Origin of the sequence: Lacinutrix sp. MedPE-SW, from assembly GCF_001874145.1 — a bacterium.
In the GTDB taxonomy this organism is placed as follows: Bacteria; Bacteroidota; Bacteroidia; order Flavobacteriales; family Flavobacteriaceae; genus Lacinutrix.
On the sequence record NZ_MPCX01000002.1, the window covers coordinates 1 to 57,671 of the forward strand.

Annotated in this window: 54 protein-coding genes and 1 tRNA gene (1 of these 55 running past the window's edge); 24 read left to right on the forward strand and 31 right to left on the reverse strand. The window is 30.6% G+C overall.

Translation table 11 applies throughout. The features are described 5' to 3' along the window. The 3 genes from BM549_RS02220 to BM549_RS02230 all read left to right on the forward strand — a co-directional run. The coding region (locus BM549_RS02220; protein ID WP_290468774.1) for an OmpA family protein at nt 1-241 on the forward strand (241 nt) is incomplete at its 5' end. A 136-nt stretch (nt 242-377) separates the two neighbouring features. After that, nucleotides 378-1,490 (forward strand): FAD-binding oxidoreductase, encoded by a 1,113-nt coding sequence (locus BM549_RS02225; protein WP_290468775.1) that lies wholly within the window; start codon nt 378-380, stop codon nt 1,488-1,490. Continuing rightward, nucleotides 1,491-1,940, forward strand: a complete 450-nt coding sequence (locus BM549_RS02230) for a 3-oxoacyl-ACP synthase (RefSeq protein ID WP_290468776.1) — start codon at nt 1,491-1,493, stop codon at nt 1,938-1,940. A gap of 5 nt (nt 1,941-1,945) precedes the next feature. On the opposite strand, the gene BM549_RS02235 is transcribed toward BM549_RS02230, so the two are convergent. The 6 genes from BM549_RS02235 to BM549_RS02260 all read right to left on the reverse strand — a co-directional run bounded on the left by BM549_RS02235 (nt 1,946) and on the right by BM549_RS02260 (nt 8,594). Further along, complete coding sequence (locus BM549_RS02235; RefSeq protein ID WP_290468777.1) at nt 1,946-2,854, reverse strand: ABC transporter ATP-binding protein; 909 nt, start codon at nt 2,852-2,854, stop codon at nt 1,946-1,948. Nucleotides 2,855-2,921: 67 nt separating this feature from the next. Beyond that, on the reverse strand, nt 2,922-5,087 hold the full coding sequence (locus BM549_RS02240; RefSeq protein ID WP_290468778.1) for a prolyl oligopeptidase family serine peptidase: 2,166 nt from the start codon (nt 5,085-5,087) through the stop codon (nt 2,922-2,924). Nucleotides 5,088-5,180: 93 nt separating this feature from the next. After that, nucleotides 5,181-6,170 (reverse strand): aspartate-semialdehyde dehydrogenase, encoded by a 990-nt coding sequence (locus BM549_RS02245; RefSeq protein WP_290468779.1) that lies wholly within the window; start codon nt 6,168-6,170, stop codon nt 5,181-5,183. A 178-nt stretch (nt 6,171-6,348) separates the two neighbouring features. Then, nucleotides 6,349-6,750, reverse strand: a complete 402-nt coding sequence (gene mscL, locus BM549_RS02250) for a large conductance mechanosensitive channel protein MscL (protein ID WP_290468780.1) — start codon at nt 6,748-6,750, stop codon at nt 6,349-6,351. A gap of 97 nt (nt 6,751-6,847) precedes the next feature. Then, the gene (gene alr, locus BM549_RS02255; RefSeq protein WP_290469022.1) at nt 6,848-7,954 is read right to left on the reverse strand and encodes an alanine racemase; all 1,107 of its coding nucleotides are present in this window, start codon (nt 7,952-7,954) and stop codon (nt 6,848-6,850) included. Continuing rightward, the gene (locus BM549_RS02260; RefSeq protein ID WP_290468781.1) at nt 7,947-8,594 is read right to left on the reverse strand and encodes a thymidine kinase; all 648 of its coding nucleotides are present in this window, start codon (nt 8,592-8,594) and stop codon (nt 7,947-7,949) included. The genes alr and BM549_RS02260 overlap by 8 nt, the downstream gene beginning before the upstream one ends. Before the next feature lie 120 nt (nt 8,595-8,714). On the opposite strand from BM549_RS02260, the gene BM549_RS02265 reads away from it, so the two are divergent. From BM549_RS02265 to BM549_RS02275, 3 genes are all read left to right on the forward strand, one after another. After that, a complete protein-coding gene (locus BM549_RS02265; protein ID WP_290468782.1) occupies nt 8,715-9,449 on the forward strand; it encodes a hypothetical protein in 735 nt (244 codons plus the stop codon). A gap of 326 nt (nt 9,450-9,775) precedes the next feature. After that, nucleotides 9,776-10,450, forward strand: a complete 675-nt coding sequence (gene rsmI, locus BM549_RS02270) for a 16S rRNA (cytidine(1402)-2'-O)-methyltransferase (protein WP_290468783.1) — start codon at nt 9,776-9,778, stop codon at nt 10,448-10,450. 77 nt (nt 10,451-10,527) lie between these two features. After that, nucleotides 10,528-11,889 carry an NAD(P)/FAD-dependent oxidoreductase gene (locus tag BM549_RS02275; protein WP_290468784.1) on the forward strand — a complete coding sequence of 454 codons (1,362 nt, stop codon included), beginning with the start codon at nt 10,528-10,530 and terminating at the stop codon, nt 11,887-11,889. Nucleotides 11,890-12,299: 410 nt separating this feature from the next. Here the strand turns inward: BM549_RS02275 and BM549_RS02280 are convergent, their stop codons facing one another. Next, complete coding sequence (locus BM549_RS02280; RefSeq protein ID WP_290468785.1) at nt 12,300-12,890, reverse strand: carboxymuconolactone decarboxylase family protein; 591 nt, start codon at nt 12,888-12,890, stop codon at nt 12,300-12,302. A gap of 57 nt (nt 12,891-12,947) precedes the next feature. On the opposite strand from BM549_RS02280, the gene BM549_RS02285 reads away from it, so the two are divergent. The 6 genes from BM549_RS02285 to BM549_RS02310 all read left to right on the forward strand — a co-directional run bounded on the left by BM549_RS02285 (nt 12,948) and on the right by BM549_RS02310 (nt 19,034). After that, nucleotides 12,948-13,370: an OsmC family protein gene (locus tag BM549_RS02285; protein ID WP_290468786.1), complete on the forward strand. Its 423-nt coding sequence runs from the start codon at nt 12,948-12,950 to the stop codon at nt 13,368-13,370. A gap of 33 nt (nt 13,371-13,403) precedes the next feature. Continuing rightward, nucleotides 13,404-15,095 carry a single-stranded-DNA-specific exonuclease RecJ gene (gene recJ / locus BM549_RS02290; RefSeq protein ID WP_290468787.1) on the forward strand — a complete coding sequence of 564 codons (1,692 nt, stop codon included), beginning with the start codon at nt 13,404-13,406 and terminating at the stop codon, nt 15,093-15,095. A gap of 27 nt (nt 15,096-15,122) precedes the next feature. Further along, nucleotides 15,123-16,211: an OmpA family protein gene (locus tag BM549_RS02295; RefSeq protein ID WP_290468788.1), complete on the forward strand. Its 1,089-nt coding sequence runs from the start codon at nt 15,123-15,125 to the stop codon at nt 16,209-16,211. Nucleotides 16,212-16,264: 53 nt separating this feature from the next. Beyond that, complete coding sequence (locus tag BM549_RS02300; RefSeq protein ID WP_290468789.1) at nt 16,265-17,530, forward strand: MFS transporter; 1,266 nt, start codon at nt 16,265-16,267, stop codon at nt 17,528-17,530. A 92-nt stretch (nt 17,531-17,622) separates the two neighbouring features. Further along, complete coding sequence (locus BM549_RS02305; protein WP_290468790.1) at nt 17,623-18,282, forward strand: peptidoglycan-binding domain-containing protein; 660 nt, start codon at nt 17,623-17,625, stop codon at nt 18,280-18,282. 35 nt (nt 18,283-18,317) lie between these two features. Further along, on the forward strand, nt 18,318-19,034 hold the full coding sequence (locus BM549_RS02310; RefSeq protein WP_290468791.1) for a hypothetical protein: 717 nt from the start codon (nt 18,318-18,320) through the stop codon (nt 19,032-19,034). Here BM549_RS02310 and BM549_RS02315 read toward each other — a convergent pair. From BM549_RS02315 to BM549_RS02325, 3 genes are all read right to left on the reverse strand, one after another. Continuing rightward, nucleotides 19,031-19,783 carry a UDP-2,3-diacylglucosamine diphosphatase gene (locus BM549_RS02315; protein WP_290468792.1) on the reverse strand — a complete coding sequence of 251 codons (753 nt, stop codon included), beginning with the start codon at nt 19,781-19,783 and terminating at the stop codon, nt 19,031-19,033. The two genes, BM549_RS02310 and BM549_RS02315, sit on opposite strands and share 4 nt — an antisense overlap. Nucleotides 19,784-19,785: 2 nt before the next feature. Then, nucleotides 19,786-20,238, reverse strand: a complete 453-nt coding sequence (locus BM549_RS02320; RefSeq protein WP_290468793.1) for a 6-carboxytetrahydropterin synthase — start codon at nt 20,236-20,238, stop codon at nt 19,786-19,788. Between the two features lie 135 nt (nt 20,239-20,373). Continuing rightward, nucleotides 20,374-21,708 carry an MATE family efflux transporter gene (locus BM549_RS02325; RefSeq protein ID WP_290468794.1) on the reverse strand — a complete coding sequence of 445 codons (1,335 nt, stop codon included), beginning with the start codon at nt 21,706-21,708 and terminating at the stop codon, nt 20,374-20,376. A 258-nt stretch (nt 21,709-21,966) separates the two neighbouring features. Between BM549_RS02325 and BM549_RS02330 the strand changes: the two genes are divergently transcribed. Continuing rightward, the gene (locus BM549_RS02330; RefSeq protein WP_290468795.1) at nt 21,967-24,324 is read left to right on the forward strand and encodes a hybrid sensor histidine kinase/response regulator; all 2,358 of its coding nucleotides are present in this window, start codon (nt 21,967-21,969) and stop codon (nt 24,322-24,324) included. Here the strand turns inward: BM549_RS02330 and BM549_RS02335 are convergent. From BM549_RS02335 to BM549_RS02355, 5 genes are all read right to left on the reverse strand, one after another. Then, nucleotides 24,321-25,163, reverse strand: coding sequence for an alpha/beta hydrolase (locus BM549_RS02335; protein WP_290468796.1), 843 nt, complete (start codon nt 25,161-25,163; stop codon nt 24,321-24,323). The genes BM549_RS02330 and BM549_RS02335 overlap by 4 nt on opposite strands. After that, complete coding sequence (locus tag BM549_RS02340; RefSeq protein ID WP_290468797.1) at nt 25,163-27,916, reverse strand: PD-(D/E)XK nuclease family protein; 2,754 nt, start codon at nt 27,914-27,916, stop codon at nt 25,163-25,165. Before BM549_RS02340 ends, BM549_RS02335 begins: the two co-directional genes overlap by 1 nt. A gap of 70 nt (nt 27,917-27,986) precedes the next feature. Further along, a complete protein-coding gene (locus BM549_RS02345) occupies nt 27,987-29,417 on the reverse strand; it encodes an OmpA family protein (RefSeq protein WP_290468798.1) in 1,431 nt (476 codons plus the stop codon). A gap of 121 nt (nt 29,418-29,538) precedes the next feature. Next, nucleotides 29,539-30,735, reverse strand: coding sequence for a glycine C-acetyltransferase (kbl, locus tag BM549_RS02350; protein WP_290468799.1), 1,197 nt, complete (start codon nt 30,733-30,735; stop codon nt 29,539-29,541). 32 nt (nt 30,736-30,767) lie between these two features. Then, nucleotides 30,768-33,926, reverse strand: a complete 3,159-nt coding sequence (locus BM549_RS02355; RefSeq protein ID WP_290468800.1) for an exodeoxyribonuclease V subunit beta — start codon at nt 33,924-33,926, stop codon at nt 30,768-30,770. A gap of 205 nt (nt 33,927-34,131) precedes the next feature. Between BM549_RS02355 and BM549_RS02360 the strand changes: the two genes are divergently transcribed. Then, complete coding sequence (locus BM549_RS02360) at nt 34,132-34,740, forward strand: superoxide dismutase (RefSeq protein WP_290468801.1); 609 nt, start codon at nt 34,132-34,134, stop codon at nt 34,738-34,740. Between the two features lie 461 nt (nt 34,741-35,201). On the opposite strand, the gene BM549_RS02365 is transcribed toward BM549_RS02360, so the two are convergent. From BM549_RS02365 to BM549_RS02380, 4 genes are all read right to left on the reverse strand, one after another. Further along, complete coding sequence (locus tag BM549_RS02365; protein WP_013869577.1) at nt 35,202-37,100, reverse strand: amidophosphoribosyltransferase; 1,899 nt, start codon at nt 37,098-37,100, stop codon at nt 35,202-35,204. A 123-nt stretch (nt 37,101-37,223) separates the two neighbouring features. Continuing rightward, nucleotides 37,224-38,153 (reverse strand): PfkB family carbohydrate kinase, encoded by a 930-nt coding sequence (locus tag BM549_RS02370; RefSeq protein WP_290468802.1) that lies wholly within the window; start codon nt 38,151-38,153, stop codon nt 37,224-37,226. 67 nt (nt 38,154-38,220) lie between these two features. Beyond that, on the reverse strand, nt 38,221-38,862 hold the full coding sequence (locus BM549_RS02375) for a ribonuclease H family protein (RefSeq protein ID WP_290468803.1): 642 nt from the start codon (nt 38,860-38,862) through the stop codon (nt 38,221-38,223). After that, nucleotides 38,855-39,421, reverse strand: coding sequence for a phosphoribosylglycinamide formyltransferase (locus tag BM549_RS02380; protein ID WP_290468804.1), 567 nt, complete (start codon nt 39,419-39,421; stop codon nt 38,855-38,857). The genes BM549_RS02375 and BM549_RS02380 overlap by 8 nt, the downstream gene beginning before the upstream one ends. Nucleotides 39,422-39,603: 182 nt before the next feature. Here BM549_RS02380 and BM549_RS02385 point away from each other — a divergent pair, with 182 nt between their 5' ends. From BM549_RS02385 to pyk, 5 genes are all read left to right on the forward strand, one after another. Beyond that, on the forward strand, nt 39,604-39,837 hold the full coding sequence (locus tag BM549_RS02385) for an acyl carrier protein (RefSeq protein ID WP_013869581.1): 234 nt from the start codon (nt 39,604-39,606) through the stop codon (nt 39,835-39,837). A gap of 12 nt (nt 39,838-39,849) precedes the next feature. Continuing rightward, nucleotides 39,850-41,100: a beta-ketoacyl-ACP synthase II gene (gene fabF, locus BM549_RS02390; protein WP_290468805.1), complete on the forward strand. Its 1,251-nt coding sequence runs from the start codon at nt 39,850-39,852 to the stop codon at nt 41,098-41,100. An 8-nt stretch (nt 41,101-41,108) separates the two neighbouring features. Continuing rightward, nucleotides 41,109-41,852 (forward strand): ribonuclease III, encoded by a 744-nt coding sequence (rnc, locus tag BM549_RS02395; protein ID WP_290468806.1) that lies wholly within the window; start codon nt 41,109-41,111, stop codon nt 41,850-41,852. A 137-nt stretch (nt 41,853-41,989) separates the two neighbouring features. Continuing rightward, on the forward strand, nt 41,990-42,478 hold the full coding sequence (locus BM549_RS02400) for an IPExxxVDY family protein (protein ID WP_290468807.1): 489 nt from the start codon (nt 41,990-41,992) through the stop codon (nt 42,476-42,478). Continuing rightward, nucleotides 42,478-43,905, forward strand: coding sequence for a pyruvate kinase (pyk, locus tag BM549_RS02405; protein ID WP_290468808.1), 1,428 nt, complete (start codon nt 42,478-42,480; stop codon nt 43,903-43,905). The genes BM549_RS02400 and pyk overlap by 1 nt, the downstream gene beginning before the upstream one ends. Nucleotides 43,906-44,047: 142 nt before the next feature. On the opposite strand, the gene dinB is transcribed toward pyk, so the two are convergent. Then, nucleotides 44,048-45,148, reverse strand: a complete 1,101-nt coding sequence (gene dinB / locus BM549_RS02410; RefSeq protein ID WP_290468809.1) for a DNA polymerase IV — start codon at nt 45,146-45,148, stop codon at nt 44,048-44,050. A 94-nt stretch (nt 45,149-45,242) separates the two neighbouring features. Here dinB and BM549_RS02415 point away from each other — a divergent pair, with 94 nt between their 5' ends. After that, the gene (locus BM549_RS02415) at nt 45,243-45,710 is read left to right on the forward strand and encodes a CYTH domain-containing protein (RefSeq protein ID WP_290468810.1); all 468 of its coding nucleotides are present in this window, start codon (nt 45,243-45,245) and stop codon (nt 45,708-45,710) included. 11 nt (nt 45,711-45,721) lie between these two features. Continuing rightward, nucleotides 45,722-46,234: a YciI family protein gene (locus BM549_RS02420; protein ID WP_290468811.1), complete on the forward strand. Its 513-nt coding sequence runs from the start codon at nt 45,722-45,724 to the stop codon at nt 46,232-46,234. Nucleotides 46,235-46,287: 53 nt separating this feature from the next. Here the strand turns inward: BM549_RS02420 and BM549_RS02425 are convergent, their stop codons facing one another. The 7 genes from BM549_RS02425 to pdxA form a co-directional block, all read right to left on the reverse strand. Beyond that, nucleotides 46,288-49,005 (reverse strand): reprolysin-like metallopeptidase, encoded by a 2,718-nt coding sequence (locus BM549_RS02425; protein WP_290468812.1) that lies wholly within the window; start codon nt 49,003-49,005, stop codon nt 46,288-46,290. 148 nt (nt 49,006-49,153) lie between these two features. Then, the gene (gene accC, locus BM549_RS02430) at nt 49,154-50,506 is read right to left on the reverse strand and encodes an acetyl-CoA carboxylase biotin carboxylase subunit (protein ID WP_013869590.1); all 1,353 of its coding nucleotides are present in this window, start codon (nt 50,504-50,506) and stop codon (nt 49,154-49,156) included. A gap of 77 nt (nt 50,507-50,583) precedes the next feature. Next, nucleotides 50,584-51,066 carry an acetyl-CoA carboxylase biotin carboxyl carrier protein gene (gene accB, locus BM549_RS02435; RefSeq protein WP_013869591.1) on the reverse strand — a complete coding sequence of 161 codons (483 nt, stop codon included), beginning with the start codon at nt 51,064-51,066 and terminating at the stop codon, nt 50,584-50,586. 32 nt (nt 51,067-51,098) lie between these two features. After that, entirely contained in the window at nt 51,099-52,097 is a 999-nt protein-coding gene (locus BM549_RS02440; protein ID WP_013869592.1) for a beta-ketoacyl-ACP synthase III, read from the reverse strand. Nucleotides 52,098-52,276: 179 nt separating this feature from the next. Then, complete coding sequence (gene rpmF, locus BM549_RS02445) at nt 52,277-52,480, reverse strand: 50S ribosomal protein L32 (RefSeq protein WP_013869593.1); 204 nt, start codon at nt 52,478-52,480, stop codon at nt 52,277-52,279. A 9-nt stretch (nt 52,481-52,489) separates the two neighbouring features. Beyond that, nucleotides 52,490-53,029 carry a DUF177 domain-containing protein gene (locus tag BM549_RS02450; protein WP_013869594.1) on the reverse strand — a complete coding sequence of 180 codons (540 nt, stop codon included), beginning with the start codon at nt 53,027-53,029 and terminating at the stop codon, nt 52,490-52,492. Nucleotides 53,030-53,116: 87 nt separating this feature from the next. Further along, nucleotides 53,117-54,178, reverse strand: coding sequence for a 4-hydroxythreonine-4-phosphate dehydrogenase PdxA (pdxA, locus tag BM549_RS02455; protein WP_290468813.1), 1,062 nt, complete (start codon nt 54,176-54,178; stop codon nt 53,117-53,119). Between the two features lie 66 nt (nt 54,179-54,244). On the opposite strand from pdxA, the gene BM549_RS02460 reads away from it, so the two are divergent. After that, entirely contained in the window at nt 54,245-54,835 is a 591-nt protein-coding gene (locus BM549_RS02460) for a riboflavin synthase (RefSeq protein WP_290468814.1), read from the forward strand. Here the strand turns inward: BM549_RS02460 and BM549_RS02465 are convergent. The 3 genes from BM549_RS02465 to mce all read right to left on the reverse strand — a co-directional run bounded on the left by BM549_RS02465 (nt 54,832) and on the right by mce (nt 55,848). Further along, the gene (locus BM549_RS02465; protein ID WP_290468815.1) at nt 54,832-55,041 is read right to left on the reverse strand and encodes a hypothetical protein; all 210 of its coding nucleotides are present in this window, start codon (nt 55,039-55,041) and stop codon (nt 54,832-54,834) included. The genes BM549_RS02460 and BM549_RS02465 overlap by 4 nt on opposite strands. A 269-nt stretch (nt 55,042-55,310) precedes the next feature. Further along, nucleotides 55,311-55,384, reverse strand: a tRNA-Ile gene (locus tag BM549_RS02470). Nucleotides 55,385-55,431: 47 nt separating this feature from the next. Beyond that, nucleotides 55,432-55,848, reverse strand: coding sequence for a methylmalonyl-CoA epimerase (mce, locus tag BM549_RS02475; protein WP_290468816.1), 417 nt, complete (start codon nt 55,846-55,848; stop codon nt 55,432-55,434). Between the two features lie 147 nt (nt 55,849-55,995). Between mce and rbfA the strand changes: the two genes are divergently transcribed. Beyond that, on the forward strand, nt 55,996-56,397 hold the full coding sequence (gene rbfA, locus BM549_RS02480; protein WP_290468817.1) for a 30S ribosome-binding factor RbfA: 402 nt from the start codon (nt 55,996-55,998) through the stop codon (nt 56,395-56,397). A gap of 3 nt (nt 56,398-56,400) precedes the next feature. Then, complete coding sequence (locus tag BM549_RS02485) at nt 56,401-57,615, forward strand: FtsX-like permease family protein (protein ID WP_290468818.1); 1,215 nt, start codon at nt 56,401-56,403, stop codon at nt 57,613-57,615. Nucleotides 57,616-57,622: 7 nt separating this feature from the next. Here BM549_RS02485 and dusB read toward each other — a convergent pair whose 3' ends face one another. Then, nucleotides 57,623-57,671 carry the final stretch of a tRNA dihydrouridine synthase DusB gene (gene dusB / locus BM549_RS02490; RefSeq protein ID WP_290468819.1) on the reverse strand. 947 nt of this gene lie beyond the right edge of the window, so the window shows 49 of its 996 coding nt (coding positions 948-996); its start codon lies beyond the right edge, outside the window — the gene reads right to left on this strand; its stop codon occupies nt 57,623-57,625.

The following is a 57,671-nucleotide window of genomic DNA, read 5'->3' on the forward strand; positions in this document are numbered from 1 at the left end:
CGCGACATCTCACACAGATATAAGAGCATCAAACAAATATAATGATGCATTATCAGACCGAAGAGCTAAAACAACAGTACAATACATTATATCAAAAGGTATAGACGCTACAAGAATCTCTGGAGCAGGAAAAGGAGAAAGAGAATTAGCAGTAGACTGTGGTACTAATTGTACAGAAGAGCAACACCAATTAAACCGTAGAAGTGAGTTTAAAATTTTAAGTGGTGGACCTAAAAAATAACAATATAAACCACTAGAAAAAACATGCAATAACTAACTAAACTTGCAATAATTACCTAGTAAAAACAAAAATGCCGCAACTTACGTTGCGGCTTTTTTAATATATAAACTAACACATAATATAGTAACTTAGCAATATGAATTTATCGTACTGGGAAATAAAAACATGGTTAACTAACATAGATTACACAATAGTTGGAAGTGGAATTGTAGGTATAAACTGTGCTTTACAATTAAGAAACCGTTTTCCAAAAGCTAAAATTTTAATTTTAGAAAAAGGAATTTTACCACAAGGAGCAAGTACAAAAAATGCTGGATTTGCTTGTTTTGGAAGTTTAAGCGAAATTATAGACGACCTTAACTCTCATACTAAAATTGAAGTAATAAATTTAATAAAGAAAAGAATTAAAGGTCTTAATTTATTAAGGGAGACACTTAGTGACAAAGCTATTGACTATCAAAACAATGGTGGCTTTGAATTGTTTAGTAAGCAAGACAATAAATTATTACAAGATTGCTTGGATAGAAGAAATGAAATAAACACACTATTAAACCCAATATTTAATCAAGACATATTTAAAATTCAAAAAAATAGTTTTGGTTTTAAAAATATTGAAGAGCATTATATTTTCAATGCTTTTGAAGGTCAAATAGATACTGGTAAAATGATGAATGCTTTGTTAAAAAAAGCACAGATAAACGATATTAAAATTTTAAATAATATTCAAATTGAAGAATATGTGACAACCAATTCTTTAGTTAAAATAAAAACAAACCAAGTAGACTTTAATACTTCAAAACTATTGATAGCCACAAACGGTTTTGCTTCAAGACTAATTAATGAGAAAGTTGAGCCAGCAAGAGCACAAGTTTTAATTACAAAACCAATAAAGAATTTAAAAATAAAAGGTACTTTTCATTTAGATAAAGGATATTATTATTTTAGAAATATAGAAAACAGAATACTATTTGGAGGCGGAAGAAATTTAGATTTTAAAACTGAAAACACAAGTGTATTTGGACAAACAGAAGTTATTCAAAACAAACTAGAAACACTTTTAAAAACTACTATTCTACCAAATACATCTTTTGAAATAGCACATCGCTGGAGTGGCATTATGGGTATTGGCAAACAAAAAAAACCCATTGTAAAACAAATAGAGAATAATGTTTACTGTGGCATAAGATTAGGAGGCATGGGAGTTGCAATAGGTAGCTTGGTTGGTAAAGAATTAGCAGATTTAGTTTAAATGAAAATAAAAGAACAGCTCTATAAACAATGTAAAAGTTTTATTGAAAACCGCTTAAAAACAGTACAAGAAACTATAGCCGGTATTCAAGAATCACTACTATCTGAAACTAAAAGTAGTGCAGGAGACAAACATGAAACTGGTAGAGCAATGCTACAATTAGAGCGTGAAAAAGCGGGTAAGCAATTAGCCGAAATTCAAAAAACAAATTTAATTTTAAGTAAAATAGATTACCAAAAAAGCGCTAATAAAGTTAGCCTAGGTAGCATAATTTACACAAATAAAGTAAACTATTTTATAGCAATTAGTGCCGGTGTTATTGAGTATAATAATGAGAGCTTTTATGCCATATCTGCAAATACACCAATTGCACAACTTTTAATGTCTAAAGTTGAAGGTGACACTGTTGCTTTTAGAGATAATAATTTTACAATCACCAAAGTACTATAGTTTATTTACTCTGTTTTTAAGCAAACCTCCTTTTGAATTTCAAGTGCTGTATCATGTTCAAAAAAAATAGTTTCATCATTTAAAACAGCTTCAATTAAATAGTGATTTCCTTTAAAATAATTTTTTAAAACCAAAGCTCTAATGTTTGAAACCTCAACAACTTTTATTTGGTGCGCATAAATAATTTTTTTATTTATAACATTAAACTCTCCAAAAAATGAAGCTATTAAAGGTGTTTTAGGGTTTTCAAATAAAGCTTTTGGTGTACTATTTTCTTCAATGCTTTTATTGTTTAACACCAGCAACCTATCTGCAAAACCAAGCACATCTTCTTTATCGTGAGTTGCCATAACACAAGCTATATTATTTTCTTTTAAATATTTAAAAACATTACGCCTAAGGCTTTGCTTTTTAAAGTTATCTATATGACTAAAAGGCTCATCTAACAAAAGTATTTCTGGCTTTTTAGCTAATGCTCTAGCTAAAGCCACACGTTGTTTTTGCCCGCCACTTAATAGTTTTACTTTAGTATTTGCAAACGCATTTAACTCTACAACATTTATTAACTGGTCAACCCTTTCTTTTTTTTCCTTTTTATAAAAATTAGAAAGGTGTTTACCTATATTTTCTGCAACAGAAATAAATGGCATTAACTCAAACTCTTGAGCAACATATTTTATAAAATCGTAACCAATTACAAGATTAAATTTTGGACCTAAAATTTGAGTGTTGTTCCAAAATATTTCACCATTATTTAAATCGTATTCTCCACGAAGTGTTTTAAGTAAAGTACTTTTACCAGAACCACTTTCTCCAATAATAGCAATACACTCTCCAGCATTAACTGTGAATGAGAGATTATTTAAAACAGTGTTTTTATTATATGAAAAAGAAAGGTTTTTTACGTCTAGCATATTGTAAATATAACAAGACCTCACAGGTAATAAAACTTGTGAGGCCTAAATATAATATTAAGTGTTTTTAATCTTTAAATTCTTCTTTCATTTTACTTGGTAGTACATCGAATCCCATATTATATAATGTAAAGCCATAAATATCTGCATATTGTTCTATGGTTTTACTAACAGGAGTTCCTGCACCATGTCCTGCATCTGTTTCTATGCGAATAAGTGTTGGATTATTTCCTGCTTGTTTGCTTTGTAATTCTGCCGCAAATTTAAAACTGTGTGCTGGCACTACTCTATCATCATGATCACCTGTAGTTACAAGTGTTGCTGGGTATTGAACACCTTCTTTTATATTGTGCAACGGCGAATATCCTTTTAAATAATCAAACATTTCTTTGTTGTCTTCTGCAGTACCATAATCGTACGCCCAACCTGCTCCAGCTGTAAATGTGTGGTAACGTAACATGTCTAACACACCAACTGCTGGCAATGCTACTTTCATTAAATCTGGACGTTGTGTCATTGTCGCTCCAACTAATAAACCACCGTTAGAACCACCACGAATTGCTAAATAATTAGATGATGTATAATTGTTATCGATTAGGTATTCCGCAGCAGCGATAAAATCATCAAATACATTTTGCTTTTTTAATTGTGTACCTGCATCATGCCATTCTTTTCCATATTCTCCACCACCACGAAGATTAGGAACAGCATAAACACCACCTTGCTCCATCCAAACAGCATTTGTAATACTAAAGCTTGGTGTTAAGCTTATGTTGAAACCTCCATAACCATATAAAATTGTTGGGTTCTTTCCGTTTAATTCTAATCCTTTTTTATGTGTTATAATCATAGGTATTTTTGTACCGTCTTTAGATGTATAAAATACTTGATTACTTTCATAATCTTCTGGATTAAAGTCTATTGTTGGTTTTCTAAATAACTTTGATGTTCCTGCTTCTATATTATATTTATATATACTTCCAGGTGTAACATAGTTTGTAAAAGAGTAGTATAATTCTTTTTCTTCTTTTTTAGCACCAAAGCCTCCTGCACTACCAACGCCTGGTAATTTTACTTCTCTTACTAATTTACCATTATAATCGTATTGCAAAACTTTTGAAACAGCATCTACCATGTATTCTGCAAAAAAGTAACCACCAGCAGTAGATGGACTTAAAACATTTTCTGTTTCTGGAATAAAATCTTTCCAGTTTTCTGGTGTTGGGTTTGCAGCGTCTACAGTAACTATTTTTTTATTTGGTGCATTTAAATTAGTTACTAGAAACAACTTACTGCCTTCGTTTTCTATTAAATAGGTATCGCTATCTGTATTTCCTAAAATTTCTACTAATGGCTTATTTGGGTTTTCTAAATCTTTTATATAAAGTTTATTTCCAGATGTTGATGTTTTTGGACTTATTAATAAATAACGGTCGTCTTCTGTTACGCCACCGTAAACGTATCTATGTTTTTCTTCTGGTGTATTACCAAAAACTAATTTATCTTCTTTTTGAGGTGTCCCTAACTTATGGTAATACATTTTATGTTGGTCTGTTTTTGCAGATAACTCACTCCCTTTTGGCTTATCGTAACTTGAGTAATAAAACCCTTCGTTTTTATACCAAGACATACCGCTAAACTTAACATCTACTATAGTGTCTTCTATTATTTCTTTTGTTTCGGTATTCATTATCAAAATTTTTCTCCAGTCGCTTCCTCCTTCAGAAATAGCGTAAGCCATAATTTTCCCGTTCTTAGAGAAACTTGTACCTCCTAAAGAAATAGTACCATCGTCTTTAAATGTATTTGGATCTAAAAATACAGTTGCCGTTTTTGGGTCTTCACCAGTTTTATAACGGTAAATTACATATTGGTTTTGTAGGCCGTTATTTTTATAAAAATAGGTGTAATCACCTTCTTTAAATGGTGCTCCAACTTTTTCGTAGTTCCATAGTTTTTCTAGTCGTGATTTTAATTCTTCACGAAAAGGTATATTATCTAAGTAACCAAATGTAGCTTTGTTTTGACTTTGTACCCATGATTTTGTTTCTTCACTCCTATCATCTTCTAGCCAACGATATGGATCTTTTACCTCTGTACCAAAGTAATTATTTACAGTATCTACTGTTTTTGTTTCTGGATAGTTTACAGTAATTTCTTTTCTAGATTTTTCTTCTTCTTTACAAGACATTATTACTAATAGTATTATTAAGCTAAATGCTACTTTTTTCATAGGTATTTGTTTTTATATTCTATAAAAATAAACAAAAAAGCGTTTACTTATGTAGTAAACGCTTTTTGTATGCATAAGCTTTAAGATTAAAAGCTATATAAGATTATTTTTTACCAAGTATTCTGCAATTTGTACTGTATTTGTTGCAGCTCCTTTTCTTAAATTATCACTAACAACCCACATATTTAATGTGTTTGGTAATGATCCATCACGACGCAAACGCCCAACAAAAACATCATCTTTCCCATTTGCATATAATGGCATTGGGTAGGTATTAACATCTACATTATCTTGTAGTGTTACACCATCTGTAGCATTTAATATTTCTCTTACTTCGGTTAAATTAAAATCGTTTTCAAACTCTACATTTATAGCTTCACTATGTCCACCAGAAGTAGGAATTCTTACTGCTGTAGCTGTTACAGCTATTGATTTATCGTCAAGAATTTTTTGTGTTTCACGCACTAGTTTCATTTCTTCTTTTGTGTATCCGTTTTCTTCGAAAACATCGCAATGTGGAATTGCATTTTTATGAATTGGATAAGGATAGGCCATTTCACCTTTAACTCCTGCCATTTCGTTTTCTAATTGTTTAACAGCTTTAACTCCTGTTCCTGAAATAGATTGGTATGTAGAAACAACAATACGTTTTATTTTATATTTTTTATGAAGCGGCGCTAGTGCCATTACCATTTGTATAGTAGAGCAATTAGGGTTTGCTATAATTTTATCGGTTTTTGAAAGGTTTGTAGCATTTATTTCTGGTACTACTAATTTTTTGTCTTGATCCATTCTCCATGCTGAAGAATTATCTATAACTGTTGTACCTACAGCTGCAAACTTTGGCGCCCATTCTAAAGATGTGTTTCCGCCTGCTGAAAATAAAGCTACATCAGGTTTTTTTGCTACAGCGTCTTCCATACTAACAATAGTATGTTCTTGGCTTTTAAAAGTGATTTTTTTACCTACAGATCTTTCTGATGCTACAGGTATAAACTCTGTGATTTCAAAATTACGTTCCTCAAGAACTTTACGCATTACTTCACCTACCATTCCAGTGACTCCTACTACGGCTAATTTCATAAAAATTTAATTTTTCAATTTCTAGTATTACAGAAATTTTTTTGATATTAATTTACAAAGCTATTGTATTTCTTGTTTTTAAGTTTAAAAAATACATTAATTTTTTCACAAAAAAAGGCATTAAAAAAACCGGTTTTATAATTTAAAACCGGTTTTTTTATTTTTATTATAATTTAGATTACTTTTTTAATAAGTCTCTAATTTCTGCTAATAAATCATTATCTGATGGTCCAGAAGGTGCTGGAGCCGGCGCTGGCTTTTTCATTTTATTATATGCTTTAACAATCATGAACATTACAAATCCAATAATTACTAAACTAATAATAGCGTTTACCCATATTCCCCAAGTAATTGCGTTTTCTGGTGTTACCACTTTTCCTGCCGCATCTACAACAGCTTCATCTAATACATATTTTTTGTCGGCAAAATCAACTCCTCCAGAGAAGTGACCAACTATAGGCATAATAATATTGTTTACAAATCCAGTAACAACTGCTCCTATTGCACCTGCCATTATTACTGCGACTGCAAATTCTACAACATTGCCAGTCATGATAAAATCCTTAAATTCTTTAAGCATAATCTTTTAAATTTTTAAAGTTAGTTGAAATTAATTTCTTTCAAGATAGCTAAAATTTTAACACGATTTAACATCTGGAAGTATTACAATATTACTTTTATCGACAAAAAGACCTTTTTATTCGTTGAGATACCGCTGTGAGTAATTCGTAAGGTATGGTGTCAACTGTTTTGGTAAGGTTATTAATTTTATGTTTTGGACCAAAAATTATCACTTCGTCTCCTTCTTTACAGTCAATATCTGTAACGTCTACCATAATCATGTCCATACAAACATTACCTACTATGTATGCTTTTTGTTCGTTTACATAAACAAATCCTTTTCCGTTTCCATATTGTCTTCCAATGCCATCGGCATGACCTATAGGTAGAGTTGCTGTTTTTGTAATTTTACTTGCTTTAAACGCACGGTTGTAACCTAAACTTTCTCCTGCATTTAATGTATGTATTTGAGAAATTATTGTTTTTAAAGTCGCTATAGGTATTAAGTTTTTATTGTATGCATTGTCATTACCAAATCCATAAAGGCCAATACCACATCTAACCATACTAAAATGTGCTTCGGGATAATTTAAAATTCCAGAGGTATTACTTTGGTGTAATAGTGGTTTATAATTAATGGCTTCTATTAAAGTATGTGCAAAAACTTTAAATTTATGTATTTGATTTAAAGTAAACTCTCTTTCATCAAGATCTTCGCTTGCTGCTAAATGTGAAAAAAGTGATTTTACTTTTATAGCAGCTGTTTGTTTTAATGTTGTGTTTATTGCTTCAATATCGTTAACATTAAAACCAAGTCTGTTTAACCCACTATTGTATTTTATATGTATTGGATAGTTGTTTTGTTTTAAATTTTCCGCTACAGCGATAAAATTTTTTAATACTCTTTGAGAATAAATATTAGGTTCTAAACAATGCTCTATAATAGTTTTAAAGTTTTCTGGTTGTGGATGTAAAACTAAAATTGGCGTCTCTATTCCTGCATCTCTTAAAGCAACACCTTCATTTGTGTAAGCAACTGCAAAATAATCTACTTTTAAAGTTTCTAAATATTTTGCAATCTCTACAGCATCACTACCATACGCAAAAGCTTTTACTACAGCTAGAAATTTAGTGTCTTTAGAAAGTTTAGATTTTATATAGTCTACATTATGTTTTAATGCTTTTAAATCTATTTCTAGTGTAGTTTCGTGCGCTTTAGGCATTAGGTTTATTTTGTTTTTCTTTAAGTTCTTCTGGGTCATTCACCTTCATTGTTTTTATTTTTTCTCGTATTGTAGCTTTATAATAAGCTGCACGACTTAAAGGTTCGTATTCTTCTGTTTCACCAAGCAAAACAAGGTCTTCGCTTTTATTTTTTCTATAGCTAAATTGTGCAAGGTTTCCTGTACGCGTACACACGGCATGTACTTTTGTTACATATTCTGCTGTTGCCATAAGGTTAGGCATTGGTCCAAATGGGTTGCCTTTAAAATCCATATCTAAACCTGCAACAATTACTCGTATACCTTTATTTGCAAGATCGTTACAAACACGTACAATCTCATCATCAAAAAATTGTGCTTCGTCTATACCAACTACATCACAACCATCTGCTAGAATTGGAATATTTGCAGCTGCAGGAACTGGAGTTGAGCGTATTTCGTTAGAGTCATGAGAAACTACCATTTCATCATCATATCTTACATCTATTGCTGGTTTAAAAATTTCAACTTTTTGTTTTGCAAATTGGGCGCGTTTAAGTCTGCGAATTAATTCTTCGGTTTTACCAGAGAACATTGAGCCACATATAACTTCAATCCAACCAAATTGTTCTTTTTGATTTACTGTATTTTCGAGAAACATTTTGTAATTTTAACACACTAACGAAAATTATATTCGTTAACTATAAAGGTGGCGTAAATTTAATTAAAAACAAAAGCCTAAATTGCATTAAATTCAAAAAAAAATAAAAAACATTGAGTCATGAAGAAGAAGTTAGAATCAGAATTAATGAGCATTGCCCACAAGATTCTTAAACTTAAAGGTAAAGATGATATAAATAAAATGCATGCAGAAGTTGCTGCATTATATGAAAAACTAACAGTTTTAAAATTTGCTCAAGAAAATTTTGAAGACAGTTTACCAACTATTGGAAATGACTCTTCTTTTTTTGATATGTTAGATGTTGCATTTAATAATAGAGTAAGTGATAATATTGAGGTTGACGATAGAACTTATGTAAATGTAGATGACCGTGAAGATGATGGTATTATGGAACCTGTAATGGAAAAGATAAAAGACATGGTTGCGCAAATGCCAGAAGAGACTCAAGAAGTAGATGCTATATTTGATAAAGTAAACTCAACCAATAAATACGAAAAAAACGATTTTAAAGATATCACTGCAGATTATAATAACATTCCTGTTTTTGATAAAGTTAGCGACATCAAGGCCAATGAAAAAAAATCTTTAAATGATAAACTAAAATCTGGTGGTTTTAACATTGGGTTAAACGATAAAATTGCTTTTATAAAACATTTATTTAACGGTGAAGCAGATGATTATAACCGTGTAATTTCTCAATTAAATACAATAGAAAGTTATAAAGAAGCCACACTTTTAATTGAAAACCAAATAAAACCAGATTATAATTCATGGGTTAATAAAGAAGAATATGCCGAACGATTTATGGAAATTATAGAGGCTAGATACAGTTAGACACCTTATAAAAAATTAAAAAAAATAACACATTAAGTAACTACGTTTTTTTTTGAGTACTTTAATCACCTAACATATTTAATATAATCTTTAGCAATTTTAAAATTCTTGGTGTAATTATGGTATAAAACTACATGGCTTACACAGGTTTTTTTTCAATGTTGTTTTAACCTTTTTTCACTCATTATTTTACATAAGATTCTATAATTTTAATAATATAAAATCTCATTCTTCTACCTTATATCTTTGGTGAGATTGTAAGAAACGCCTAATAGCTTAATATAAAAACTTTAAAACATTGTAAATTTGTAATAAATTTTACTTTAATGGGAAAACTCTATATCGTTCCAACTCCTATTGGAAATCTCGAAGACATGACGTTTAGAGCTGTTTCTGTGTTAGAATCTGCAGATTATATTTTAGCTGAAGACACTAGAACTTCAGGAAAACTACTTAAACATTTTAAAATTACTACACCAATGCAAAGTCACCATATGCATAATGAGCATAAAATGGTTGACCGTTTAGTAGAGCGTATTAAAAATGGAGAAACCATAGCGCTTATTAGCGATGCTGGAACTCCCGCAATTAGCGACCCTGGTTTTTTACTAACCAGAGCCTGTGTAGAAAACAATATTAATGTAGACTGTTTACCAGGAGCAACAGCTTTTGTTCCTGCTTTAGTAAATTCTGGTTTACCCAATGACAAATTTATTTTTGAAGGCTTTTTACCTGTGAAGAAAGGAAGACAAACACGTCTAAAACTTTTAGCCGAAGACACCAGAACACTTATTTTTTACGAAAGTCCTCACAAGCTAATTAAAACACTTGGTCATTTTTGCGAATACTTTGGCGAAGATAGACCTGTATCTGTTTCTAGAGAACTTACTAAGCTTTACGAAGAAACTATTCGCGGTACCGCAAAACAGGTTTTAGAACACTATACTAATAAACCTCCAAAAGGAGAAATAGTTATAGTTGTTGGCGGTAAAGCAAAATAGTTTCACTATAAAACTTTAAGCTTTAATTAATAAAAAACAAGGTTTACTTTTTTAACTTCAGTTTTAAAACTAAAGCTATGAAAGTTAAACATTATAATGTTTTTGTTATAGGTTCTGGAATCGCTGGACAAACCGTTGCAGAAATTTGTGCAAAAAACAAATTAAAAGTAGCAATTGCAGATAATAGAGAATATGGAGGTACTTGTGCCAATAGAGGTTGCGACCCTAAAAAAATTCTTGTTCAGTTTTCTTCTTTACTTCAACGTTGTAAACAGCTAGAACATTCTGGTATTATTAAACCGCCAAAAATTAGCTGGAGCGATGTGCAAAAATTTAAAAATAAATTTGTTCAAAGTATTCCAATCGAAACTGAAAAAAATCTTCAGAATTTACATGTAGATTTATATCACCAATCTCCAGAGTTTATTAGTGAAAATGAAGTTTTAGTTGAAGGCAAAACCATCTCTGCAGACTATTTTGTAATTGCCACAGGTAAAGTACCTAGAAAATTAAAGATAAAAGGAAACAAGCATGTTGAGACTAGTGACTCAATTTTAAACTTAAATAAAATTCCTAAAACTGCAAGTTTTATTGGTTCTGGGTATGTAGGAATGGAGTTTGCTACCATGCTTGCCATTTTAGGCTCTAAAGTAACTGTTTTTGAACACGGCTCGACTGCTTTAAAAAACTTCGACCCGTTTTTAGTTGAAGCTTTAATAAATAAAATGAAATCCTTAGGTGTTACATTTATTTTTAATGCTAAAATTGAAAAAATAGAAGCCTTAAATAAAAACAAACGTGTACACTATACTTTAAAAGGAAAAAAGCAAAAACTTAAAAGTAGAAAAGTATTTAATACCGCTGGCCGTATACCATCTATAAAAAAATTAAAACTTGAAAATGCTAATATAGAAGCAAACGATGGTGGTATATTAGTAAACGACTATCTTCAAAGTAAAACCAACTCTAAAGTTTATGCTTGCGGTGATGTTTCTAGTTTATCACTACCCTTAACACCTCTTTCTGGTTTACAAGGTCATATTACGGGAGAAAATATAATAAACAATAACTCAAAAAAATTTCAATTCCCTTTAGTACCATCTACAGTTTTTACACAGCCCAACTTATCTATGGTAGGCTTACAAGAAGAAGAAGCAAAAAAAAGATATAAACATATTAATGTATATAAAGGAAAAGTTCCTGGTTGGTTTAATGCTAAAAAAGCAAATGAAGATACTTATGCCTTTAAAATTATTTCAAATAAAAGAACAGATGTAATAGTTGGTGCACATATTTTAAGCGAAAAGGCAAATGAAAATATTAATATCTTTACAATGGCTATAAGTAAAGGCATAACTGTTTCAGAGTTTAAAAAACTAATTTTCACTTATCCATCTTATACTAATGATTTAAAATCTATGATGGCAAATAACGACTAAACATTTCAATTTAAATAAAAAGCCAGCGCTGGCTGCGCTGGCTTAAAAGTAAAAAACCTACTAAAATTAATTACTCAGAAATATATTTTAAACTTTAATTGAAACAATTATTCACAAAGCTGTTTACAGTAAATACTTTTCTGTAAAAAAGGGTTGCAAAAGTAATAACAAAAACAATATGTATTACTCTTCAATAAATAAATTTATTTGAACTGCACAAAAATAAAATAGGATTCAATTGTAGAGAAAGTTATTAGATTATATTCTGTAATAATTCGTTAAAGTGTAATTAAAAAGATGAGTAGTAATTTTAACCCGATAAAACACATAAACATCTCTTAATGTGTTTTATACAAATAGTAATAAAAAAAACCTCAACTATTATAACTGAGGTTTTTTTATTGTTATTATTAAATATGTTTTCCTACTTCAAAACCATGTTTCCCTAAATATTGGTTTCCGCTTTCAATAGCATCACCTTCAAGTGTTGTTCCCATAGAGTCATTCCAGCGGTTTAGGTAACCAAATAGAGAAATAACACCAAGCATTTCTACAATTTCTCCTTCATCCCAGTGCTCATGTAAACGTTTTTGTATATCTGCATTTACAGCATTAGGAACTTGAGAAGCTGCTAGTGAAAAATCTAATGCAGCACGTTCTGCTTCACTAAAAGCTTCATGCGTTCTATATTCCCAAATATTATCTAACTGTTCTTGTTCTGCACCATATCTTTCGGCAGCACGAATAGCGTGAGCTTGACAATAGCGGCAACCAGTAGCATTACTACTCACCCAGGCAATCATTCGTTTTAAAGCAGAAGTTACTCGACCTTCGTTAGCCATTACTGCTTTATTTAAATTAATAAACGCTTTACTAATTGCTGGTCGTCTTTGCATGGTTAATACCGAGTTTGGGCAAAAACCTAAGGTCTCGTTAAAAAATTCGGCAAGTTTTTTTGTTTCTAAATCATGTTCTGCTTCTAAAGGCGTAACTAATGGCATATATTTGTTTTTTAATAGTATTTTTGATAGTATCAATAAACGAAAAAAACTTTAATTATGTCGCATAAAGTAACAACTGTTTGGAAAGAAAAAATGATTTTTGAAAGTGATAATCCAAGTGGTTATAGTTTTAACTTAGGTGTTTCAGAAGAAGAAAACGACCCGTATAAATCGTTAAGGCCAAAAGCAGCAATGTTATCCTCTTTAGCAGCCTGTTCTGGACTAGATGTAGTTTCTGTGACCGAAAAAATGAAAACAGAATTTTCAGATTTTAAAATTGAAGTATCTGGAGAATTAACAGATGAACATCCAAAAACATACCATACCGTAACTGTAGACTACCATTTTTATGGCAAGGATTTAAACGAAAAAAAAATAAAAAAGGCTGTAGATCTATCTATTGAAAAATATTGTGGTGTTATGGAAATGTTTAGACAATTTGCAACAGTAAACACTAAAATTCATTACCATTCAATTTAATAAATAGTTTATTACTAAAACACTACACTTTTAATGCGTTGGACTTTAAAACCTAAACCAAATCTAGAAACCGTACAATTTTTACAACATGCTTTACAAGTAGAAGAACCTGTTGCAACACTTTTAGCGCAACGTGGCATTGAAACATACGAGCAAGCAAAAGACTTTTTTAGACCAAGTTTAAAACATTTGCACGACCCTTTTTTAATGAAGGATATGCAAAAAGCAGTAAAACGCATAGAGGTAGCTATAGCAAACAACGAAAATATTTTAGTGTATGGCGATTACGATGTAGATGGTACAACAGCGGTATCGCTTATGTCATCGTATTTAAAAAGTGAATATCCAAACGTTGCCACTTACATTCCAGACCGTTATAACGAAGGTTACGGCATCTCTTTTCAAGGTATTGATTTTGCCGAAGACAATAATTTCACACTAATTATTGCATTAGATTGTGGTATAAAAGCTATTGATAAAATCGCTTACGCGGAAGAAAAAAACATCGATTTTATAATTTGCGATCACCATAGACCTGGAGACAAAGTCCCAAATGCAGTAGCCGTTTTAGACCCAAAACAAAGTGATTGTAATTACCCTTATAAAGAATTATGTGGTTGCGGCGTAGGTTTTAAATTAATACAAGCTTTAGCTTCAAAAAAAGGAAAAACCGTTGAAGATTTACAAGAATATCTAGACTTGGTTGCTACAGCAATTGGAGCAGATATTGTTCCAATAACTGGAGAAAATAGAATACTAGCTTATTTTGGTTTACAAGTAATAAATAGTGCGCCAAGAGCAGGATTTAAGGCGATAATAAATCAAATTAAAAAAGAAACACTTACCATTACAGATGTTGTGTTTGTAATTGCACCAAGAATAAATGCTGCAGGCAGAATGAAACATGGCCAATATGCCGTAGATTTATTAACCGAAACTAATGTGCAAACTGCTCAAGTTTACGCTCAAGAAATTGAAGATTTTAATACAGATAGGCGTGAAGCCGATAAACATATTACCATAGAAGCTTTACAACAAATTGAAGATAATAACGAAAAAGACCGCTTAACCTCAGTCGTTTATCAACCAAATTGGCATAAAGGTGTTATTGGCATTGTAGCTAGTAGATTAATAGAAACCTATTATAGACCAACATTAGTATTTACAAAAAGTGGAGATAAGTTAGCAGCTTCGGCACGATCTGTAAAAGGTTTCGATGTTTATAATGCTTTAGAAGCTTGTGCTGAACATATAGAGCAATTTGGTGGTCATAAATATGCTGCTGGATTAACTTTAAAAGAGGAAAACTACGAGGCTTTTAAACAAAAGTTTGAAGAAGTAGTACAAGCTACAATAGATAAAAAACTACTAACACCAGAAATTACAATAGATAGGCAAATAGAACTTAATGATATTTCAGATAAATTCTACAGAATATTAAGCCAATTTGCACCATTTGGTCCAGGAAATATGTCTCCTGTTTTTATGACTGACAATTTACAAGATACTGGTTATGGTAAATGTGTAGGTGAAGACGATAAACATTTACGAATAACAGTAAAACAACCTGGTAGTAATGCAATTGTTTGCATTGGTTTTGGACTTAGTGATAAGCTTAACTTAATTAAAAATAACAAGCGTTTTAAAGCCGTTTATTCTATAGATGAAAATGAATGGCAAGGCAATGTGTCTTTACAACTAAAGTTAAGAGATTTAAAAGAATAATTAATGTGTTATTTCGTTTTAACACATATGAAATTAAAAATTACAACGCTTTTATTTTTTGCCTTTGGACACAGTATTGCTCAAAACCTAGTATTAAATTCTAGTTTTGAAGCATTTAAAAACTGTCCTAAAAACAAGGGAGCTTTTCATGAAAATGTTATTAATTGGTCTTGCTCAAATTATGGTTCTACAGACTATTTTAATAATTGCAGTAAAGATTTAGGCTTTGAAAATTATGTTGGGTTTCAAGAACCAAAAACAGGTAATGCTTACTCTGGTATTTACACCTTTGCTCCTGCAAGTTACAGAGAATACATACAAACCAAATTAGTTTCACAACTTGCAAAAGGAACAAAATATTTAATTACATTTCAAATCAGTCTTTCAGACTGTTCTTCTCATAGCAATAACAATTTTGGAGTGCTATTTACTTCAGAAGAATTAGATAGTAAAAGCAAAAATTTTATTCATTTTAAATACTTAAAAAAAGATAATATAAAATACAAATATTCGAAAATTGAGAATAAAAGCTTTTATTCTAACACTCAAGAATGGACTAAAGTTACATTAGAATATACTGCAAATGGTTTTGAAAAATTTATGACTATTGGAAATTTTGAAACAAATAGAGTAATTAAAATACAGGAGGTTTGGAGTACAGCAGAAAGACAATTTACTTATTATTATATAGATGATGTAAGTGTAACAACTCTTAAACTATCAAAAAAAACGTTAAGTAAAGTTGATAAAGCAAAACCCTTAGAAACAAAAACCATTTATACTTTTAATAATGTTTTATTTGATTTCAATAAAGCCATATTAGTAAACACTTCTATAGAAGAATTAGATAAATTAAACCTTCATTTAAAAGAAAATAAAAACCTTAATATTGAAATATATGGCCACACAGATAATGTTGGTTTAACTAAAAGAAACCAAGAATTGTCTTTACAACGTGCAAAATCTGTTTCAGAATATTTAATCTCAAAAGGTTTAAAAAAAGAAAGAATACAGTGGTTTGGTTTTGGTAGTTCTAAACCATTAGTAAAAAATTCTTCTGAAGAAAACAGAGCAAAAAACAGACGCGTTGAGTTTAAACTAATGGATAAAAATTAAAATATAAACCTGCGTTACTTTACTTTTGTGTTTCTATAAAATTATAACGTTTAATGTCTAAAAACGACCCATACGCAGCACTACGGTTTAAAGAATTTAATCTTTTTTTAATCATGCGATTTTTACTAGTTTTTGCCTGGTCTATGCAATTTATTGTTATAGAATGGCAAGTTTATGCTTTAACAAAAGATCCTCTATCGCTTGGTATTATAGGCTTAATGGAAATTATACCTGCTTTTACTATGGCTTTATTTGCGGGACATATAGTAGACCAACGCGAAAAACGAAACTTACTTGCTATATGTTTAGCAGCATTCTCTATTATTAGTTTTGCTTTATTCTGGTTAACATCAGATAGTGTTTCTCAAACTTGGTCTAAAAACAGCTTATTGTATTCTATTTATGCTTTAGTGTTTTTTGGTGGTTTTTTACGTTCCTTTTTCGGGCCAACTATTTTTTCTTTAGTAGCTTTAATAGTACCAAAAAAAATCTATCCTAATGCCGCGACATGGAATAGTTCTACTTGGCAAATGTCTCGTGTTTTAGGTGTTGCTTTTGCTGGTTTTTCTATAGGTTGGATTGGTGTTCATTTTTCATTATGTATTGTTTTTGCTTTAGTAATGGCAGCACTATTTATGGTGTTTCAAATTTCTAAAAAACCAATACTTAATCCTAAAATTGGAGAACCTGTAATGCAAAGTTTAAAAGAAGGCGTAAGTTTTGTGTTTAAAACAAAGGCCATTTTAGGCGCTATAACATTAGATATGGTTTCGGTTTTATTTGGTGGTGCTGTAGCACTTTTAGCTGTTTTTGCTGAAGATATTTTAAAAGTTGGCCCGCAAGGTTTTGGTATTTTAGTTGCTGCTCCATCAGTTGGTGCTTTTTTAACTATGTTAGTTACTGCGTATATTCCTATAAGTAAAAATGCAGGAATGAAATTACTTATTGCCATTTTTGGTTTTGGAGTTTGTATTGTTGTTTTTGGCTTGTCTTCAACATTTTGGATATCTGTAGTCGCACTCTTTTTTAGTGGTGTTACAGATGGTGTTTCTATGGTTATAAGGCAAACTATTCTTCAGCTTAAAACACCAGATAATATGCGTGGTCGTGTATCGTCTGTAAATTCAATGTTTGTTGGTAGCTCTAACGAGTTAGGTGCTTTTGAAAGCGGATTAACCGCAAAACTTATGGGCACAGCAACAGCGGTTGTTTTTGGAGGAAGCATGACGTTAATTACTGTTATTACAACAGCTATTGTATCTCCAAGTTTTAGAAAATTAGATTTAACTAAAGATTTTGAAGCAAATAATAATAGTTAAGCTCTAATTTTTTTAGCAAGGAAATACCCTTAGAATAGATTAAAAATAAAATTCTGTTATATTTGTGTAAATAGCTATTTATTCTTTCTCAAATGAAAAAAATTCTCATTTTTATTTTAATTGTTATCGTATTAATCTTTGCTTACGGTCAATATAAGGACTACCAACGGTTTCATCCTAAAAACGCAAATATTACAGCTTCAAAAAACATAGATTTAAACTACCATAACCCTTCTACAGTATCTAATTATTTTGAAGCGATAGAAGCAGCCAATAATTACATGCAAATGCAGTGGAGTGTAAATAATATTGATGTTAGAAGCCCTGAGAATGATGATGAAACAACAACTTTAGCAGTAAACCAATATGGGAAGAAAATAGCTAAAGTTAATTTTTATAAAGCAATTTTAGAACAATCACAAAGTTTAAAAAAAGAAGGTTTAAACAATAATGATATTAAGCTTTTAGAATCAAAAAATCTTTCGTTTTCAGATTTACGTGAAACTGAAACAGCTTCAAAATATAAAGCTATGATAAAAGAAATGTTGCCTGAAAGAACGTTATACTCTGGAGAAAAAAGTGCTTTTATATATGAAATGCAAAAACTTTTAGTTGCTAAAGGTTTTGATATTCCAATAGATGGCGTTTACCAAAAAAAAACGTCTGATGCTTTAAAAACATTTGAGGAAAAAAACAATCTATTTCCCGATGGCAAAATAGATGCTATGAGTTTAGATTTATTACTTAATTAGATCCTTTTTTAGTTTTTAAAACCAAATCTCCTAACTTGTTAACAAAAAAACTCACATACAGACTAGCTCTAATTTTAGGTCTTTTTAGTGTTATAATATCTATAACAGATTTTAGTTATTTAGAAGGTTATTTTAAAACATTTTTTCATGCTATAGTTTTAATTGCTTACAGCTGCTTTGCAAAAAAAATTAAGCCTTTATTTTATGTGTTTTATATTGGTGCAATGGCTGTTGAGTTTATGGATAGCTCAAAGACTTACTTCTTTAACTTCTTTTGGATTTTATTAGGTTATACTGTATGCTTTGTCTCTGGCATAATCTTGTTATTACCTTTATTAAAAAAAGGAAAACTAAAACTTAAAGGAATAAATTTACTTATATTTCTAGTTGTTGCTACAGCTTTAACATACATTATATTCTCATTATATATGCTGTTTATTAATGAGTTAAGCCTTAATAGTTATATGTTTTTTACTATAACTGTACTTTTATTTACTTTTTTTATTTTTTGTTGCTTTTATATTACTTCAATTAACAATCACCCTAAAGTAATATTATTGTTTTTAACTGGAATAGGTTATTTACTTACTTGTACATCTGGGTTAATTGTGTACTTATTTCAAGAAAAAAATGTTGTTTTAGCTCTTACAGTTAATTTTAGCGAATCTCTAGTGCAGTATTGTTTTGGGTTCTTTATGCTAAACTTTCAAACTATAATAGATAATGACGATATTATAGAACTGGAAAATTAGTATTCTTTAAGCTCTAGTGTTTCTCCATTGAAAACTCCATAAGTATAATATGTAATCCAATCGCCTAGATTAATGTATTTTGACGTTTCGTTTAGATTTATATTTAATGGTAAGTGCCTGTGACCAAACACAAAATAATCTGTATGTTTCTCTGTAAGCTTACGTTTACAATATTGTACTAACCATTCTTTATCTTCTCCTAAAAACTTAGCATCATCATCACCAGAAATAAGTTTATTTTTAACAGATAGGTATTGTGCCAATCGCACACCTAAATCTGGATGTAACCATCTAAAAAACCATTTTGCAACTGGATTAGTAAATACTTTTTTCATGCGTTTATAGCCTTTATCTCCTGGGCCTAAACCATCGCCATGACCAATTAAAAATGTTGAGTTATTAAAAGTAAATTCTTGAGGTTTATGGTAAACTGGTATATTAAGTTCTTCTTCAAAATAACCATTCATCCATAGATCATGATTGCCTACAAAATAATAAATAGGAATACCAGAATCGCTAATTTCGGCAAGCTTTCCTAATGTTCTAGTAAAGCCTTTTGGTACTACCGTTTTATATTCTGCCCAGAAGTCGAATAAATCACCTAGTAAAAATATTGCCGCTGCATCTTCTTTAATTTCATCTAACCAGGCTACAAACTTTTTTTCCCTTGGAAAAGATTGTTTTTGTGTTGGTGCTCCTAAATGATTATCTGAAGCAAAGTATATTTTTTTTCCTTTGGGAATTTGCATACTTATTTATTTTCTGTCGCGTACCACTCTGCATACGAACTTTCTGTTTCTTGAAGTTTTAAAGAGTGTAATTGTATATTATCTGGTAAACGTTTTTTTATTTTTTCGGCAAAATCTACAACCATCATTTCACTTGTGGGCTGGTAATCTACCAATAGTACGTTGTGACCTCTATCGCTTAATTCTTTAGCTAACTCAACATGTGGTGTGTTTTTATTAAACACTGTAGCATGATCAAACACATCTACAACTTCTTCTTTTACTATTTTTTTTAAATCTGAAAAATCTATAACCATTCCAAATTTAACATTATTAGTGTCTGTAATAGGTTGCCCAAAAACTGTTACCGAAAGTTTGTAACTATGTCCGTGTACGTTTTTACACTTACCATCATAACCGTAAAGCGCATGGCCAGTTTCAAACGAAAAGAGTTTGGTAATTCTAATATTTGCCATTATCTGCGATTTCTATATCTATTAAAAACATAGATAATGATTATTACTAAGGCTAAGATGGCAAAAAAACCACTACCGCCTAAAAAATTTAATATTTCCATAAAGTTATATTTTAATGCGCTTTAAGTGGCAAAGTTAACCCTTTTGAGATAGTGGTAAAAATTCTTTCCTGAATTTTATAATTAATGGTATACCTCGAGCAACTATCCAGAGTGTAAAAGCAATAAAAACACCTAAAATTTTAAAGTTGTTTTTATCTAAAATATATAATGCAGGAATAAATACTAAAAAGGTTGCTATTAATAATAGGTTTCTAAGATCTTTCATTTTTCCTAATCCTTTAAACATTCCATCAAAAATAAAGGCCAATGCGCACAGTGGTTGCATAGCAAGTACTAACCAAAACACGCTATAAAATTGTTTTAAAACTTCTGGTTGTTTAGTAAAAATTTTTCCTATTGATAAGTAAAAAAGACTACCTATACAAGCCATAATTATACCTACAATAATACCATACTTTATTAATTTATTACTTAAGCTTATTAATTTACTATATTCTTTACCGCCTAATAATTTTCCAGACAAAATATTACCTGCACTTGCATAACCATCTATTAAAAAAGCTCCTAAAAACCATAAATTTATAGCTATTGTATAAGCTGCAATATATTCTTTACCATAATTTGTAGCAAAACTAGTCGCTAAATATAGTGTTACATTTAATGCTATTGTTCTAATTATTAAATTACCAATCATAGCTAAGAAACGCGTAATTTCTTTATTAAATGGAAATGAAACCAATAGCGGAATATTTGTTTTTTTTAATAAATAATAAGCTGATAATATTGCCATAAAAAATTGTGAAGCCACACTTGCAAAAGCTGCTCCTTTAATATGCATGGCTGGTATTAAATTTGAAACACCATACACTAAAACATAATCTAAAATAATGTTTGTACTCGCTCCAATAATTGCAATAATCATTGGATAAAAAGTATTTTGCAAACCTCTAAATGCGCCAAAAACAGCAATTGTAAATAATGTAAACGGAAAACCAAATACTCTAATTTTATAATATTCTATGGCATAATCTAAAATAAGATTTTCGGCGTTATAAAATTTAAAAATATAACCAGCAAATGGGTAGGTAATAAATATTATAACAATACTTAACGCAGTAATTATAAATATGGCTTGCGACGGTAAGTTTTTAATTTCTTCTAATTTATTAGCACCTAAATATTGAGAAACAATAGATGATAACGCACTTCTTGTTTGGCCAAATACCCAAATAAGCATAGATAAAAACGTAGATACAATACCAACTGCCGCTAAAGCTTCTGTAGCATTTAGGTTTACATTTCCAATAATCGCTGCATCTGTTAATGATAAAATTGGCTCAGACACTCCTGCTATAAGTGCTGGTATGGCAAGTTTATTTATATGTTTTAAACTAATATTAGTACTCAAAATTATTTTGTATTTAAAAAACAACTAAGGTCGTTAGTTTTAATGTAACATGAAATATTACACACTTATAAATTCAATATTTTTTGTAATTAAAACATATTATATTTACAATTATTTTTTTTAACACACTGAAAAACAGACATAACCTTTTTTAAAAACTAAATTTTATTATATTGCGTATATAGAATGTTCAGCTATTAATTTTCTATTTTTAGTTGTACTTGACTTTTTTTTGATAACCACCCAAATTAACAAAAAATGCGGCAAGTATTAATTTTCGTGCTCTGTACTATTCATTGTATTTGTTTAGCACAAAACCCACCTTATAATCCTTTACATAGTAAAGGTAAGCTTTACGAGTACACAAGTTTTGCAAATACTTCAAATTCTAATGTATCTATAAATGATATTATTTTGGGCGAAGCTAACCTTGAGTTTAAACCATTAACATTAGACAATGAAAGTGTTGGCTTTACAACAGATAATTATTGGCTAAATTTTAAATTAGAAAATCCTTCAAACGAAACTAAAATTTATTATTTACAAACTGCTAGACCAGTAACAGATGTTGCTAATTTATACCAAATACACAACAATAAAATTTCACATTTTAAAAGTGGAGATACAACACCGTTTAACGAAAGACAGGTACAGCATAGAAAAACAATTTTTAAAATTGAGCTTCCTAAAAATAGTATTCAACAATTTTACATTCATTTAAAAAGTGATGGAGAAACATTAAATCTACCATTAATTTTACATACAGAAAATCAATTTTGGAAATCTAATTATAATCAACAATTATTTTTAGGCTTTTTTTATGGCTTATTATTTTTGGCAGCAATAGTTTATTTGTTTTTTTACACAAGCCTATCTAATAAAACCTTTTTATATTACAGCATTTATGTGCTCTCTATAGCTTTATTACAATCTGCTTTAGACGGTTTAATTTTTCAATATATACTGCCATCTGGTGGTTTTTTAAATAATCGAGCAGTACTAACTGCAGGCTTATTTTCTAACTTTTTTCTGTTAAAATATTGCGAGCATTTTTTAAAAATTAGAAAGAGAACAAAATATATAAAAGTTGTTTTTAAAATACTTTATACTATAATAATCGCATTATGTATTTTATTATTTATTAATGACCAAACAAAGGTATGGGTTTATCCAATGAGTAATATAAATGGTATGCTAAGTTTAATTGTAATTCTTACTACCTTATTCTATTTACGCTTTAAAAATTATAAAGTAGATGTTTATTTTACTATTGGTATCTTTTTTTTAATTATTGGCCTACTTGGCTTTTTAATGAATAATTTAAGTCTTCTACCTAATAATTTTTTAACACTAAATAGTGCTAAGTTTGGCATTGCTTTAGAAGTAATCTTTTTATCTCTATCTATGACAAATTTAATTAGAGATTTACGCTTAGAAAAAGAAGAGTCTCAAGTTTTAGCTTTAAATAAATCTGAAGAAATTAGTGAGCTTAAAAGTTATTTTATGTCTAATATTAGTCATGAATTTAGAACACCTATAAATGCAATTATGGGTATTGCAGATGATGAGTTAAGTAAAAATCAAAATAACGAAATGCTTAAAAATTTTCAAGTTATTAAGCATGCATCACTAAGTCTACTAAGTAATATTAACGATATTTTAGATTTTGAAAAAATTGAAAAAGGAGAACTAAAACTTAGAAACGAAGCATTTAACCCAAAGAAATCTATTATTCAAATTAGTGACAATTGGAAGCGAATGGCAGAAAAAAAGGGTTTGAAATACAATGTTAATATTGAAGATACTCTTCCAGAAATTTTAGAAGGTGACCCAGAGCGTTTTTCTCAAATTATAAATAATGTACTTAGTAATGCCGTTAAGTTCACAAACTTTGGAAAAATAGACTTTAGCGTTTCAAGCACTTTAAAAACTAAAAAAACAGCTAGAATCTCTATAAAAATTTTAGATACTGGAGTTGGTATTAAAAGTGACCAAAAACAAAATCTATTTAATAGTTTTGGGCAAATGCGACTAAACAACAAAAGGAGTTTTGGTGGTGTTGGATTAGGGCTAAGTATTGTTAAACATTTAGTCGATTTATATGGAGGAACCATAACTATAGATAGTGAATTTGGAAAAGGAACCATTGTCGCTATAACCTTAGATTTAAAAGTAAAACAGCAAAAAAGTATTAAAGAGGAAACCTTAAAAAAGCTTAGTACAGAAGTTAAAATTTTGGTTGTTGAAGACAATACAATGAACCAAATTATAATGAAAAAAATGCTTACAACACTAGCCATTACAAACTTTAAAGTAGCATCAAACGGTAAGGAAGCAATAGAGCTTTTAGAAAATTATAATTTTGATATTATTTTAATGGATTTACAAATGCCAATAATGGACGGTTATGAAACTACTTCTTTAATTAGAAACGACGTTGCTATGCACAACATTAAAAATATACCAATTATAGCTGTAACGGCAGATACTACAGATGGCGCTAGAGAAAAAGTTAAAAATGTTGGTATGAATGATTATATAACAAAACCTGTAAATAGAGAGGTATTATACAGTAAAATACTAGAGCAGAAAAGAAGCATATTAAAAATAGCTTAGTTAAAAATAAAACTAATACTTTTTTCCACAACTTGTTTTAATTTTTCTGGCATAGTATTATTTTGCCAAGGATGCTTGGCTCCAAAAACATGATCACTATTATTTACAATAAATAACTCACTTTTAGCATTCCAACTATTAAGGCATTCTGCCTCATGAAACTTAATTGAAGGATCATTTTTTGCATGTATAATTAAAAAAGGAATTTTAAGTTTTTTTGCAGCATTCTCAATATTTAACCGGTTTTCATTGGCCTTAAAATCTTCATAAAACTGAAAGTTATGAGGCATTTTTTGGTTTGTTCTTCCATTTAAAACATATTTAACACCTGTTTTTCTCCAATTTTCTAAATCTCCTATAGTTGAAGATCTTTTAGAGAAATTGCAAACACTAGCCCAAGTTATTAATTTAGATAATCTAGAGTCTTCACTGGCTTTAATTATAGAAATTCCACCTCCACGAGAGTGACCAATTACAGTTATATTATTAACATCTATTTCTTTTCTATATTTAAATTTAGAGGATAGCAAATGGTTAATAATTGCATCTAAATCGTCAAGCTCTTTAGTGTAATTATTTTCTGCAAAAGCATCTAAGTCTGGAAAATCTATTGGATTGTTTATGGTGCCGCCATTGTGTGAAAAGTTGAATTTTACAAAAAACAAATTGGCTTCCATAAATGTTTTTGCTACCAAATCCCAGCTTCCCCAATCTTTAAAACCCTTATACCCATGACAAAAAATTATTATTGGTTTTTGCTGCGTGTTTTCTTTAAAGAAAAGATCAAAAACAATTGGTTTTTTTATTTTACGTTTTAGCACTAGGTTTTTAGAAATCATTACACTTCTTTTTCAATAAAATTAATATCTGGATTACAAATTTCTATAATAAGTTTCTTTAACTCTTCAAAAAAACTAGTTAATGTTTCCTTTGTTATTAAAGTGTCTTTAATATTTCCTTTTGGTGTTTCTTTTTTTGTGAATTTTAAAAACCCTGCATTTAAATTTTTAAATGAAATAATACCTGCTTCTATTGGAAAGTTTAATGGTTTTTCTTTATTCATCATATAAGCGTATGCTAATATTTGAAAGCTTTTACTATACTTTTTATAATCGGTAGTTAAATCTTCCCAATCTATAACAGCAACTTGATTGCCCTCTACTTTTCCTGTTTTATAATCTATAATTCTAGTTATTCCATTATACTCGTCTACTCGATCTACAGTTCCTTTTAACCGTACATTAAAATTTAATTCTGGAATTTTTAAATTAATTTCGCTACGGTTTTCTAGTGCAATAATTTTTATGGTATTTCCTTGTTTTAAATCTTTTAACTCTAAGTCTAAAAAGTTTTCTACGTAGCGTTTTGCAATTTCAAAAATGATTAAATTTTTACCTTTACTCATATCTCCATCTGCGTAAACTTTTAAGAAATTACTGCTAATTGTTGTACTTACTAAAGGCTTCATATTTGTTATATCTTGTGCCTTTAAATACTTACCAATAAATGGCTTGTAAAGTGCCTCTAAACTATCATGAACAACTGTTCCCATAGTATTTGCTGCAATAGTTTCTTCTACTTCTTCTAAATCTTTTATTCCTAATACGTTTTGATAATAAAAATCTAAGGGATTACGGATATAATTGGTGAGTGATGACGGCGAAAAGCCTCTAGCTGCAATGTGCTTTAATTGCTTAACTACAGCATCTGTTTTATTTATTTCTTTTAGATTTAGGTTGATTTTAGGTACAGTTGGAGCTATAATATTATGTTTTATATCATGAATATTTTCTAACTCTAGTTGGTTTATAAATCTACTCTTTTCTCCTCCAGTTAACACATCTACTTCTGTGTTATATAAAATATATACATTTTTAGCACGTTGTAGTAATCTATAAAAATGATATGTATAAACGGCGTCTTTTTCTTTATAAGTGGGTAAGTTGTTTTCTAATTTAACATCAAAAGGAATAAAAGAATTATTTGTTTTTCCAGATGGTAAAACACCTTCATTTACACTTGAAATTATTACATTATCAAAATCTAAAACTCTAGATTCTAACATACCCATTATTTGCAAACCTTGTAAAGGCTCGCCTTGAAAATCTAAAGTTTCAGAGCTCAGCAACTCATTATAAACACTAAACAAAGCCGAAACATCATTTATATGACCATAAGTATTATTTAACCTATAAAGTTCATTAAACAACGTGTTAAACCTAAACAGATACTCTAAAGAAATTAGGTTGTTTTCTTTTTCTATTGTTAGATATTCCTTTATTGTTTTAATTAAACTAAATGTTTGCTCTATTGCGGTACTTGCATTATTGTTCCAATTAGAAAATACAAGCTTTAAAATATTATTATCTCCTTCGTTATATTTTATTAAATCTTCTAAAGAGATATATACTAAATTATTTTTTTGAATTTTTTCTATTAGTTGCGAAGCATGATTTGTTGTTTCATTATTAAATAATGGTCTAATAAATTGATGAGATAATACAGCTATAACGTCTTTATAATAAAAATTATTTGTGTGCTTTTTATGTATTGAAAAAAGTTGTTCAAATAATGATGCTAAAGGAATTGAATTTAATGGAAAACCCATGGTAACATTAAGCTTTTTAATGTCTAATGGTATAGAGTTTAGCACCGGAATTAATAAATTCTCATCGCCAAGTACAACGGCGGTACTTTTAAAATCTGGATTTTTAGAGCCTATTTTTTCTAAAATGTTTCCTATAGCTTTTGCTTGCCCTATATTTTTAGGTACACCTAATATTTCTATATTTTTATTGGTAGTATAATTATTAGACTCCCAATTAAATGAATGCTTTTTAAAATATTTCCAATTATGTTTATGTCCTCTTGTAAATAATCCTGCATCGTGTATTTTATTGTCTATAAATACTTTATCTATATCCCAATATATATAGGCTAGATTGTTTTCAAGTAGATTTTGAATAATTGTTTCTTCTGCAGTATTTAAGGCATTAAACCCTAAAAAAACATGTGTTTTTGATGTTGTAGATATATAGCTTTCTATATTATTTACAGCTTCTCTATATACAAGTCCCTGATAACCTATTTTTTTACTAATAAGTGCTTTGTTATAATGCTTGTAATATACTTTTAGTTTATCCCAAAACTTTAAATAGTTTTTTACAACATCTGTTTTATTATCATCAAGAGACCAGTGATCTAAAGTTTTAATAGCACTTAAGTAATCGAATATTTTATCTTGAGGAATAAGATATCTATCAATTTCATTGAAGTCTTGTAGTAATATTTGAGCCCATTTTGAAAAACTTTCAAAGGATTCCTGCTCTGCTTTAGGAGTTAAAGATATATAAGAATTATAAAACTCAAATAAAAGCTCTGTATTTAATGTAGATTTAAGTTGTGCTAATTCTTCTACAAATTCTTCTATGCTTAAAATATAAGGAGAAAAAATAGTTTCTTTTACTACTGCTGATAATTCCTGCCTTAAAAAAACACCTGCACGTTTACTTGGTAAAATAAAGTGAATGTTAGAAAGGTTTTCACCTTTATTTTTTAAATCTGTTAATACATCAAAAATAAAACTCTTCATTGTATAAAAATAAAAAACGCTTCGGTAAACCGAAGCGTTTTTAATAACTTATTTAAAAGTATAGAGAAACTTATTTTTTAAGTTTAATCTCTGTACGTCTGTTGTTTTTTCTACCGTTTCTTGTAGCATTAGAATCTACTGGGTAATCTTCACCAAAACCGTAAGCAGTTAATCTTGCTGCACTGATTCCGTTAGCAATTAAGTAATCTCTTACTGCATTTGCTCTTCTTTCAGATAATTTTTGGTTAGAAGATTTAGAACCTACACTATCAGTATGACCTTCAATTGTAAAGTTAGAATCTGGGTATTCTTTTAAGATAGCAGTAATGTTACGTAAAACTTCTTTAGTTTGCTCTTTGAAAGATGATTTACCTGTATCAAATAAGATTGTTCTAGCATAGCTGTTTAATTGATCGATAACTTCTTGAGTAGGTTGAGCAACAACTTCTGGACATCCATTGTTTGCAACTGTACCAACTTCTTTTGGACATTTATCAACGTTATCTGTTACACCATCACCATCTGTATCTGGCCAAGGGCATCCATTGTTTGCAGCAGGACCAGCTTCGTTAGGACAGTTGTCTTTAGAATCTGTTACACCATCACCATCTGCATCTGGGCATCCGTTTAATGCTTTAAGACCTTTAACTTGTGGACAATCGTCTTTGCTGTCAATTACACCATCACCGTCTGTATCAGGACAACCGTTGAATTCTGCTAAACCAGCAACGTTTGGACAATCATCTTTAGCATCTTCAATACCGTCACCATCTGTATCTGGACAACCATTGAAAGCTTCTAAACCAGGAGTATCTGGACAAGCATCGTTTTTATCGTAGATACCATCACCATCTGTGTCTTTTCCACCAAATTTAACAGCAATACCTGCAGAGTGTTGGAAATGTTTAGTTAAGTAATCTTCGAAAGAGTGCTTATATTTAGACTCTACAAATAAACCTACGTTTTCTGAGAACCAGTATGTTAAACCTAAAGAACCATTTAAAGTAGCAGAACCAATGTTGTTGTTTCCTCCTCTACCATTATTATTGTATAATCCTTCTTCAATCCAAGTGTAACCACCACCAACTCCAATAGCTGGCTCAAACTTTTTAGTACCTAAAAGGTTAGCTAAACTATATATTACATTAGCATCAAGTGCGTAGTAGCTTAAATCACCTACTTTTACGCTAGGAGTTCCAGAACCAAATTCTCCCCACTTAGAAATTCTGTTTATAGAACCTCCTACTTGAACGTTAAAATTATCTCCAACGTTTTTAGTAACAGAAACTGTTGATAAAGATGGAAGAATATTCCAGTGATCTTTTACATTAAAGTATTCATCAAAGTAATCTCCTTGTGGTGCGTCTTCTCCTACTGGGTAAACGTCAACCGCGTTTATACCAAATTTAACAGCCCATGGGTTGTCTTGGTCTTGTGCATTCGCAGTATTGAAACTTACAATAAGTACTAATGCGAATAATAATCTGCTAAGATTTTTCATATTCAAAAATTTTAATTTTTAAGTGTTAATTAGAAGCAAAAATAAGTTGTTAAATAATATTAACAAAGACAAATATATAAAAATATTGGTTATTGCTACTAAATGATAAAATTTAAAGTGCTTATTTAATGATTTCTAACGTTTTTCCAACTTTTATAAAACCTTTAATAGCTTTGTCTAAGTGTTCCTTTTTATGAGCTGCTGAAAGCTGGACTCTAATTCTTGCTTTTTCTTTTGGTACCACAGGAAAAAAGAATCCTATTACATAAATTCCTTCTTCTAATAACATGTTTGCCATGGTTTGAGACAATTTTGCATCGTATAACATTACAGGAACTATTGCAGAGTCTCCGTCTATAATATCGAATCCTGCTGCTTTCATTTCTTTTTTAAAGTAATTGGTATTGCTTTCTAACTTATCTCTTAATGATGTATCGTTTTTAAGCATATCAAAAACTTTTATTGATGCTCCTACAATTGCAGGTGCAAGTGAATTTGAAAATAAATAGGGTCTAGAGCGTTGACGTAAAAGATCAATTACTTCTTTTTTTGCTGTTGTATAACCTCCCATAGCGCCACCCATGGCTTTACCCAATGTTCCTGTTATAATATCTATTCTTCCTAAAACACCTTTTTCTTCTAAGGTACCAATTCCTGTTTCACCAATAAAACCTGTGGCATGACACTCATCTATCATTACCAACGCATCATATTTATCTGCTAAGTCACAAATTTCGTCTAAAGGAGCAACTAAGCCATCCATAGAGAACACACCATCTGTTACTATAATTTTATGTCTTGCTCCGTTTTCGTTTGCTGCTATAAGTTGTTTTTCTAAGTCTGCCATATCGTTATTTTGATAACGATAGCGAGCAGCCTTACATAGTCTTACTCCATCTATTATTGAGGCGTGGTTTAAAGAATCTGAAATTATAGCGTCTTCTTTCCCTAATAAAGGCTCAAAAACACCTCCATTAGCATCAAATGCTGCAGCATATAGTATTGTGTCTTCTGTACCATAAAAATCTGCTATTTTTTGTTCAAGTTCTTTATGTATATCTTGTGTACCACATATAAAACGCACAGAACTCATACCAAACCCATGAGTATCCATGGCATCTTTTGCTGCTTGAATTACCTCTGGGTGAGATGATAAACCTAAATAATTATTTGCACAAAAATTTAATACTTTTTCACCAGTACTTAAAGTAATTTCTGCGCCTTGAGGTGATGTAATTATGCGTTCTTCTTTATAAAGACCATTAGCTTTTATTTCGTTTATTTCGTTTTGTAAGTGTTGTTGAATTTTACCGTACATGCTTTATATTTTTTATGCAAATTTAGAAACAATTAATTATAACTTTTAATTGTAATATCTTTATTAATATATAATAATATTTTTTTTGTGACTTTGTAATTCATCTCTTCTAAAACATCTTGATAATCCTGAAGTTGATGTTGGTATTTGGGATTGTGCAATCCTGTTTTATAGTCTATAATTACAACTTCATTGTTTTTGCTAATTACTAAGCGATCTGGCCTATATAGTTTTCCTGTTTTAGAAATTATGTCTCGCTCATTATAAATTATATTATTTTCTGAATAATATTTAGCAAGTTCCTGATGTGTTACTATTTGAAGTATAATAGACTCTAAACCTTTAGCTTGTTCTTCATTTATATTACCATTTAAAACAAAATTTTTAACTGCTGGCGAAACATCATTTTTTGTTTTAATGTCTTGCATTATGTCGTGAACCAAATTTCCTTTTTCTATAGCATCTTCTTGTTTAGTATCCCATAAATAACCAGAATTAGTTATTACCTTAATATTATGATCTTTTTTTTCTGTTGATATAAATTTCTTTTGGTCTATGATTTTTAAATCTTTAGCTTTTATTTTGCTTAATGGTTTTATTTGGTTTCCAAAACTATAGAGTGTTTGCAAATTGTCCCATTTTCCAATAGTCATTAAATAATCTATTAATAATCCAGAATAAGATTTTAAATTTACACTTCCTTTTTTATTAATATCTCTTTTTCCTATTACATATAATTGTTCTACAGGTCTTGTTAAAGCAACATATAATAGGTTTAAACTATCAAGTTCTAATTCTGCTTGGTGTTTTAAATGTATTTGATTTCCTTGTTCTCCATATGTTTCGAAAGCTTTGCTATAATTTAGCAATGCGTAATTAAACCCGTTATATAGGTCTGGATTTAAATTAAACCATTCTTTAGGTTCTAAGTCTTCGTATATATTTATTTCTGCATAAGGAAAAATTACCACTGGAAATTCTAATCCTTTTGATGTATGGATAGTCATTATTTGAATAGCATCTTGATCCTGCGGTGAAACAATACTAAGCTTTTCTTTTTTTGAATTAAAATATTCTAAAAATGCAGATAAGTCTGAAATGTTTTTTTGTGAATATTCTAAAACAACATCAAGATAGTATTGAATATATGCGTTTGATATATTTACCAAGTTAAATTGCCTCACTATTGTTTCGGCCAAGTCAAACAAGCCTAACTGTATTAAATTATTTGGATTTACATAAATATTAAATTGCTCAAAACTTTTAAAATAAGCTTCTAGCGGCAAATTCATATGTGATATAAAATATGTATGCTTATCTGTTATGGTATATTTTTCTGCTATAAAGTTTAAAATATTTACTTTACATTCTATATTATTTGGGTTAATTAAAAGTGTGAGTATGTTATTTATAAAACGTACTTCGGGAGCACTATTAATTAACATTGTTTGACTAGATGTAATTTTTATGCCTTTGCCATTTAAATACTCTGCGATAGCAACACCATGCTTCTTTTTTCTTACTAATATTGAAATATCTTTTAAGCTATAACCTTGCTCTTGACATTTAATTATAGTGTTTAAAACATGCTCTGTATAAATTTCATCTTTATTTCTATCTTCCGTCTCAAAATCTATAAAGTTTAAACTTACATAACCAGTTGTATTGTTTGAAGGCTTTTGGTGAGATTGTTGGTATAGGCTACTATAATCTTCATTTGTAAACGCCATAGAGGCAACATGTTTAAAAAATGAATTATTAAAGTTTACAATAGTTTCTAAACTTCTAAAATTAGACTCTAGGTTTTTTACGTCTTGTTCTACAAAAAATGGTGAAGTTTGTTTATTAAAAAGCGACATAAATTGTTCTGCTTTTCCGCCTCGCCAACGGTATATTGCTTGTTTGGCATCACCAACAATCATTGCAGAACCTTTTTCAGATCTCATATTTTCTCCAGATAATGTATTATCTATTAATGGTATTAAATTTTCCCATTGCATTTGCGATGTATCCTGAAACTCATCTATAAAATAATACTTAAATTTTTCTCCCATTCGCTCATAGATAAAAGGTGTTGGCTGTCCTTTTATTTCTTTACTAATTATAGCGTTAAATTCACTTATTAGCATTTTGCTTTCTTCTGCCTTAATTGCTAAAAGTTCTTTGTTTATTGCAGATAAAACAGATAATGGCGTGAGATTTTTATAAAAAGCTTTTAAAAATTTAAGATGTAAAATATCCCTTTTAGTTTTTTCAAAAGCTATTGCTATTTTTGGTTTTAAATTCTCTATTGTTGTTTTTTTTAAATCATCAACTCTTTTTGGGTATAATGTTTTTTCAGCTATATCAATTTGCCATTTAGATTCAAAACTTACATTAAAAATACCTTTAGCAATTTTATTAAAATGATTTGGTAAAAATTTACCCGTAAAATCATCAAAATCTAGGTTATTAGATTCTAATAACTCAAGTAATTTTGAAGCTTCGTCAATGATGTTTTCTTCTGTTTTTTTTATTTGAGAATTCAGACTAACCTTTAAATTTTTAAAATCGTCTAAACTCTTATTTTCTAAACTCTTTACAAATTCTAAATCACTTTCTTTAATAAGAAGTTTCGCAATTTTGTTAAAATCTAATGCAACATCCCAGCTTTTATCATCATCTGCCTTTTCAATCGCAAAATCAACCAGTACTTTAGTAAGCTCTTTATTAGCTCCTGCTTTAGCAATTAAACGGTCTACAGCTTCACTTAAAATAGAATCTGTATCTAATTCTACTTCAAAATTTAGAGGTAATTTTAAATCATGAGCAAAGGTTCTAATTAACCTGTGATTAAAACCATCTATAGTAGAAATATCGAACGCAGCATAATTATGCATTATGGTATGTAAAATTATCTCTGCCCTTTTTTGTAGCGCCTTGTGCTCCATTTCTAATTCTTGTGCAATATCTAAAAACATTGCGTGCGGCTCATTTAAATTATGTGCAGAAGAAAAAACATTTAGCATCTCTAAAATTCTTGCTTTCATTTCGCCAACAGCCTTATTGGTAAAAGTAATTGCTAAAATATTTTTAAACTGATAATTGCTTGAGGTTGAAAACAATATTTTTAAATACTCTTTAACTAATGTATAGGTTTTACCACTACCTGCAGATGCATTATAAACTTGAAAAGAAGAGTTATTAGACATTAATTAAATTTTAGTACAAGATAAAAACAAATATTTTGAAGAAGAGCCTATTTTTAAATTTTTAAAACGAAAATAAAAGCATTTCAATATCACGATGTTAAAGTATTATTAAAAGCAAAAACTTAGCATGTTTTTAATTTTTAATTGAAATGTTAAAGTATTAAATTTACGTTCACAGAATTATTAACCAAAAAACATAAAAATTATGGCTTTTGAATTACCGAAATTAAAATATGCATACGACGCATTAGAACCAAATATCGATGCGCGTACAATGGAAATACATCACTCAAAACACCACAATGGCTATACAACCAAATTAAACAATGCTATTGAAGGTACAGATTTAGAAGGAAAAACTATAGAAAATATTCTTTTAAATCTTGATATGGAAAACAAAGCTGTTAGAAATAACGGTGGTGGTTTTTATAATCACTCTTTATTTTGGGATGTAATGAATCCTGAAGATAAAGGACGTTTATCTGGAGAATTAAAGGATGCTATAGAAGCAGAATTTGGCTCTTTTGAAGCTTTTAAAGATGCTTTTAGCAAAGCAGCTGCAACACAGTTTGGTTCTGGTTGGGCATGGCTATGCGTACACAAAGGAGGAAAAGTAGAAGTTTGCTCGACACCAAACCAAGACAACCCATTAATGCCAGGTGTAACTTGTGGAGGAACACCAATTTTAGGATTAGATGTATGGGAACACGCTTATTACTTAAACTACCAAAACAGAAGACCAGATTACATTGAAGCTTTCTTTAAAGTAATTAACTGGAACGAAGTTGAAAGACGTTATGCAGAAGCAAAGTAATATACTTTAACTTATAAAAAAAGCAGTTTCTAAATTTAGAAACTGCTTTTTTTATACTTGTTATTTAAAATTTTGACAATAAAAAAGCCGGACGAGAGTCCAGCTTTTTTGCCCCAAATCTACCATGAACTTAACCTACTTATGTTATGGTAAGCTCAAATATAACGAGAACAAATTTGATTTATTGTTTTTTTTAGATAAAGAGTAAAAAAATCTGATTAAGTGAATTTTATCGATACAACCGAATGCGTTAACACTCAATAGGTTGAAATGCGTATTTTAAATGAGTATGTTATGCGTTTTAAATAAAAAAGCTGGACGAGAGTCCAGCTTTTTTGCCCCAAATCTACCATGAACTTAACCTACTATGTTATGGTATATTTAAATTTATAACAAATTTAGATTCCTTGGAAATGTTTTAGATTAAAGTCGTTATTTATGGTTTAACTGATAAACATTGGTTAATAAGCACGCTCTTTATTTCCTTCAAAAAAGTTAATAAATGCTCGGTTTACAACTCTATTTCCTCCAACGGTTGGATAATTTCCTGTAAAGTACCAATCGCCTAAATTTTTAGGACAAGCTTTATGTAAATTTTCCACTGGTTGGAATATTATTTCTACTTCTGCATTTACAGTTTCATCACTTAACAATTGTGAGATTTTAGCCGAAATTTCTTCGGTTGTAAATTGATCGTAAATTTCATTTACAAAGTTCTTTACATCTTTATCTTCTAAATGTTCTTGAGCTTTACATTTATGGTATACAGTTTCTACTAAATCATATTTTCCAGCTTCTTTTAACAATTCTAAAGCAGCATTAAAAGCTACTAATGTTTCTAAATTTGCCATATCAATACCATAGCAATCAGGAAAACGAATTTGTGGAGCAGATGATACAACCACTATTTTTTTAGGATGTAGCCTATCCATCATTTTAATAATACTCTTTTTTAGTGTTGTACCACGAACAATACTATCGTCAATAATTACTAAATTATCTGTAGGTTTAATTACACCGTATGTAACATCATATACGTGAGCAACCAAATCATCTCGGCTACTATCTTCAGTAATAAACGTTCTTAATTTTACGTCTTTAATTGCTATTTTTTCTATTCGAGGTCTTTCTTCTAAAATATCTATAACCTGTTGTTTGCTTAATTTACCGTCACCATCTAATATAGCTTGAGTTTTACGCTCATTTAAATGCTCTTCTACAGTTTCTATCATACCATAAAAAGAGGTTTCTGCTGTATTTGGAATGTAAGAAAAAACAGAGTTTGCCGTATCGTTATTAATAGCTTTTAAAACTTTTGGCATTAAAAGTCTACCTAACATTTTACGTTCTTGATAAATTTCAGCATCACTACCTCTAGAAAAATAAATACGTTCAAACGAGCATGCTTTGCGTTCTAAAGGTTCTAGAATTTCTTCAATAGATACTTCTCCAGATTTTTTAGTAATAATAGCGTGACCTGGATCTAACTCTTTAACATCGTTAAAATCTACATTAAAAACAGTTTGTATTACTGGTCTTTCTGATGCTACAACAACGACTTCATCATCTTTATAATAATATGCTGGACGAATTCCTGCCGGATCTCTTAATACAAAAGAATCTCCGTGACCAAGCAATCCTGCCATTGCATAACCACCATCCCAGTTTTTAGCAGCTCTACGTAATATTTTTGCTACGTTTAAACGCTCTGCTATTAATGGTGAGCATTCATTTTTTTTGTATCCTTCTTTTTTTAATTTTTTATAAATTTTACTAACAGCATCATCAAGAAAATGTCCAATTTTCTCCATTATAGTAATAGTATCTGTGTACTCTTTTGGGTGCTGACCAAGCTCTACTAGATTAGCAAATAATTCTTTAACATTGGTCATGTTAAAATTACCTGCTAAAATTAGGTTTCTATGTTGCCAATTATTTTGGCGTAAAAAAGGATGTACACTTTCTACACTGTTTTTACCAAACGTGCCATAACGCACATGACCTAAAAGTACTTCTCCTATATATGGTATTTTACTTTTTTGCAGTGCTACACTTTCATTATACTCTGGATGTGCAACAAGTTCATTATTTATACGCTCATTAATTTGGGCAAATATATCTTGAATAGGTTGCTGCTGTATAGATCTAACGCGACTTATATAACGTTCTCCTGGTTTAGTATCTAGTTTTATACTAGCAAAGCCTGCACCATCCTGACCTCGATTATGCTGCTTTTCCATCATTAAATACATTTTATTTACTCCGTAAAATGCACTTCCATATTTTTCTTTATAGAATTCTAATGGTTTTAAAAGTCTAATATGTGCAATACCGCACTCGTGTTTTAAAGCATCACTCATTGTTGTTGTGTTGTGAGTTGTTGTTAATTATAGCTATAAAATTTAGTCGCTAAATTTATTTATTAATTACTAAATTATAATTCTGGTGAAATAAAAAACGCGCTCAATATCGAGCGCGTAAATTTATTTTAATTCTATTTCGAATTGTGTTAAATCCTTGAATTGTTGTAGACGCTCAAATATTTCTTCGTCTGTTAGCGTTAGCATTCGCTCGGTTCCAAATTTCTCGACACAAAACGATGCTAATGCAGAACCATAAATAACTGCATTTTTCATGTTTTCAAAAGAGATATTTCCTGTTTTTGCTATATATCCGGCAAAACCACCGGCAAATGTATCTCCTGCTCCAGTTGGATCAAAAACTTCTGCTAATGGTAAAGCTGGTGCATAAAACATATTACCATCGTTAAAAAGTAGTGCGCCATGTTCTCCTTTTTTAATTACAACGTATTGTGGCCCCATTTCATGAATTTTCTTAGCCGCATTGACTAAAGAATATTCTCCAGATAACTGGCGAGCTTCTTCATCGTTAATTGTAATAACATCTACATTTTTTAATACAGCTTTTAAATCATCCATAGCAATATCCATCCAGAAATTCATGGTGTCTAAAATTGCTAATTTTGGTTTTTTAGACATTTGGTCTAAAACACTTTGCTGTGTAAGTGGATGTAGATTTCCAAGCATCACAATTTCTGCATCCTTATAACTTTCTGGAACTACAGGTGTAAAATGCTCTAATACGTTTAACTCTGTGGCCAAAGTATCCCTAGAGTTCATGTCGTTGTGATATTTTCCACTCCAAAAGAAAGTTTTTCCATCTTTTACAATTTCTACTCCTTCTATATCAATATTTCTATTTGTTAATAGATCTAAATATTCCTGCGGAAAATCGCCACCAACAACAGATACTGCTGCTGCGTCTACATTATTAAAATTTGAAGCAGATAAACCTATATAAGTTGCTGCTCCTCCTAGAATTTTATCGGTTTTACCAAAAGGTGTTTCTATAGCATCAAAAGCTACCGTACCTACTATTACTAATTTGCTCATAAAAGCGTTTTAATTTAAGCGGCAAATATACGATTTTTATACAGTTTTAAATTATTTAATATAATTCTTATTTTCTGCCAAAATCTGCAGGTATTTCTCCCCAAGCTTTGGTCTCCCATTTTACTATGGTTGTTTTATAATCGTTTTCTTTTAACCATTTAACAGCACGATCTACCAAATCGTAAACTGGTTTGTTTTTTGCATTACGTTCTAACTTGCTATTACATGTTTTTTTACGCACCCAACTCATAGCTGTTCTAGAGTCTGTATATATAATACGATCACTATTATGTTTTTTTAAAAAACTTAAACCATGAACTAATGCTAAAAATTCTCCTAAATTATTTGTGCCTTGGGCAAAAGGTCCTTGTATAAAAAGCTGTTGTTTTGTTTTAGTGTCTACTCCACGATATTCCATAATTCCAGGATTTCCACTTGAAGCGGCATCAACCGAAATTGAATTATAGTTTGGTTGTCCTATTTTTTTTAGTTGCTCTAGAGATAGTTCACTTTTAAAACTTTTATTTTTACCTATATAATCGAAATAATTTCCTTTTAAAGCTTCTTTTGCAGCATCAAAAGTTGCAAACGATTTGTATTGCGCTCCTTCATAATCTTTAATTAAAGACTTGCAAGTATTCCAAGAGTCAAAAACTCCCGTTTTCTTTCCTTTCCAAACTGTGTAATATTTTTTTTTCTTTTTACTCATTTAAAATTTCCTCTACTACTTTAGGAAAATGTTTCATTTCTAATTCATGAATTTTTGCTGCAACATCTTGAGCAGAATCTGACGTTTTCACCTCGCATTTTGCTTGAAAAATGATGGCTCCTTCGTCATAATTTTCATTTACATAGTGAATTGTTATACCTGTTTCGGTTTCTTTTTTGTTAATAACCGCTTCATGCACATGCATACCATACATGCCTTTTCCTCCAAATTTTGGCAATAAAGCAGGATGTACATTTATTACTTTATTAGGGAAGTGTTTTAATATGTTTTCTGGAAATTTCCATAAAAAGCCAGCTAATACTATTAGATCTGGATTATTACTTTTTAAAATATTAAGTACATGATCTGTCTCTGTAAAAGCAATTTTATTAAAAGACAAAGCGCTAACCTTCAGTTTTTTACAACGATCCAGCACTTTGGCATGCGGATTGTTAGTTAATACTTGAATTACAGACGCATTGTCCCTATTTTGAAAAAACCTTATTAAATTTTCAGCATTACTTCCGCTACCGGACGCAAAAATTACTACACGTTTCATTTTATAGTTTTCAGTGTTAAATCTTCAAACAAAAAAAAGAATAATTATTAACAATTACGGGCTAAAACAGAATTTCTTCAATTTAAATTATTAACTTTCGAAGTCTTTTTTAATAGAAAGATGTGTTTTAAAATAAAGTTTTTTATTTTTGCCTCTTAATTAAAACTAAAAAAATTAAAATTATGTCAGACATTGCATCAAGAGTAAAAGCGATAATCGTAGACAAATTAGGTGTTGATGAAAACGAAGTTGTAACTGAAGCTAGCTTCACAAACGACCTAGGAGCAGATTCATTAGACACTGTAGAATTAATCATGGAATTCGAAAAAGAATTCGATATCCAAATTCCAGATGACCAAGCAGAAAACATTGCAACAGTAGGTCAAGCTGTATCATACATTGAAGCTGCAAAATAAGCACTAATATTTATGGAACTTAAGCGAGTTGTAGTTACGGGTCTAGGAGCACTTACGCCAATTGGAAATACCAAAGATGAATATTGGGATGCCCTAATTAACGGTAAAAGTGGTGCTGCGCCTATTACGTATTTTGATACTGAAAAGTTTAAAACAAAATTCGCGTGTGAGTTAAAAAACTTTGTCGCAACCGATTTTCTAGATAGAAAAGAGGCGCGAAAAATGGACAGGTTTACGCAGTACGCAATGGTCGCATCTGATGAGGCTATTGCGGACGCGAACCTAAATTTAGATACCGTTAACAAACTTAGAGTTGGCGTTATCTGGGGAGCAGGAATTGGAGGTCTAGAAACTTTTCAAAACGAGGTTTTAAACTTTGCGCAAGGTGATGGTTCACCTAGATTTAATCCTTTCTTTATCCCTAAAATGATTGCAGATATTGCACCAGGAAACATATCCATTAAAAATGGTTTTATGGGTCCTAATTACACAACTGTATCTGCGTGTGCTTCTTCTGCAAATGCTATGATAGATGCATTAAACTATATTCGTTTAGGACATTGCGATGTTATTGTTACTGGTGGTAGTGAAGCCGCTGTAACTATTGCAGGAATGGGCGGATTTAATGCAATGCATGCTTTGTCAACCAGAAACGAAAGTCCAGAGACAGCTTCAAGACCGTTTGATGCTTCTAGAGATGGTTTTGTTTTAGGCGAAGGTGCTGGAGCAATTATTCTTGAAGAATATGAGCACGCTAAAGCTAGAGGTGCAAAAATTTATGCTGAAGTTGTTGGTGGTGGTATGTCTAGTGACGCACACCATATGACAGCTCCACATCCAGATGGAATAGGTGTTATTGCAGTTATGAGAAATTGTCTAGAAAACGCAGGCTTAAAACCTGAAGATGTAGACCATATAAATACTCATGGTACCTCAACGCCATTAGGTGATGTTGCAGAACTTAAAGCAATATCTAAAGTTTTTGGAGACCATGCTAAAAATATTAATATAAATTCTACTAAGTCAATGACTGGTCATTTACTTGGTGCCGCAGGTGCTGTAGAATCTATTGCCTCTATATTAGCAATGGAGCATGGCGTTGTACCACCAACTATTAACCATGAAAATGTAGACGAAAACATAGATCCTAATTTAAACTTAACGCTAAACAAACCTCAAAAACGCGATATTAAAGTTGCAATGAGTAATACCTTTGGTTTTGGCGGACATAATGCTTGTGTATTATTTAAAAAGTTAGATTAGATTTTTTGATGAAAAAACTTCGAAACATATTCTCAAAATCTAAAGAAGAAAAAGGAGAATTTTTCATCACAGTTTCAAAAATTATTGGTTATAAACCTAAAACCATTAAACACTTTCAAACAGCGTTTACTCACCGTTCTATGAATATTAGAAACAGCAAGGGAAACATTGTTAATTATGAACGTTTAGAGTTTTTAGGTGATGCTATGTTAAGCGCAGTAATTGCACACCATTTATATGAGGAAGTTCCTAGTGGAGACGAAGGCTACTTAACAAAAATGCGCTCTAAAGTAGTAAGTAGAGAACATTTAAATGAACTTGGTAAAGACTTAAAGTTAATTAACCTTGTTCAAAGCAAAATACCAAAAGGACAATTTGGCGATAATATACACGGTAATTTATTCGAATCTTTAGTAGGCGCTATTTATTTAGATGGCGGTTTTAAAGCCTGCGAAAAATTTATTTACAAGCGTGTTATCACGCCTTTTGTAGATATAGAACAATTAGAAGGTAAGGTTATTAGCTATAAAAGTTTACTTATAGAATGGTGCCAAAAAGAAAAGAAAACCTTCGATTATAATGTCTATGAAGATACTGGAAATGATAATATTCGTCATTTCTCTGTAAAATTATCTATTGACAATAAAATTGTTTCAAAAGGACGAGCAACTTCTAAGAAAAAAGCCGAAGAAAAAGCATCTAAACGGGCCTTTTTTGTGTTTCAAAATCAAATTTCAAAAACTTTATCATAGTATTTTACATCATAAAATAGTGATAAAAAGGTTATTACACTATAACGTTTTCGTTGCTAATTCTTGTTAAGATTCAGTAAAAGGCAACGATATAAACTTTTTTTAATGCTATATTTACAATTAATTTTTATGTGAATATGGCTATTAAAAAACTCGTTTTAAATGATTTTTTTGAAGAAGAAAGCTTCTCCTTAATTGGTATTCATTGCACAATAGAAGATTACCGTCTTGCCTTCTTACTTAATCAAGCGCTAAACTTAAAATTAACTAGACAAGACAAAGACATTGATAATAACAACCAAGAAACAAACTTTTCGTTTTTTGAGTGGGAAGACAATACACAATATACAACCTGGAATTTAGTCTCTAATACGTGTAAAGTTATTTCTAGTGAAACTAACAATAAATCTGGATCTCTATTTACTAACAGTGAATCGTTTACAAAAACGCACCACTTAGTATCAGAGTATAGCAAAGCAAATTATTTATTAAAAATAAATAATGAATATCAAGCTAAAAAGGAGAAAATTATCTTAGAAAAAATACTAAAAATTACTCAAGTTATCACTGCTTATAGAATTGATACTAACACATTAAAATCTAAAGACCAACTAATATTTAACTAATGCTGAAAAGAAAAAAAACCAAAATCGTTGCAACTCTAGGACCTGCAACTGCAAATAAAGAAACCTTAAAAGCAATGCTTGATGAAGGCGCAAACGTGTTTAGAATTAACTTTTCTCACGCTGCTTATGATGATGTTAAAGAACGTGTAAAGATGATTAGAGAGCTAAACGATGAGTTTGGCTATAACGCATCAATTCTAGCAGACTTACAAGGCCCTAAACTTCGTGTTGGAGTTATGCAGGGAGAAGTATTTGTGCATCCAGGAGACGAAATTATTTTTGCTACCGGAAAACGTTTTACAGGAACAAAAGAACGCGTTTACATGACGTATGATAATTTTCCTCAAGATGCTAAAAAAGGAGAACGCATATTATTAGACGACGGTAAATTAATATTTGAAGTTGTTTCTACAGATAAAAAATCAGAAGTTAAAGCCAAAGTAATTCAAGGTGGTCCATTACGCTCTAAAAAAGGAGTAAACTTACCAAACACAAACATATCGCAACCAGCGCTAACAGAAAAAGATATTGAAGATGCAAAATTTGCCTGCGAGTTAAAAGTAGACTGGATGGCATTATCATTTGTACGTCATGCAGAAGATTTAATGGTATTACAAGAATTAATTAAAGAACATAGCGACCACAAAATACCAATTATAGCAAAAATTGAAAAACCAGAAGGTGTAGCAAACATAGATAAAATTGTAGCCTATTGCGATGGTTTAATGGTTGCACGTGGAGATTTAGGAGTAGAAATCCCAGCCGAAGAAGTTCCATTAGTACAAAAACAATTAGTATTAAGAGCTAAAAAAGCTAGAATACCAGTAATAATTGCCACGCAAATGATGGAAACTATGATAGATAGTTTAACACCAACGCGTGCAGAAGTTAACGATGTTGCTAACTCTGTTATGGATGGTGCAGATGCCGTAATGCTATCTGGAGAAACAAGTGTTGGTAAATATCCAGTGCAAGTAATCAAGCAAATGGCAAGTATAATAAAAAGCGTAGAAGACAGTGATTTAATTTCTGTACCTCACGAACCACCAACAATACGCACAAAAAGATACATAACAAAATCAATTTGTTACCATGCTGCGCATATGGCTAATGAGATTGATGCAAAAGGTATTTCTACACTAACAAATAGTGGTTACACCGCATTTCAAATATCTGCGTGGCGACCAAAAGCACACATATTAGTTTTCACCTCAAACCATCGTATTCTAACACAGCTAAACCTTCTTTGGGGAGTAAAAGCATTTTTCTACGATAAATTTGTAAGTACAGACGAAACTATAGAAGATGTAAATAAAATGGCTCAAGATATGGGTTACTTAGAAAAAGGAGATATGTTAGTAAGCCTTGCAGCCATGCCAATTCAAGAAAAAGGAATGGTAAATACACTTAGAGTTACAGAAATATAGTTGTTTTTTGGGCGTTACCTAAAGGTCGCGCTATCCACTATATCTTTTGTAAAACAAAAGGATGCCGTTACTATCGCTAACGCAAACTAAGGCAAGTAATAAACTAAAAAAACCAGCTACAAACCGTAGTTGGTTTTTTTATTTAAAAGCCAAATTTTAATTGTACAGTAACACTTTTAGGCTCAACCTTTTTTACTTTCTTTTCTGTATTTAAATTAGATAAAGAGATACCAAGTAAACGTACAGAGTTATTCATTTTTTCTTGATAAAGTAACTCTTTAGCCGTTTCTAAAACCACACTTTTATCACTTATAAAATAAGGCAAAGTTTTACTTCTTGTTTGCAATGTAAAATCGCTATACTTTATTTTTAGAGTAACCGTTTTACCAGCAACTTTACTTCTTATTAAACGTTTAGAAACCTCTTCGGCAATATGGTCAAGCTTTTCAAGCATAAATATTTCAGACGATAAATTTTCGCTAAACGTACGTTCTGCCGCAAGGCTTTTTCTAATTCTATTTGGCTTTACTTCACTATTATGTATACCTCTAACAATGTAATAATAGTAGCTACCAGATTTACCAAAATTTTGCTCTAAAAATTCTAAAGATTTAGACTTTAAATCTGTACCAGTAAAAATACCTTTTTGGTACATTTTTTCTGCAGTAACTTTACCAATGCCATAAAATTTTCTAATATCTAAAGCCTCTAAAAAGCCTAAAACCTCTTCAGGATTAACTGTTTTTTGTCCGTTAGGCTTATTATAATCACTAGCAACTTTAGCAATAAATTTATTAATTGAAATACCCGCAGAAGCCGTTAAACCAACCTCATTAAAAATTCGAGTTCTAATCTCTTCAGCAATTAACGAAGCACTAGGATTTCCTTTTTTATTTTCAGTAACATCTAAATATGCTTCATCAAGAGATAAAGGTTCAACCAAATCTGTATAATCATAAAAAATAGCTCGAATTTTAGAAGAAATTTCTTTATACCTATCAAATCTAGGCTTAACAAATATTAAATCTGGACACAAACGTCTAGCTTTAACACCACTAATAGCACTTCGTACACCAAATTTTCTAGCCTCATAACTTGCTGCACTTACAACACCACGGTTACCGCCACCGCCAACGGCAATGGCTTTACCTTTTAATTCCGGATTATCCATTGCCTCGACAGATGCATAAAAGGCATCCATATCAACATGAATAATTTTTCTTAACACAAAATCTAAAGACATAGTGCAAATTTATTAATTCCTCTCCAAGCAGAAATCTCTATTTTTGTAATTTAGAACAAAATTAATAACAATATCTTGGTAAATAACCTTAAACATGATTGAAATAGAACGCAAATTTCTAGTAAATTCTAATAATTTTAAAACACAATCTTACAATAGTTTTAAAATTAAACAAGGCTTTTTAAATACCCATAAAGAAAGAACTGTACGTGTAAGGTTAAAAGGAGATATAGGGTATATTACTGTTAAAGGTGCATCATCAAAAAACGGATTATCTAGATTTGAATGGGAAAAAGAAATAACAACAAATGAAGCCAATTCACTATTAAAACTGTGTGAAAATGGAGTTATAGATAAAACCAGATACGAAGTAAAAAGCGGAAATCATATTTTTGAAATTGATGAATTCTACGGCGAAAATGCTGGTTTAATAATCGCAGAAATAGAGCTAACATCAGAAAATGAAAGTTTTGAAAAACCTAATTGGCTAGGAAAAGAAGTTACAGGAGAAATAAAATATTATAATTCGCAATTAAGTATAATGCCTTTTAACAAATGGTAAACAATTTACATATGAAAAAAATACTATTATTAGCATTACTTGTATTAACGGCATGTAATCAAACAGAAAAATCTGACAATAAAAATATAGAAGTTTCTAGCAGTCTTAAAAAAAGTTTAGAACAAAAACCTTTACTAACTTCAAAACAACAATTAGAAGCCTTAAAAAATGATGGTTTTAAGGTTATGGACTATGTTGACGAAAAAACTAAAGACACTGTAATTATGCAGCAGTATTTTATGGCGTTTTTAAAATCTGGTCCAATTAGAAATCAAAATGAAGAAGAAGCAACACGATTACAAAAAGAACATTTAGCGCATTTAAGTAAAATGTACGATTTAGGTTATGCAGATATTTCTGGTCCATTTGGAGATAATGGCGAATTAAGAGGTGTTACAATTTATAATGTACCTAACCTAAAAATGGCAGATAGTTTAGCAAATGCAGACCCAATGGTTAAAGCAGGAAGATTAGAAATAGAAATACATCCTTGGTGGGCAGCCAAAGGTTACAGTTTACGTTAATAAAAAAGCCACAACAAATTGTTGTGGCTTTTTTATTTAAACTTGATTTAAAATCATTCTACAATAATCTTTTTAGTAACTACTTTAGAACCATCACTTATATTAAGTAAATACATTCCTGCTTCTGCATTACCAAGACTTATTGCCTTGTTAAACTCTGCAGAACTATTATTATAAGTTTTACTAATTATTGAGCGTCCACGAACATCAAATACAGCAATATCTATATTTTTTGATGTTGTATTAAACTTTACATTAAACTCTCCATTATTAGGATTTGGATATATACTTAAATTGCTTAATGAAAATTCGTCAACATTTAATGCGGTTACAGTTGTACTACACAGTTCTATAGACCATTCGTTAACAACACCTGTATCACCATTATAAAAATCTACAAAAACTAAGTTCCATGTTCCAGATGGATCATTACCATTAAAATCATTTAATGGGTTTGCAGGTGCATAAGTTCCAACTGTAGGACTTGCACAATTAAATTGCGGTTGACCATCTTGAAAAGTAACATCAATATCCATAAACTGTGCAGAATTACAAGATCTAGCCCAAATATTTGAAAAACCACCACCATTTGGTGCTTGTAATTGCATAATTAAATCTCCAATATAACTATGAGTTACATCTGCACTAACTTTAATATCTGTAATTAATGTAGATTCTGTAACATTAACAGGAATAAAAACTGGATTACCTTGAACATTAGCTCCTGCTCCATCAGGAATAGGAGTAGAAATTGGTCCTGTTGTATATGTATTACAAGTAGTTGTTACTGCTGCGTTTACAGCAAAATCTGTTGTATTAATGTTAAAGAATATATTTCCTGCACCTTCTACCATAACTCTACAAAATGGAGATGATGGTAATGCAGGTACAACTATATTAGCCGAACCATTATTTGGAACATTTGTAGCTAAAACCGTATCGTATGTCAATCCTCCATCTGTTGACAATAAAATATTTACATTTGCTGTATTAATTCCATTTGCTGTAGTTCCAGCTACATTCCAAGTAACAGTTTGTGTTTCTCCAGTAAGCCATGTTATACCTTCTGTATTTTGAGATGTTACAATAAAAGGTCCTGCTGAAGCATTTACAGTAGCTATCATTTCATCAACTGCAGTTTGTCCTCCAACAATATCATTATCTCTAACCGTTAACCTAAAAGCCATTGTTCTGTCTACAGAAGCTAATTTTTCCCAAGCTGTAGATCCTCCACTAACAACTAAGTCTTCAAGTCTTGGTATGTAGCGTGATGGATTTGTTGTTCCCTTATACGACCTTACAATTGGTCCATTTACTGTAGTTTCTGTTGGTGCTCCTGTTGGTCCTAAATCATATTCTTCCCAAGTATAGGTATGAGTACTAATTCCATCTGCATCCGTAGAAGATCCAGTTAATTTATATGGTGTTGATGCTGGTATAGTATAATCTGTTCCTGCGTTTGAAGTTGGAGCCGCATTACCTGTAGCTGTTAATGTAGCACATTGGCTATTTCCATTAGTTATATTGTCGAAAATTTCATCTAAAGATTTTTGATGAAAATAATCATCACTATTATTTTGAACATTTTGTGGAGCGCAAATACCTGCATATGCCATAATTGTAGAACCACTTCCTGGTTCGTATGCATTAGAAGCTGTTCTTTGTGTTAAACAACTTGAACCAGGAGCATTACCATTAAATGTATGTGGACCTCCATATTGATGTCCCATTTCATGACAAACATAATCTACATCAAAAGCATCTCCTGTTGGTGCCGGTAAGCCTGTAACTCCACCTGCTTTAAAACCTGTACAAGGTGAATTTAGAAAAGCAACTCCACCACCACCGGTACTAAATACATGGCCAATATCGTAGTTTGCTGAACCAACATTTGCATTATTATCTAATGTTGTTTGATTTTCGGTTAGCATTGTTCCTCCATCATCATTAGTATAAGGGTCTGAATTAACATCTGGACCTAAAAAAATAATATTTGTATTATCTACCATCGTCATGGTTACAGATAATTCTCTTTCGTATACACCATTAACTCTTGTCATGGTAGTTGTCATAGCCGCCATTACATCAGCTAACGTGCCTCCATGAAATTGTGCGTATTCAACAGTACATGCTAATGCCAACCTAAATGTTCTTAACATACCGTCATCTGCATTTCTTGAAGTTGTTATTTCTAAATTTTTAGTGTTATCATTAATTTCATCTGTATAATTACATTTCCAATCTTGGTTTGGCTTAATTAAATCTTTTTTATTGTAAACAATATAATTTTTACCATCTGTAGTTAAAGCGTCTATAAATTCTGTACCTTGATCTGATAAGGTCATTGTATTTAAACCTTTATGAGTAATACTAAATCTAATGGTTTTAGATGGGTTTTCTAAACTTTGACCAACATAACTTCTCATTTCCGGGAATTTTTGTTGTAAATCATCTTCCATAATAGATGCTTCTTTAACTCTAAAAGATTCGAGTTGATTATTTGTTGTAGGAAATTTTACTACTACATTAGAAGATACTTGCGTATTATTTCTACTTGGAGCTAATTGTAACTGTTGTTTTAGTTTTTCAATATTTAATTGATAATATTGTGCTGTTGTAGGAAAGCTTTTTCTAAATACCTGTTGTTTTTTTGAGGCTTTATCTTTAGTAATTGGTAACCAAATTGAACTATTAATTTGTGAAAATACTGGTGTAGATATAATTGCAAATAGCAAAAATGTCCACAAAAATCTAGTGTAATTTTTTTTCATAACTATATATTTTTGTAATACTCTTTAAATATATAGTGTTCTTGTTCAAACTACAACTTTTAAAAGTTAAATTAAAAGTTGTAGTTGTTGAATTTCAGTATTTTAAATTGAAGAATAAAAAAAAGCGACTTAGATAAGTCGCTTTTTTTTATTCTTCAATTTCCTCTTGCATTACAAAATCTTCCATAAATTTTGTAGTATAATTTCCTGACAGATAATCTGGATGATCCATTAATTGTCTATGAAACGGAATTGTTGTTTTAATACCTTCTATAACAAACTCATCTAAGGCACGTTTCATTTTATTTATTGCTTCTTCTCTTGTTTGCGCAGTTGTAATTAACTTAGCAATCATAGAATCGTAATTTGGAGGTATTGAATAACCTGCATATACGTGAGTGTCTAAACGTACTCCATGTCCTCCAGGCGCATGTAACGTTGTAATTCTACCTGGTGAAGGTCTAAAATCGTTAAATGGATCTTCCGCATTAATTCTACATTCTATAGAGTGTAATTGCGGTAAATAGTTTTTACCAGAAATAGGTACTCCTGCTGCTACAAGGATTTGTTCCCGTATTAAATCGAAATCAATTACTTGCTCTGTAATTGGGTGCTCTACTTGAATACGTGTATTCATTTCCATGAAGTAGAAGTTTCTATGTTTATCTACTAAAAACTCTACTGTTCCAGCTCCTTCATACTTAATATATTCTGCTGCTTTTACAGCTGCTTCACCCATTTTTTTACGTAAAGCTGGAGTCATAAAAGGAGAAGGTACTTCTTCGGTTAATTTTTGGTGACGACGTTGTACTGAGCAATCCCTTTCTGATAAATGACATGCTTTACCGTTAGAATCTCCTACAATTTGAATTTCAATATGGCGAGGCTCTTCAATAAGCTTTTCCATATACATGTCATCATTTCCAAAAGCTGCTTTAGATTCTTGTCTTGCAGATTCCCATGCTTCTTGTAAGTCTTCTGGTTTCCATACAGCACGCATTCCTTTTCCTCCACCACCGGCAGAAGCTTTTAGCATAACTGGGTAACCTGTTTCTTTTGCTATTTTTTTACAGTCTTCAAATGTTTCTATAACACCTTCACTACCTGGTACACATGGCACGCCTGCAGCAATCATTGTAGATTTTGCATTGGCCTTATCTCCCATTTTATCAATCATGTCTGGAGAAGCTCCAATAAACTTGATATCGTGTTCTGCACAAATTTTTGAGAATTTAGCATTCTCTGATAGAAATCCGTATCCTGGGTGTATTGCATCTGCATTTGTAATTTCTGCAGCTGCAATTATATTAGACATTTTTAAGTATGACTCACTACTTGGTGCTGGCCCAATGCAAACTGCTTCATCTGCAAATTTTACATGTAGACTTTCGGCATCTGCTGTAGAATATACTGCTACAGTTTTTATGCCCATTTCTTTACAGGTTCTAATAACACGTAGTGCTATTTCTCCTCTATTGGCAATTAATACTTTTTTAAACATAACGTTCTAAAAAATTTAAAATTCAAATTCCAAATTCCAACAAATTGGGATTTGTGTTTTGGAATTTTAAAATTGGGTTATGATGGGTCTACTAAAAATAATGGTTGATCAAATTCTACCGGAGAGGCATCATCAACTAATATTTTAACAATTTTACCTGAAACTTCAGATTCTATTTCATTAAATAGTTTCATTGCTTCAATAATACAAAGTACATCTCCTTCTGCGATTGATTGTCCTACTTCAACAAATAATGGTTTATCTGGTGATGGTTTTCTATAAAATGTTCCAATAATTGGAGATTTTACAGTTATATATTTTGAATCTTCTTTTTCTGGTGCTGCTGGAGTTGCAGGTGCTGCCGCTGCTGCTGGAGCAGGTGCCGCTTGTTGCATTTGCATTTGTGGCATTTGAGCCATTGGCATTTGCTGAACAATTGTAGTTTCAGAATCTGATCCTGTTCTTATTGTTATCTTAACGTCGTCTGTTTCTAATTTAACCTCACTCGCTCCAGATTTGGCTACAAATTTGATTAAGTTTTGAATGTCTTTTAAATCCATAATTACAGTTATTAAGTTTTTTTATAGTTAGTTTATTTTCCGTTGTAGGCCCATTTAAAATAAATAGATCCCCAAGTAAAGCCACCTCCAAAAGCGGCAAAAATTAAATTATCTCCTTTTTTTAATTGTGATTCGTAATCATTTAATAGCAATGGCAAAGTAGCAGATGTTGTATTACCGTACTTTTCTATATTCATCATTACTTTATCTGATTCTAAATCAATTCTATTAGCTGTTGCATCAATAATTCTTTTATTTGCTTGATGTGCAACAAGCCAAGCGATATCATCTTTTGTAAGGTTATTTCGTTCTAATATTTTTACTGCTACATCTGCCATATTAAAAACTGCGTTTTTAAAGACTGTTTTACCGTCTTGAAACACAAAGTTTTCTCTTTTAGCAATACGCTCTGCTGTTACAGGATATGATGAGCCACTAGATTTTACTTGTAAAAATTCTCTTCCCGCTCCGTTACTTCTAAGATACTCGTCTTGCAGTCCTAACCCTTCTTCATTTGGTTCAAATAAAACTGCACCTGCTCCATCTCCAAATATTATACATGTTGCTCTGTCTTGATAATCTATCATAGAAGAGTTTTTATCTGCACCTATTAGTAGTACCTTTTTGTATCTACCAGATTCTATATATCTAGATGCTGTAGACATACCAAAAAGGAAACTAGAACATGCGGCTTCTAAATCGAAAGAAAAGGCATTTACTGCTCCAATTTGCGTTGCAGTGTATGCAGATGTTGATGCTGCCTGCATGTCTGGCGTTGCAGTAGATACAATTACAAGATCAATTTCTTCTGGATTTATACCTGTTTTATTAATAAGGTCTTGGGCGGCTTTGATGGCCATGTAGGAAGTACCTTTGCCTTCACCTTTAAGAATGCGACGTTCTTTAATACCAGTTCTGGTAGTTATCCATTCGTCGTTTGTATCAACCATCGTTTCGAGAATCTCGTTGGTTAATATATAGTCTGGCACATATGCGCCCACAGCCGTGATTGCTGCTGAGATTTTACTCATACTTTTTAAGTTAATTTGACCAAAACGGTTCAAAAATCGTCCAAAAATGGCAAAATTTTAATGAATTTAATCATTTATTGCCAATAATTATGCAAATTAAGTTCTTTTTAACGTATAGAAAAATATATCATAAAAAAAACGCCCACAAGTGAGCGTTTTCTGTATGCATGCATAGTAAATTATGCTATATTTTCTTCTGCTACAGCGTTGTCAATTAATACTTGACCTCTGTAATAAAGTTTACCTTCAAACCAGTGTGCTCTGTGATATAAGTGAGGCTCACCTGTTGTTGGGCAAGTTGCAACTTGTGGCGCAGTTGCTTTATAATGTGTTCTTCTCTTATCTCTTCTTGTTTTAGAGATTTTTCTTTTAGGATGTGCCATTTTATTTTTTTATTTATCCGTTAATAGTTTCTTTAATGTATTCCAACGAGGGTCTATTTCCTCTTGGTCTTCTTTTATGTCCTTCTGCTTAGGGCTTAATTCTTCTAATTTTTCAAGTATGTCTGAATCTAATGTTCCATCTTCAACTCCTGGATGAACTCTTTTTCTTGGCATTGCAAGCACAATTAATTCATATACATATTGTTGTATATTAATTTCATACTCTCCATGAGGAATGATTAAAATATCTATATTCTCATCATTATACTCTTCGCCAAACTTAACCACTAAATCAAACTCGTTATTTAAAGGTTGATTATAAGGTTCATTTGTAACGTCACAGTTAATATTAACTGTTCCTGATACTTCAAAATGCAGTTCTAAAAGTGTTGTTTTCTTTTCTAATTCAACATCTACTTTTAAATTACTACTATTAAAGTCGTCATACTCAAAATATTCAAAGAACTTACTGTCAATTTCGTAATCAAAATGATGTTTTCCTACTTTTAGTCCTACAAATGGTATTGTAAACTGTTTCAATGGCTTCATTATCACATCTCTTTTGAGCCCGCAAATATACAAATCTTTTTTAAACTAAAAGACTTATCAACAATTTTTTGTTGACTTCTTTTTTTTCTACTTTCTGTTATCGAAACGTTTACGTTTGCTTACTGCGAGCGGGTTTTTGTTTAATTCACTATATTCATTGCGGTTGTTAAAAATTTTAATTGCAGTAAATAATGCTTGTTTAAAAGAGTTAGTATCCGCTATTCCCTTTCCTGCAATTTCATATGCTGTACCATGATCTGGCGACGTTCTTACTCTATTTAATCCGGCTGTGTAATTAACACCTTGACCAAAAGAAAGTGTTTTAAATGGTATTAATCCTTGATCGTGATAAGATGCAATAATGGCATCAAAACTTTTATAATTATCGCTACCAAAAAAGCTATCGGCAGCATAAGGACCAAATACTAATTTTCCAGAATCTTTAATTTTTTTTATGGTTGGGCGCATTACCGCATCATCTTCACTGCCAATTACACCATTATCTCCAGTATGAGGGTTTATACCTAAAACGGCTATTTTAGGTTTATTAATTCTAAAATCTTGTTTTAATGAATTGTAAACCGTTTCAATTTTTTTGGTAATTAGCTCTGGTGTTATGTGGCTGGCAATATCTTTTACCGGCACGTGATCTGTAAGTAAACCAACCCTTAATGAATCTGTTACCATAAACATGAGACTTTCACCTTCTAGTTCTTGAGCTAAATAATCTGTATGTCCAGGAAAATTAAATGTTTTTGATTGTATATTACTTTTATTAATTGGAGCTGTTACAAGAACATCAATCTCATTGTTTTTTAAAGCTTTTGTTGCTTCTGCTAATGATTTTACAGCATATTCTCCAATTTTAGCGTTTTCTTTTCCAAAATCTATATGTACATCTTCTTTCCAACAATTAAAAATATTTATTTTTTTATTAGAGGCTTGATTTAAATGTTGAATACCATTTAAGTGTGTATTTAATTTAAAATGGTTTTTAACAAAATTCATTGTTTTTATAGAAGCAAATATTATAGGTGTACAAAACTCCAACATTCTTTGGTCTTCAAAAGCCTTTAGTATAATTTCTGGTCCTATTCCATTTAAATCTCCTATTGAGATACCAACTTTTATATTTTCTTCTCTACTCATTAATTTTGATAACTATTGTTTGTAAATTTACAGTCACAAATTTAATTAAATAATACTCGATAAAGTATGTTTACCGGAATTATTGAAACCTTAGGTACCGTAAAAGCCTTAAATAGAGAGCAGGATAATTTACATATTACAATAAATAGTAGCCTTGCTAATGAACTTAAAATAGACCAAAGTGTCTCTCACAATGGTATTTGTTTAACTGTTGTTAATATTGGAGATGAAGAATATACTGTGACCGCAATTAAAGAAACTATAGAAAAAACTAATATTGGTGATTTAAAAGAAAATGACATTGTTAATATTGAACGCGCAATGAAACTTGGCGATAGGCTTGATGGGCATATTGTACAGGGTCATGTTGATGAAATAGCAGAATGTATTGAAGCAAAAGAAACTAATGGAAGTTGGTTATATACTTTTAAATATAATAAAGACTCTATAAACCTTACTATAGAAAAAGGCTCTATAACTGTTAATGGTGTAAGTTTAACAGTAGTAAACTCTAAGAAAAACGAATTTAGTGTAGCCATAATTCCTTACACTTTTGAACACACAAACTTTAAAACCTTTTCTAAAGGCTCTATAGTAAATTTAGAATTTGATGTTATTGGTAAATACGTGAGTAAGCTAAATGCTGTAAGAAATTAAACTAATTTTTTACTTTTTTTATAGGCAATAAAAGCACCGTATAATATTCCTAAAACTAAAAGAAACAATAAGCCTCCATCAATTGGAGTTCCTGGTGGTGTAGGTGGCTGAGACGGCGGCGGCGGATCAAACGGTGTCTGCGCTGCACATACAAAACTTATTAATATAAATAAGATTGAGGCAAATGTCTTTTTATATTGTATCATAACTCGATGGTAAATGTATAAAAAAAACTGTCTTATCAAAACTTTTCAACAGTTTTTTCATTAAAAAAACACCATGAACGGTCTTTTTTTTCGATAAAATACATAAATTGTGCCAAAAATAGTACTTTTAATATTTTTATATATAAGTATTCGGCTATTAAATTGTTAATAAATAGTAAAATTAGATAATTAAGCTTGATTTTTTTTAAGCACCTCATTTATAAAAAACAAAAAGCCTTACATTTCTGCAAGGCTTTACAATTTTAAAGTGGTCCCACTTGGGCTCGAACCAAGGACCACCTGATTATGAGTCAGGTGCTCTAACCAACTGAGCTATGGGACCAAAATTGGTCTGCAAATCTACTATTATTTTTAAAACGCTACAAGAAATTATTTCTTTATTTCACTTTTTATTTCTTGACACAGTTCAATAAGGACTCCGTTTGATGTTTTTGGATGTAAAAAAGCTACCAATTTATTATCGGCACCTTTCTTGGGTGTTTCGTTTATAACTTTAAAGCCCTCAGACTTTAAGCGTGTAATTTCAGCTTCAATATCTGTTACATCAAATGCAATATGGTGGATACCTTCGCCTTTTTTTTCTAAAAATTTTGCTATTGGGCTATCTGGCTTTGTTGCTTCTAATAATTCTATTTTATTTTCTCCAACTTTAAAAAAAGAAGTATTTACTCCTTCTGATGCTACTTCTTCAATTTTATAATGTGGTTCTCCAAATAATTTACCAAATAGCGTGTTTGACTCTTTAAGGTTTTTTACAGCTATGCCAATGTGTTCAATTTTATTCATATATAATATAGTATTATGGAATAATATAAATTTTATAAATTAGTTATTTAAGGTATAAATTTTGTTATCAAAAATAGTATAATATTTAAAAAGCGTATTTTTGCAGTACATTCTTTACTGTTAAAGTATAGAAAGCAATAAAATTAAATGAAAACAGAAGAAAGTCAAAGACAAAAAAAAATAGGATCGGTTTTACAACGTGATCTAGTAGACATATTGCAAACTGCTGCAACACAAGGTGGTATGCGCGGTGTTATTATCTCGGTATCTAAAGTTTCGGTTACTGTAGATTTATCTGTTGCTAAAGTATATTTAAGTATTTTTCCTAATGATAAAGCAAAAGAATTGGTTGAAGGTATAAAATCTAACCAACCGTTTATACGTCATGAATTAGCACAACGTACTAAAAATCAATTACGAAGAATGCCACAACTTTACTTTTTTGTGGACGACTCTTTAGAGCATATAGATAAAATAGAACAATCTTTAAAAAGAGAAGATAACCCAATTAAAAATGAAGATTTATTGGGGAAACGCAAAAAATCTTAACTATTGAGTTTTTCGTATTACATTGCTAAACGTTATTTACGCTCAAAAAGCAGTAATAATGCTATAAACTTTATCACTTACATAGCTATTGGCGGTATTATTTTAGGTGCCGCTTCTTTATTTATTGTACTTTCTGGATTTTCGGGTTTACGAGACTTTACACTTGAATTTACTACAATTATTGATCCCGATTTAAAAGCTGAAACTACTATTGGTAAATCGTTTTTATTATCTGCTTCAGACGAAGAAAAATTAAAAGCAATTGATGGTATTGCATCATATTCTAAAATAGTTGAAGAGCGCGTAATTGGTTCTTTTGATGGTGCAAAACAAGCATTTTATATTAAAGGTGTTGATGAAAAATATCAAATTGTAAATGCTGTAGATTCTATTATTGAGTATGGCAGTTGGTTAACTAAAAAAACAAATCAAGTTGTTGTTGGTTATGGTGTATCTAGCAATTTAAATCTTGGTGTTTTAAATTATGGAAAACGCTTGTATTTGGGTGTGCCAAAACCTGGAAAAGGACAAATAAACTCTATAAACGAGGCTTTTAATCAAGTAGAAACCGTTTGTGTGGGTATTTTTGCTGTTAATGAGAAATTAGATGCAAGTCATATCTTTTCCTCTATAGAATTAGCACAAGAACTCTTAGGCTATAAACCAAACCAATTATCTAGCTTGGAATTTAGACTTAAGGACAATGCAGATGAAAAAATTATAAGCTCTCAAATTCAAGATATACTTGGAAACGCTATTACTGTAAAAAACAAAACCCAACTAAACGATTCGTTAAATAAAATGCTAAACACAGAAAATTTGGCTGTTTATTTAATTTTTACTTTAATATTAATTATTGCTTTTTTTAATGTTGTTGGCTCTTTAATTATGATGATGCTTGACAAGAAAAAAAGTTTAACAACCTTATTTAATATTGGTGCTACCGTAAAAGATATTAGAAAAATATTTTTTTTACAAGGTACTCTTATGAGTATTGTTGGTGGTTTAATAGGTTTAGTTGTAAGTATAGTATTAGTGATGTTTCAACTATACGGACCAGAAAACATGAAAGTAATGATAACGCAAAGTTTAGCTTATCCTGTTGCTTTTAGAGTAGAGAATGTTTTTATTGTTTTTGTAACAATAACTGTTTTAGGTATAATAGCTTCAAAAATTGCTTCGGTTAGAATTACAAAAGCAATGGTAAAAACTGTTTAGTAATTACTTACTCTGTAAATTGAAAATCGCCAAATTTTTCTAAAACCTCATCAAAG

What these genes read in the sequence shown, in the direction of transcription:
- BM549_RS02450 (WP_013869594.1), bottom strand. Translation starts at nt 53,029, where the DNA reads ATGAAGCCATTGAAACAGTTTACAATACCATTTGTAGGACTAAAAGTA.
- mce (WP_290468816.1), bottom strand. Translation starts at nt 55,848, where the DNA reads ATGAATAAAATTGAACACATTGGCATAGCTGTAAAAAACCTTAAAGAG.
- BM549_RS02420 (WP_290468811.1), top strand. Translation starts at nt 45,722, where the DNA reads ATGAAAAAAATACTATTATTAGCATTACTTGTATTAACGGCATGTAAT.
- BM549_RS02245 (WP_290468779.1), bottom strand. Translation starts at nt 6,170, where the DNA reads ATGAAATTAGCCGTAGTAGGAGTCACTGGAATGGTAGGTGAAGTAATG.
- BM549_RS02370 (WP_290468802.1), bottom strand. Translation starts at nt 38,153, where the DNA reads ATGAGCAAATTAGTAATAGTAGGTACGGTAGCTTTTGATGCTATAGAA.
- dinB (WP_290468809.1), bottom strand. Translation starts at nt 45,148, where the DNA reads ATGTCTTTAGATTTTGTGTTAAGAAAAATTATTCATGTTGATATGGAT.
- BM549_RS02295 (WP_290468788.1), top strand. Translation starts at nt 15,123, where the DNA reads ATGAAATTAAAAATTACAACGCTTTTATTTTTTGCCTTTGGACACAGT.
- kbl (WP_290468799.1), bottom strand. Translation starts at nt 30,735, where the DNA reads ATGTACGGTAAAATTCAACAACACTTACAAAACGAAATAAACGAAATA.
- BM549_RS02285 (WP_290468786.1), top strand. Translation starts at nt 12,948, where the DNA reads ATGTCGCATAAAGTAACAACTGTTTGGAAAGAAAAAATGATTTTTGAA.
- BM549_RS02305 (WP_290468790.1), top strand. Translation starts at nt 17,623, where the DNA reads ATGAAAAAAATTCTCATTTTTATTTTAATTGTTATCGTATTAATCTTT.
- BM549_RS02340 (WP_290468797.1), bottom strand. Translation starts at nt 27,916, where the DNA reads ATGAAGAGTTTTATTTTTGATGTATTAACAGATTTAAAAAATAAAGGT.
- BM549_RS02345 (WP_290468798.1), bottom strand. Translation starts at nt 29,417, where the DNA reads ATGAAAAATCTTAGCAGATTATTATTCGCATTAGTACTTATTGTAAGT.
- BM549_RS02425 (WP_290468812.1), bottom strand. Translation starts at nt 49,005, where the DNA reads ATGAAAAAAAATTACACTAGATTTTTGTGGACATTTTTGCTATTTGCA.
- fabF (WP_290468805.1), top strand. Translation starts at nt 39,850, where the DNA reads ATGGAACTTAAGCGAGTTGTAGTTACGGGTCTAGGAGCACTTACGCCA.
- BM549_RS02380 (WP_290468804.1), bottom strand. Translation starts at nt 39,421, where the DNA reads ATGAAACGTGTAGTAATTTTTGCGTCCGGTAGCGGAAGTAATGCTGAA.
- rpmF (WP_013869593.1), bottom strand. Translation starts at nt 52,480, where the DNA reads ATGGCACATCCTAAAAGAAAAATCTCTAAAACAAGAAGAGATAAGAGA.
- accB (WP_013869591.1), bottom strand. Translation starts at nt 51,066, where the DNA reads ATGGATTTAAAAGACATTCAAAACTTAATCAAATTTGTAGCCAAATCT.
- pdxA (WP_290468813.1), bottom strand. Translation starts at nt 54,178, where the DNA reads ATGAGTAGAGAAGAAAATATAAAAGTTGGTATCTCAATAGGAGATTTA.
- BM549_RS02275 (WP_290468784.1), top strand. Translation starts at nt 10,528, where the DNA reads ATGAAAGTTAAACATTATAATGTTTTTGTTATAGGTTCTGGAATCGCT.
- mscL (WP_290468780.1), bottom strand. Translation starts at nt 6,750, where the DNA reads ATGCTTAAAGAATTTAAGGATTTTATCATGACTGGCAATGTTGTAGAA.
- BM549_RS02235 (WP_290468777.1), bottom strand. Translation starts at nt 2,854, where the DNA reads ATGCTAGACGTAAAAAACCTTTCTTTTTCATATAATAAAAACACTGTT.
- BM549_RS02230 (WP_290468776.1), top strand. Translation starts at nt 1,491, where the DNA reads ATGAAAATAAAAGAACAGCTCTATAAACAATGTAAAAGTTTTATTGAA.
- BM549_RS02300 (WP_290468789.1), top strand. Translation starts at nt 16,265, where the DNA reads ATGTCTAAAAACGACCCATACGCAGCACTACGGTTTAAAGAATTTAAT.
- rbfA (WP_290468817.1), top strand. Translation starts at nt 55,996, where the DNA reads ATGAAAACAGAAGAAAGTCAAAGACAAAAAAAAATAGGATCGGTTTTA.
- BM549_RS02465 (WP_290468815.1), bottom strand. Translation starts at nt 55,041, where the DNA reads ATGATACAATATAAAAAGACATTTGCCTCAATCTTATTTATATTAATA.
- accC (WP_013869590.1), bottom strand. Translation starts at nt 50,506, where the DNA reads ATGTTTAAAAAAGTATTAATTGCCAATAGAGGAGAAATAGCACTACGT.
- BM549_RS02360 (WP_290468801.1), top strand. Translation starts at nt 34,132, where the DNA reads ATGGCTTTTGAATTACCGAAATTAAAATATGCATACGACGCATTAGAA.
- BM549_RS02365 (WP_013869577.1), bottom strand. Translation starts at nt 37,100, where the DNA reads ATGAGTGATGCTTTAAAACACGAGTGCGGTATTGCACATATTAGACTT.
- BM549_RS02265 (WP_290468782.1), top strand. Translation starts at nt 8,715, where the DNA reads ATGAAGAAGAAGTTAGAATCAGAATTAATGAGCATTGCCCACAAGATT.
- BM549_RS02240 (WP_290468778.1), bottom strand. Translation starts at nt 5,087, where the DNA reads ATGAAAAAAGTAGCATTTAGCTTAATAATACTATTAGTAATAATGTCT.
- BM549_RS02225 (WP_290468775.1), top strand. Translation starts at nt 378, where the DNA reads ATGAATTTATCGTACTGGGAAATAAAAACATGGTTAACTAACATAGAT.
- alr (WP_290469022.1), bottom strand. Translation starts at nt 7,954, where the DNA reads ATGCCTAAAGCGCACGAAACTACACTAGAAATAGATTTAAAAGCATTA.
- BM549_RS02440 (WP_013869592.1), bottom strand. Translation starts at nt 52,097, where the DNA reads ATGAGTAAAATCTCAGCAGCAATCACGGCTGTGGGCGCATATGTGCCA.
- BM549_RS02335 (WP_290468796.1), bottom strand. Translation starts at nt 25,163, where the DNA reads ATGATTTCTAAAAACCTAGTGCTAAAACGTAAAATAAAAAAACCAATT.
- BM549_RS02415 (WP_290468810.1), top strand. Translation starts at nt 45,243, where the DNA reads ATGATTGAAATAGAACGCAAATTTCTAGTAAATTCTAATAATTTTAAA.
- BM549_RS02460 (WP_290468814.1), top strand. Translation starts at nt 54,245, where the DNA reads ATGTTTACCGGAATTATTGAAACCTTAGGTACCGTAAAAGCCTTAAAT.
- BM549_RS02355 (WP_290468800.1), bottom strand. Translation starts at nt 33,926, where the DNA reads ATGTCTAATAACTCTTCTTTTCAAGTTTATAATGCATCTGCAGGTAGT.
- BM549_RS02320 (WP_290468793.1), bottom strand. Translation starts at nt 20,238, where the DNA reads ATGGCAAATATTAGAATTACCAAACTCTTTTCGTTTGAAACTGGCCAT.
- rnc (WP_290468806.1), top strand. Translation starts at nt 41,109, where the DNA reads ATGAAAAAACTTCGAAACATATTCTCAAAATCTAAAGAAGAAAAAGGA.
- BM549_RS02280 (WP_290468785.1), bottom strand. Translation starts at nt 12,890, where the DNA reads ATGCCATTAGTTACGCCTTTAGAAGCAGAACATGATTTAGAAACAAAA.
- recJ (WP_290468787.1), top strand. Translation starts at nt 13,404, where the DNA reads ATGCGTTGGACTTTAAAACCTAAACCAAATCTAGAAACCGTACAATTT.
- rsmI (WP_290468783.1), top strand. Translation starts at nt 9,776, where the DNA reads ATGGGAAAACTCTATATCGTTCCAACTCCTATTGGAAATCTCGAAGAC.
- BM549_RS02385 (WP_013869581.1), top strand. Translation starts at nt 39,604, where the DNA reads ATGTCAGACATTGCATCAAGAGTAAAAGCGATAATCGTAGACAAATTA.
- BM549_RS02315 (WP_290468792.1), bottom strand. Translation starts at nt 19,783, where the DNA reads ATGCAAATTCCCAAAGGAAAAAAAATATACTTTGCTTCAGATAATCAT.
- pyk (WP_290468808.1), top strand. Translation starts at nt 42,478, where the DNA reads ATGCTGAAAAGAAAAAAAACCAAAATCGTTGCAACTCTAGGACCTGCA.
- BM549_RS02330 (WP_290468795.1), top strand. Translation starts at nt 21,967, where the DNA reads ATGCGGCAAGTATTAATTTTCGTGCTCTGTACTATTCATTGTATTTGT.
- BM549_RS02400 (WP_290468807.1), top strand. Translation starts at nt 41,990, where the DNA reads ATGGCTATTAAAAAACTCGTTTTAAATGATTTTTTTGAAGAAGAAAGC.
- BM549_RS02260 (WP_290468781.1), bottom strand. Translation starts at nt 8,594, where the DNA reads ATGTTTCTCGAAAATACAGTAAATCAAAAAGAACAATTTGGTTGGATT.
- BM549_RS02375 (WP_290468803.1), bottom strand. Translation starts at nt 38,862, where the DNA reads ATGAGTAAAAAGAAAAAAAAATATTACACAGTTTGGAAAGGAAAGAAA.